Below are 57,671 nucleotides of genomic sequence, written 5' to 3'. Positions count from 1 at the left end.
ACCCCCAAAGAAAAGGGTGTTGGGGATAGGGGGTAGGGTGTTGGGGAAGAAGTGATGCAATATTCTTCACGAATGGCACGCTTGATAAGCGTAAATTCCTGGTATTTCTGGGTTTTGGGTGTAGGGTGTGGGGAATTAAGAATGTGTTGAACTGCTTGACGTACTTCCATTCAATTGTCTTAAACACTACACCCTACACCCTACCCCCCACACCCTACACCCCACACCCTGTTTTCGGTCAACAATGGACATTAATCGGGCGAACCAGCATCAGCAAGTGGCAAGGGAAGATTTAGTCATGTTCATTAATGCCTGCCTCTCCTGCACAGGACAGCGTGAGTTCTATGGTGATGGTTACGGGCAGCGCGTATCTATTGACTTTTTGCACGACTATATTTTAGGTAATTACCGCTTACTCTATACCCGGACATTGGCAGCAGGGATTAACCACTTCAACCAAGCGCAGATTATCCTCAAATTACTAGCAACAGGAAAACATACACCCCCTGAACATCGACAAGAAGAAGGTGCATTAATTGCCGCAGCATTAACAGCCTTACCACCACAACGAGGTTGGGACGTATTGCAACAATTACGGAAAAGAAGTATCAATAATCGTCGTAGCAGAGCGATCGCTCGTGATTATCTTCAGCAAAAACGTGACATTAACTTTGATGCTGTGAAGTATCGCTCCAAATTTCGAGCGATCGCCTCCCATGCTCACCTCACCCTACCAGGGGAATTAGGTAATTTTCTCTTTGGTAAATGGAAACAGCAAGTTTATCAAACAGAATTATTCGAGACATTTCGCCAAGCACACTATAGCGCTCAAGCAGTTTACCAACTACCCTTTACAGTTGCCGAAGGTTTAGCAGCAAAACACGGAATTAAACGAGAGGTCTTTTTATCCCGTATTCAAGAACAAATGACCTTGAATGAAAAATTGCGATTTCAAAGTTCAGCCAACCGCACAGAAGTAGAAATCGACATTAATTTAGGTCGTCTCCCCCTAACTCGTTTGGCGCTGTATATCTTATCTTTGCCATTGGAGACTCGCAAACAGCAGTGGGATATCTTAAACCAAGCATTAGAGAAATCTGCTGCCTTCACATTAAGAAAATCACCCCTAAAACTAGGACGAGTAGCCGCAGTTCTAGATTGCAGCTACTCCAGTTCCGGTTCAGCCGAAAAACATCGTCGTCCTTTAGGAGTAGCTTTAGCTACTCATTACTTACTAAAAGCAGCATCTCAGGAATACCAAGCTTTTTGGACAGCATCAACCAGCGCTCCACTGCTGATTCTACCTCGTGGACAAACAGACCTAGCGACTCCCCTACTGGATGCTTTGGAGTGGGGCGCAGATTTAATAGTACTTGTAACCGATGGTTGGGAAAACGACCCCCCCAGTGGAGCATCGGAAATTCTGCGTGTATATCGCGATCGTTTAGACCCACAACAAAAAACTTCCATTATTCATTGCAATCCTGTTTACAACGCCGATGACTTTTCTTTACACCCCCTTAGTCCCACAATTCCCACAGTAGGATTACGAGATGCAGAAGATTTACCTACGATGTTGGGCTTTGCCCGGTTTGCTGAAGGTTCTGCATCTTTAGCTGAACTGGAATCATATTTAGCAGAGCGAGTCAAGCAAATGTAGGACAGGGTGTAGGCTGTAAGGTATAGGTGTACCTCATATAGTTGAAAACCTTTGTAAATATTCCACTATGGCCAAAGACCTATTCCACCAAGCCGTCAAGCAAGCCTTAATCAAAGACGGATGGACAATTACTAGCGATCCATTAATCATTCGCATAGAGCGCGTTAAACTAGAGATTGATCTTGCTGCTGAAAAAGTATTTGCTGCTGAAAAAGATGAGCAGAAAATTGCTGTAGAAGTTAAAAGCTTTATCAATCCCTCCGTCATTACTGACTTTCATAATGCACGCTTGCCAGTTTCTCAACTATCGCCTTGCCTTAGAAATGACTGAGCCTGATCGCATTCTCTATTTAGCTGTTCCTATTGATATTTTTAATACTTTTTTTCAGGAGCGTTTTACTTAAGCGGCAATATTATATTATGCCCTAAAAATAATAGCATATAAACCGAATACAGGGGAGATAATCGAATGGAAAAACTAGCCAAATATAGCCAAATTGTGCGCGAATTATTAATCGCCCACGCCACCCCCAACCCCCCAAACGAACCAAATATTGAATGTCAACTCATTTTTGATACAGAACACGATCACTATCAAATTCTAGATATTGGTTGGCAAGAGTTAAATCGTATTTATGCCTGTTACATTCATTTAGACATTAAAGATAATAAAATTTGGATTCAGCACAACATGACAGAAGCCGATATTGCTCAAGAGCTAGTGGAAAGAGGAGTTCCAGCTTCAGATATTGTTTTAGGCTTGCATCCCCCATACAAACGTCCTTATACCAAATACGGTGTTGCTTAAAGTTAATAAAAATAGACTAAGCATCCTATGGCATCCAAAAGCAATCTGTTAGCAGACATATCACTCAAAGGACTAGAAATTGCTCCTTCTCAAATACGGGGAGCAGTGCGGATTGTGCCATTATTGCGCCATCAGGTACGTAACGACTTGCGCTTACTGCGTCGTAGCTACGATGAAGATTTAGCAGTTGTTTCCTTAGCAGGAGAAATGACAGCACCAGGAATGAAATATTTTTCCTATGTTCCTCACGGACTAGTGTTGTCTTGGACTAATGACGGCAGTCCTGTGGGGGCTTTTGGGGGACAGCTTTTTAAAACAGATGGTAAACAGTTAAACTATAGTTGCGCCAGTGTCCGGTTAATGCACCGGATGGTGAAGCGGGAATCTAGTAATCAACTGAGATTTTTGCCACTGCACTTGGCAATGGAAGGCTTTTTATCAATGTTTTTCTCTGGCCCTGATATTGCCTGGAGTGAATATTCTAAGTATGCCCTTTCTCATGGGCTGGGTAGCCGAATGGAAAGCTCTTTTAGTGGACGTTACATTGCTGGACTTGAAGATGCTTTGCGGGTATTTGAAATTCACTCTCGACAGGTTGGGGTATTGGTATTTGTTGCCGAAGCATTAGCATCAGCTTTTGTAGTACCGACACCAGAGGACTATCGACTTCTGCACAATAGCTTGTTAGAAGATTTCTATGGTGAGTTATTGTACCAATACGCGTTGCTGCACGATACAACTTTTCCCATGAGTGTATCTTTAGATGAGTCAAAAATTAATGATTTAACAGCCTTGAGAGCAGCAGTAGAAAATATGCGTTCAGATTGGGCATCGTTTCAGGGTTTCATGGCAGAGGGACTGTTAGGACGCAAGTTAATTTCCCAAAAAGTCTATACTGCTGGTTCGTTCATGTTACAAAGATTTATTACTGACCTCAATCCCAGCCAAGAAAATCATATTGGGGAAGCGATTATTCGAGAGAATGGTGAATTGGAGTATTTGAAGACTTATTGCTTATCAGGAATGCAGACTCGCCGAGTTTATTTGCTGAGTCAGTTAGCGAACCATAATTGGAATTTGGATGCTACAGCTAGGAAATTGGGCAATACACGAGAGGAATTTGTGCTGCGTTTAGAAAAGGTGGGTTTTGGTTATTTGCTCAATGCGGAAGTACGACAAGCAGCATTAAAAAAAGTCAAGGGTAAAAGGTGATATTGTCTTGCTAAGATTCAGCATTAATTGGTGAAATTTTGATTTCAATACATTTGCCAATTTCTGAAATAGTAAGCTATCGCGCGTATAACTTGCACTTTTTAGGTCTGCAACCATTGGTAACTCTAGAATGCTCTGGAAAATTACAGACACGACAGCTTATAACACTGAGTTAAATGGGGTGAATACAACCTAAATAAGCGAAAAAAGACTGCTCAAATCCAGCAGCAAACACTGAAGATTCTACGCAGTGAGCAACAAGATATCCAACAATATTTCGCTTTGCAAGTCAAAATCAGAAGCTCCATTTTTCTTAGCCAGCGTCGCGTGAGTGTGGCGCAGAAAGTGGGCGCTGAACTTAATTCCCGGTATCTTTATGATAGTTATTTCCCAGAGATAAAGGATAAAGTGACCGTTTTTAAAGCAAAAAATGGCCGCAGAAAAGAACCTAAAGCGGAAGGGTATTTGAAAAGATTGAATGCGATCGCTTGTAAAGTATGGCGAAAGTAGGGCGACGCAAAAATAAGCATTCCAGGTTTTTAGGGCGTCCACTTTATCCTTTAATTCCGGCCATCTTTTCCTTTAAGTGACATTCATGCAGGAAACTGTGCTAGGAGGTCTTTGCCGTCAATAATGGTACTAGTGAAGGTGAAACTACGGTTAGCTTGGTAGCGTGGGTCTGACTTAACGATAGCCATGAACTCGCGATGTCCCTGTTTTGTCCTACCTACTTGACAGCCAGCGCTCCACCTTCCTACGTCGGACTTAGGATTATCACCTCCCCAATGTTGGTTAATGCCAAAATGACCTGAGTCAATGGAGTCACCTGCATCGCGCGTGCCTGACCGATTTGCATCGCGATGGACGGTGACCGAACCACCAGTTTGCACAAGAGCTTCGTGGGGAGAAGCCTGTCCGTGGGTTCCTACCTGCCATGCAGTATATTGCCCGAAGGCGATAATCGCCGCACCTTTGGAGTTCAAGGGATTGTACGTATAGTACTTAGGGAGTTGCAAGAAAATAAAATCCCAATCAAACTGGGACAATCATGATATTCCATTTAGATAATTGGTATCGATAGACACTCGTAAAGATTTAGAATTCTCATTTGATGCCTAATTTTCCCGGAATACATTGTCGAAAATGGCATCAGTTTGAAGAATCTTTTTCAACTTGCGGAACTGGTACAGCTTTGGGAGATCCGATTGAAATTAGTGCCCTCAAGGAGGCGTTTGAAACTAGTACCAACCAAAAAGGTTTCTGTGCGATCGCATCGGTAAAGGCTAATGTCGGACACTTAAATATCGCTGCTGGTGTGACTGGTTTAATTAAAACGGTGATGGTGCTCAAGCACAAATTAATTCCTCCCAGCTTACACTTTGAACAACCGAATCCGAAAATAGACTTCGCCGAAAGCCCCTTTTACTGATCACAGATATGGGCTTTTATGGATTTGAGTGGTTTGATACCCTAACTGAGCAAGGAAAATATATTTTAACTAGACAAAAAGCTCTTATTGCGATTTCGAGTATAGCAAAATCATCCCGCAAATATGCAACGCCAAAAATTGCAACAATATATGTAACTGTGTACATCAATGTATTAGGCAATATTTTAATATGCATACCATAACTAAAAAGTCAACAAAAAAAGCTTGGGCTAATGCGATCGCAGAACCGGCAAAAGAATTTCCTCTTACTCAACTGTCAATTCTTTCTGGCAAAATTCCAGAGGGTTTGCGTGGCACACTTTACCGCAATGGCCCCGCACGGCTAGAACGCGGTGGTGAGCGTGTTGGACACTGGTTTGATGGAGATGGGGCAATTCTCGGTGTCCATTTCACGGATGCAGGAGCCACTGGAATCTATCGCTATGTGCAAACAGCAGAATATCAAGCTGAAACTCAAGCCGATAGATATCTTTATGGTGTCTATGGGATGCATACGCCAGGGCCCATTTGGAAACGCTGGGGTCAACAGATCAAAAATGCAGCGAATACTTCAGTGTTGGCTTTACCTGATAAATTGTTGGCTTTATGGGAAGCAACCAATCCTTATGCCCTTGATTTACAAACTTTAGAAACGAAGGGATTGGATGATTTAGGCGCTTTAGATAACGGATTACCTTATTCTGCTCATTACAAGCGTGATTCACAAACAGGCGAAATTTTTAACTTTGGAATCAGTATTGGAAGTTCTGTACAACTGAATCTCTACAAAAGCGATGCTACCGGCAAAATTATCCAAAAAACTGCTTTTAAGCTAGATCGCTATTCTATAATGCATGATTTTGTTTTAACTCAAAGATATCTAGTGTTTTTCATGCCACCGATGCGGATGAAAACACTGCCAGTTCTGCTAGGTTTGACCACCTTTAGTGAATCTCTGTTGTGGGAACCTCAGTTAGGAACCCAGGTATTAATATTTGACCGCGAAAACTTATCCTTAGTTAGTCGTGGCGAAACCGATCCTTGGTTTAATTGGCATTTTGGCAATGGCTATGAAGATCAAGACGGTTCGGTGATTCTGGACATGGTGCGATATTCAGATTTTCACCAAACTAATGAATATCTCAGAGAATTTGCCAGTGGTGAGACACACACAGTTACTAAAGGAACATTGTGGCAAGTACGTCTCAATCCCCAAACTGGTAAAGTTACAGAAACACAGGAAGTTGTCAACCAAAAATGTGAATTTCCTGTAGTGCAGCGATCACAAGTTGGGCAACCTTGGCGCTATACTTACATATCATTAATGCCCCAAAGAACAGATACAGACAAAGAATCCTTCAGTGCGATCGCCCGCTTCGACTACAAAACCGAAACCCTCACCGAAGCCGACTTAGGAGAAAACCGCTATCCTTCAGAACCCATCCACGCCCAAGATGCCCAAAACCCTGAGCAAGGCTGGGTGCTAACTGTTGTATACGATGGTAATTCTCATAGTAGTGAAGTTTGGATATTTGATAGCGATCGCCTGGATGCAGAACCCGTTTGCAAGCTAGGATTACCTAGCGTCATTCCCCACAGCTTTCACGGCACTTGGAACCCAGCATAACAGAGGATTGGGGATTGGGGATTGGGGATGGAGAAGAGACAAGGTAGACAAGGGAGAGGGGAGAGACAGGGGGGCATTGGTGTCAACTTAACGCAAAAACTATGTCCCGCAAGGAACTTCAGTTCCAAGAATCATAGTGAAAGTCATCTGAAGATGACTAGATATCCCCAAAAATATTCAGTCTACTTCAGTAGACTTTAGCTATGAGCCAGAGAATTCATTCTCTGGCGGGTTATGAAGCCCGCAGCGAAGCTATTTCTAGCTTAACTTGACACCAATGAACAGGGGAGAGACTTGTCCCCTTGTCTCCCTGCTCCCTGCTCCCTGCTTCTTCCCAATTCCTCAATTCAATCTAATCTTTGAGAATTGCTAAGTGTAAAAACGTAGTATCCTACATACTGGTATATAAAAATAATTCCAAAATCATGAGGAAAAACCCCATAAGATTACTACTTAGCGGAGTGATTGTCAGTTTTGGACTATCATCATTGTTAGCTCAAGCACAACAACAGGTTTCTGATGCCCAAGTCGCGGCGATGGTAGAGGCGCTGCGACTAGCTGCACCGCAGACCGGCATTGCAAATGATGGACTTTACAGTGAATGGCAAGTTAAACCAGAAACCTTAAAAGGTTGGTCAAAACATTGTCTCAAAAAAGAACTAACACCGACGCAGTTTGAAAACAGCCCTACGACAGCACGCCAAGTTATATCCTGTATCACCCGCCGAGAGTTAAATAAGCAGTTTATCGCCAGCAGCAATAATGAAACCGCCGCTGTGCGTGGCGTCGGTTGTTGGTGGATGACTGGTAACTATACAGGCTGCAACAGCGGATTTACTGCTGCATATCTTCAAAAAGTTGTGGGTTTTTACCAGCAACAGCGTTCAAAACCAGCAATCACTCCATCCTCATCACCAAAATAATCGCCGTGATGTGGCAATGATTATGCGATCGCAATTAAGGTAAATCAATCCTTATAGTACAACATAGTACAATGCATTTAACACCAACAGTTTTGATATCTTCCAAGGGCGAACGAGCGTCGGGCAGTTTCCCTCCTGCCTCCTGCCTTCTGCCTCCTGCCTTCTTTAATAAAATCTTTAGAGGAATCAGGTTTTGTGCATAGAGCAAAACTAATTATACCTACAAAGGATTGTTTGACCTTTGCCAATCCTGTTAAAATGCATCGATGTCAAAAAAGCAACATCTCTTAAACAAAAAACCCGGTTGGTCTTTGGATGAGCGAGATCCAAAGTTCATAGAATCTCTGATGCCCCTGTTTGGCTTTTTGTATCACTACTATTTCCGAGTTCAAACTAGTGGCTGGGATAACATTCCACCCCAACAAAAAGTTCTATTTGTCGGTTCGCACAATGGGGGACTCGCTGCACCCGACATGGCAATGATGATGTACGACTGGTTCCGCCGATTTGGTGTGGAGCAACCCATTTATGGTTTGATGCATCCCAAAGCTTGGCAGGTTAGTCCGCCACTAGCGCAACTGGCTGCCAAGGCAGGAGCAATCATTGCCCATCCGAAAATGGCTTATACCGCCTTGCACTCTGGAGCTAGTGTGCTAGTTTATCCAGGTGGAGCCGAAGATGTCTTTCGACCGTGTTATTTACGTAACAAAATCTACTTTGCAGGGCGGCAAGGATTTATCAAGTTAGCGTTACGGGAAAATGTGCCGATTGTGCCTGTGATTTCCTGGGGTGCTCACGATACACTAATTGTGCTCGCTGACATTTACAAAGTTGTGCAGCAACTCCACGAGTGGGGGATGCCTTGGCTGTTGGGGATTGATCCAGAAGTTTTTCCGATCTATCTTGGACTACCTTGGGGATTAGCAATTGGCCCGTTGCCCAACATTCCATTACCTGTGCCCATGCACACACGGGTTTGTCCGCCAATTGTATTTGAACGCTACGGCCCTGAAGCAGCTAGCGATCGCCACTATGTCAATGAATGTTATGAATTAGTTGTTAGTCAGATGCAGCAAGAGTTAGATCACTTAGTGAAGCTAACTGCTAAAGCCAATTCTCTATGATGATACATATAATTTAGTTTGCCTACTGCAAAACAAAAGCCCTTCACGCAGCGTCCCACTCTCAAGGCCATTTTCAGGTAAATAGACCATACCAGACGGGCACAGCATTGCTGTGCCCGTCTTAGCGATGCTTACGGCGGGTAAACTACACCACAATGAATGCAATACTTTTTGGATAAACCCAACAATCTCTCTTTTGGGCTGGGGAAAGGTTAATGGGCTTGCGGGTAAAGGTAAATTCAAACCCTTTCCCTTTACCCTTTCCCCTTTAACCGAAAAGTATTGACAGTGAATGTGAATCAAGATGGTAGGTTCTCAGATATATTGGGCAACCTAAAAGTAAGCGATCGCCACTTTTGCCTTACTCGGTGAATACAGTATTGCGTAGACACAGAGTGCCTTGTCGCAGACATTGCACTCATTCAATTAAAATCAGGAGCTAGTGAAGCATAAATGAGTCTACTGTTAAAATGTCTTTTAGCGGTCAATCACAACCCCCTCAACCGTTATAAAAAACTACTAAGTAGCCTTGCTCTCTCACTTTGCACCCTGAGTTTTGGCGTACAAGCTGCTCAGGCTGAAGGTAGTCGTACCCTGTATCCTAGTACTGCCCCAGCCGGCAGTAGTAGAGCTAACCTAGAGTGGCGTACTGATACTTATGGCGGTCTGGTGCTGCGACGAACTTTGCTAAAAGTCTATGCCAATAAAGATGAGTACATTCTTTTGGGTTCCAGCGCAGTTGGGGTAAATAGTGGTAATGTGCGCGTTTACAACCCCGGTAGAGTTAGTGGCAGTATTGGCAGTGAAACTGTTCCTGGCACAGCAGATTTTGTGTGTACCTCTCAACCTGGGCGGGGCTTTATCTCAACTCGCCAACAGGAGTTAAATGGCCCCCGTGCTATTTCTGGCGGAGGTAATCCCAACGGCTATATTCCCTGCTACTACCAGGCTCCATCCACTGGAGTTTATGACATCGTTTTCTATGGGCCGGATGGAGGTAACTCTTCCGTTAATGCCACTCCTACTGGTGAGATTGATTTGAGTAATGGAAACAACTTTAACGATCAACAAAAAACTAGTGTTGCAGCTTGGGATGTAACGGTACGAAGTAGCGATCAAACTTCAACAACTGACTTTAACGGGCGGTTATTTAGCTATTATCTAGCTTTATTTACTGGTAACAACGGTCGATATCTCAACTTCCCGGTCTATCCAATAACCACAGATGGATTCCGATATAAAGTAGAACTCAGAGGCACAGATCCGAATGGATTTGTTCTCTATGGTAATCAAACTGGCTTTTTTGACAGTGACGGGGTATCACCCTTGTATCACGATATACTAGGGGCGGATAGTCAGCTGGCAAATCCCCAAGGTGGCGTTAGCTTGGCTCGTCCCCAATACGCTACCTTTTTCAACTCCATCGACACCAACGTGCTTCCATACGTTGACCGTTACAAACGAGATGGCACTTTAGAAGGAACTGGTACTCCCCTTAGCCCAATTATTCCTATTATTAGTAATTTACAATTCAACGGTACGGTTGTCGGAAATAACAGTTCTTTCGGTACGGGCGGTACTTTATCCTTTGATAGCAACGTCACAGGCACTTACGAACTCATTATTAGCCGAGACGGCAGCAATTTTGATCCCAGCAACTCCCAAAACCGTCTTATGCGAGGGATTATGGCTACAACGGGACAGCAAGCGATTAGTTGGGATGGTAAAGATAACAGTGGCAATTTTTTCCCGGTTGGCAGTGATTACAAAGTTCGTGTCAGAACTTATGGAGGCGAATATCACTTTCCTTTGCTTGATGCGGAAAACAATTTTACTGGTGGCCCTACCATTACAATGCTGAATGCTGCTAACCCCATAGGCAACAGTAGAGGATTTTACGACGATCGCGGTTATAAAACTATCGCTGGTACTCAAATCGGTACTTCTGGTCAAGTACTCTGTGGAATTAATCCACCAAACCCAGCCTTTAGCGACCCACTTAATGGTTTTGACACCGCCAGTAATGACCGGAAATTTGGTCAGAATGGTAACGCTGGTAATGCTGGGACATCATGCAACGGCTCTTTTGGAGATACCAAAGGGCTGGATTTATGGACTTATTATCCTGGTCAAACTGCACCAACTCCATTGAACATCATTGATATAGTTTCACCCAGCGCTGGCAAAATTATGATCAACGAAGTTTTGTATAGTGAAACTGGTACTGCGACTAACACTAATGATGAGTTTATTGAACTTTATAATGCTTCTTCATCGCCTGTAGATTTGAGTGGTTTGAAGTTGGCAGACGGACATCTGACTGCTAGTGATAATGATGGTACTAATGGCTTTACTTATACATTTCCTAACGGCACAACTTTACAACCGGGGCAATATGCTGTGATTTGGATTGGGGATAACAACGCCAACCATCAAGCCACAGCAGCATCTTTCCAAGCTTGGTTGGGACAGACTCCCAAACTCAATAACTCCGGTGATGATATCTGGTTGTACGATAGTCAGAATAAAATTATTGACTATATCGCCTATGGCAGTGGTAATGAGGTTAATACACCTCCTGCAAGTGTTCTCAATCTTTGGGACAACACATATCAGTCTTCCTTAATTGGGGCTAATTCCGGCCAGTCTATCAGCTTGACCCCCAATGGACAGGATACTAATGTTAGTGCTTGCTGGGAAGCAACCACCAGTGGGAACTCTAGCACACGGTGTCCAAACTACCTACCAACTAGAGACACTGATACTATAGCTAATCGTGTTACCAGTGTTGGGGAAAGTAATAACGGTGCTACTACTGTGAATGCAAAGCTTTTGTTAGTGAAACGCATCACCCGCATCAATAACCAAGATATCACCGATATTGTCGATGGTGTGAGTAACGTTGCTGTTACTGCTGCTAATTATGTCCCAGAACCATTCGCCTCTGATGATAACTATATTACATGGCCGGCTGGCTACCTGCGGGGATTGATTAATGCTGGAACTGTCAAACCAGGAGATGAGTTGGAATACACTATCTACTTCCTCTCCCAGGGCCCAAGTAATGCTACTAACGTTAAATTCTGCGACTTAGTACCTAGCAGTACTACTTTTATTTCCACTGCGTTTAATGGCAATACTCCTGGTGATGGTGGTTTAACAGTCGCAGATCAAGGTATTGCCCTTGCCCTTGGTTCTAGCAGTCCCACAGTTTACCTCACCAATATAGAGGATGCAAGCGATCGCGGACGCTTTTATGCTGCTAATGAATCAGCACCGTCATACTGTGGTATTAACACCAATGGAGCTGTGGTGGTAAGCATCACGCGGAGTCCAGATTTACCCAATTTAGCCAAAGACTTTTACGGTTTTGTCCGCTTCCGCGCCAGGGTGAAATAAGAAAAAGTGAGGAGTGAGTAGTTAGCCCGCATTTCTCACAAGCTCAAGGCGTTTGATGGAGCAGAAGAGAAGTAATGAGTAATGAGTAATGAGTAATGAGTAATGAGTAATGAGTAATGAGTAATGAGTAATGAGTAAAAACTTCTTACTTCTTACTCATTACTTCTCCCCTGCACAAGCGCAGGCTTTAAGAGGTGTGGTGAGAAATCCGGGTTAGGAATTAGCAGTTTTGAATCTTTAACTCCTAACTCCTAACTCCTAACTCCTAACTATTTTCCTAGCCGCCGCTGACTGGTGGAATTAGCACGACTTCATCCCCATCTTGCAGTAGGGTATCTGGTTCAACAAATATTAGATTAATCCCAAAACGGGTGATATCACGCCATTGGGAGAGTTCAGGGTGTTCAGTTATGAGGCGATCGCATACTGCTTTGACTGGCATACTATTAGGAAATTCCAGTACCAGTTCCGAAACCTTAAAGGCTTCTTGATAAGCAGCGAACAATTTGACGGTAACAGTGATTGCAGATTTAGACATACAATATATCTTTGGCAGTACCACCAAGTGGTTTAATACTTGAGAAGCACCCTGAACTCTTGAGGTTTATTATACATTAAATAACTTTAGTCATTGGTCATTAGTCATTGGTCATTAGTCATTGGTCATTGGTGCATAACCTGCTCTTGCGATAACAGTAGCTCTGCTTTTATGGTGGGTGTAAAAACTTTGTCTTTCATAGGACTAATTCAAACCACGTTAAAGACTGGGCGTGGTTTCTCTTAGACAAATGACAAATGACAAATGACCAATGACAAATGACCAATGACTAATAACTCTCGCATTGCGGTTTGATTATTCAGCATTGAGGATTTTTGGCACTTTGAAAAATTCGCCTTCTTGTTCAGGCGCACTGTTGAGAATGCTTTCGCGGTCGGGATAGGGTTGCAATTCATCCTCCCGTGTGACATTGCTGACATCAATTGCCCGTGTTGTTGGCGGCACATTACTGACATCAAGTTCATTCAGTTGTTCGATATAGTCCAGAATACTTCCCAACTGGGTAGTGAATTGTTCTTCCTCTTCTGGAGTCAATTCTAAACGAGCAAGATTAGCTACTCTGTGAACTTGTTCTTGGTCAATCATCTTTTTTTTAGTGAGGAGTGAGGAGTGAGAAGTAAGGAGTTAAAAGTGAAGAGTTAGGAATTATTAACTCCTAACTCTTCACTTTTAGAAGAATACGTCAATTTGCGATCGCCCGGTGGTTTTCAGCCAGTTTTGGGCTTCGATGTAGTTATTGGGAGCCATGCGAATCGCTCGAATCCAATAGTCTGCTGCTTGGTCAAAGAGTGCTTCGCCAGCCTCGTTATCTCCAGATTCTTTTTCCTTTTCGCCTTGGTAGTGATAAATCACGGCGATGTTATTCAAGGCTTGGGGCATACGTGGGTTTAACTCAACTGCCTGGTGATAGAGTTCTAAAGCCTTTTCGTGGTCGCCATTGCTGGCATAGATTAGCCCCATATTGTAGAAAATATAGCCGCGATCGTTAGTATCTTCCTCTAGTGTTAGAGCTTCTTCATAGTATTCCAATGCCTCCGCATATTCCCCTTCCGCTTGGGCCGACATCCCATCTCGATAATAAACAAACGCTTCTTTAGCTTTTTTGTTGGTTGGCAGGATCTTCAGGATGATATCTGCCATCACTGTAAAGGATTTGTCAACAAAATTATCGTTCTTTTGTGTTCTTGGCATATTTGTCTCTGGGTATTGGGGACTGGGGACTGGGGATTGGGGACTGGGGCATTGGGCATGGGGCATTGGGCATTGAAAAGAGGCAGAGGGGCAGGGAGCAGAGGAGAAAGAGGTAATTTTTTATCCTCCCCCTTGCCCCCAGCCCTCTGCTCCCCTGCTTCTTCCTCAATTTCCCTCATCTCCCCAATTCCTTAGTTTACTCAATAGCTAATTTAACTGATTTGCGGGTGCATTCTTCTCACTTAGGGGTATGATACATTCCGCACTATTATGCCGAGAGTTGTTTACCAAGGTGCTAACTGGATAGGCAACCATTGCTGGCGCTGGATAGGGACGCAATAGCTGCTGTAGGGTTTGAGGCGTTTGCACTTGCGAATCTAGCCATAAATCGTAATCTTGTGGCTCCAAAATCACTGGCATCCGCTCGTGGATGGGTTGGAGTAATTCGTTAGCTGCCGTTGTCAAAATTGTACAAGAGATTATTTCCTCGTTGGCAGGCGATCGCCATCTCTCCCACAAACCTGCAAAGCCGAAGGGTTGCCCATCTTGGAGACGAAAATAAAACGGCTGCTTCTTACCTTCTTGGCGTTGCCACTCATAAAAGCCATCAGCTATCACTAAACATCGTCTGTGCTTAAAAGCCGAGCGAAAAGCGGGTTTTTCGGCAACAGTTTCCGCTCTCGCGTTAATCAGCTTTGCCCCCATGCCTGCATCTTTTGCCCATGACGGAATTAACCCCCAATGCAATTGCTTAAATTCACGCTTTTCGCTTTCGGGATTTTGTAACACTGTTGCCACCATTTGCGTAGGCGCAATGTTATATTCGGCTGCTAAATCTGGAACTGACTCGACATGGAAAACTTGAGATAATCCTGCTGATGACTGGTTTAGAGTAAATCTTCCACACATACTTTTATTCTCGACCATTGACTAAATTAAACATCTCAATTTAGAAATAAATACTAATTATTTTTATTTTCTCAGATAATTTTATGTAGTACGTTCAGACGCTAAATATAAAAAAAATATCCGGTTTTGGGAAAATCTTTTGGTAAGATATTGTATTTTAAACCTTCAGTTATCAACATATTCCTAACTGGATTTTAGCATGAAACTACTGCGTCTGTACGATTTTTTACCTTCTGGCAATGCTTATAAGATACGTCTTTTATTGACACAACTAGGTATGCCTTTTGAGAGGATAGAGCTTAACATCTTGACAGGCGAGACTCGAACACCAGAATTTTTAAGTAAAAATCCCAACGGTAAGATACCTGTTCTGGAAATCGAGCCAGGGAAATATTTGGCAGAATCAAATGCCATATTAGTGTATCTAAGTGAAGGCACAGAGTTTTTACCTTATGATCGCTTTTTACGAGCGCAAGTGCTGCAATGGTTATGTTTTGAACAATATAGCCATCAGCTTTTTATTGCTAAATCAAGATTTTGGATTTCTATTTTAGGTAAAACTGAAGAATATGATGAAGCTATCAAGCAAAACCGTGAACCAGGTTATGCAGCACTTAGGCTGATGGACAAACACTTAACTTCTCACACTTTTTTTGTAGGAGAGCGTTACACAATCGCTGATATCGCCTTGTTCGCCTACACTCATGTAGCTGATGAAGGTGGGTTTGATTTGACACAATTTCCTGCTATCCAAACTTGGATAGAAAGAGTCAAAGCTCAATCAAGGTATATCAGTATTACACAAGCATAAAAATTAGATTTTGTGAGTTTCTGTCTCTAGTTTCTTGGTTCTAGTAGAGCATTTACTGGGTGAGATATAGCCTCATATTCAAGAGGCAGAAGAGTTTTCCAAAAAGGTGTTAGTAAACAGCAACTAAGTATCTGTATCAATTTCTAACAGCTTTTGCCGCGAGGACAAACCTGACTTAATTCTGATATGAGATTTGGGTAAATCAAATTTCTCTGCTAGTAGTTTAATTAACTCTTCATTAGCCTTACCATCAACTGGGGGAGATTTTAAATACACAGTCAGACTGCCATCAGGTTGTTCTTCAATCTTTTGCTGTTTTGAATTAGGTTTAACCTTGACTTTTTTTTGCATAACCTATTCCGTGTAATTGTCGCAGCCATAACCAACCTAAAATACAACCCAATACATAATGAGGAAAATCCCACCAAACAAAGGTGGTGCCAAGTAGCAATTTACCTATCAAGGTGGCGCGAATCTCTTCTAATAGTGGCGGATGCCAAAGTTGCAAGAATTCTAGTATACAGGTGATGACAAAAACCCATATAGGAATTTGAATTATCGCTGCCCGGCTTCTGAAAAACCAAAATGCGAACAGACACCAAAATATTTCGTAAAATACAGCTGCTCCGTAGTCATTAAACCACTGATTAGCAGGCCCATTATAATACTTAAACAAAAAGCCCATCGGTATAACGATGAGCACAGAAAGAATAATAAATATTGTTTGGTTACGGTTTTGGCGCATTTTCTACAGACTAGAGACTAAGCAAAATTTTAGCCTCTACTATCCCTTTGTCAATAATTCGTAATTTGGGGATATTACACGTTAAGGATATCTTCTGCTACCTGCACCCACTACACCGATTTTGTGGCGATAGGAGAGTTCGGCACCGAACCACCCGGAAACACTGGTTAGTGTACCGACAATAAGCGAGATTAACAATCCCCAAGGTACTATTCGGGATTCAGCGTCGCCCCAACGCAGGAGAAAGTTGATGAGTGATAAAACTAAAATAGAAACGTTAAGTATCAAATGCGCCCAACCTGCGGTACGCTTGCGGACTCGTTCAATTTTCAAAAAGTCGCTGAGTCCGATCGCAGATGCAAGTACGCCTCCAGCTAATCCGAGTCCGATTAACCATAACGAAGCCCTAGCCCAAAAGAAGTCACCAGTTAACCAGTAGCCGATGTCACTTCCCAAGGCGGCGGCTAAAAAGGCTATGGGAAAGATCACACTTAATGGGTGTAGAGGATGTCCTGCGATCGCAACTGTGCTAGGTACGCCAGTATCACGATACTCACTGTCGTTACTTTCAATAACTGGTGGAATATTTGGAAAAGGTGTTGAACTTGTTTGCGTTGTTTCTGTAGTTTCCATTATTAGTATCCTGAATTTATGAGCATTATATTTTGAGGCTGAAGGATTGTTTTAAACAGAAGCTTCAGCTTGTAGGGTTAGTTTATCTAGTTATACTTTTAGCTTTTCTACTGCTTTATTCAGCACTTGCTCTCTTAATCTAGAACTGTTTGGCATGATTAATTTAACTTCCGCTGAAAATAACATATCTTGAAGGTAATTTAATAAAATTCCATCATGTTTTTATCTATCTAGCGATGTAATATGGGCTTAAATGTTGTCTATCTAAAAGTATAATGATAGTATTTGCAATAAAAAAAATTGCTTTTATATCCAGATTTGTGAAGATGTAGACGCATTCTTTGGCAACTAGCACTTAGCTCAAAAACTTCACCTAAATTCTGACTTTATAGGCAATTAAATATATAGGCTCCTACTTTGATTTCTCGACTACCAGAAAATCTACCAGTTGGAGCATCATTTCTAAAGTACTATTAGCATTGAGTTAAAACCGCAGTTCTGGGTTTTGCGAACCCGAACTCATCAGTATTACTGACTTTTCACGTTATGTGGAGAAGGTAACAATTAACCTAACCCCCTAACCCCCTTCCCGATGCGGGAAGGGGGAAATTCAAAGTCTCTCTCCTAAAAGGAAGAGAGAAATAGAAGTGAGGTTTTCCAGATGCCGTGAAAAGTCAGATCAGCATTAATTCTTCATCAGTGACAGCATACAAAGACTGCACCACTATTTTTTCGCTGTTTATGATAACGCCGTAGCAAGCTTGATAGATATTTCAATTTTAGCTCTCTACCCCTCTTATCCTTTGTAACCTCTGGACTTGGAGCGGTTTGTTATAAAATTGACACAAGCCCTTTCTTTATTCGGCGGAGTTATCCTGACTCCTTTTATACAATGCTCTCAGAACGCTTTACCATAGCCCTAACTTATGCCACCCAACTGCACGCTAACCAAGTTCGTAAAGGTTCAGGCGTCCCCTATGTTGCTCACTTATTAGGTGTCGCCAGTATTGCTTTAGAATATGGGGCAAATGAAGATGAAGCGATCGCAGCCCTCTTACACGATGCGATCGAAGATCAGGGTGGCGTCGCAACACGTGAAGAAATTCGCCGCCGCTTTGGTGACAATGTAACAGCAATTGTAGATGGTTGTACTGACGCTGATACAACTCCAAAACCCCCCTGGCGACAGCGCAAGGAGGCTTATATTGCTCATATTCCTACTGCTTCTCCATCAGTTCTGCTTGTGTCATTAGCAGATAAACTATACAATGCCCAATCTATTCTTAAAGATTATCGCGTTTTAGGTGAATCACTTTGGGAACGTTTTCAAGGGCGTAAAGAAGGAACTCTTTGGTATTACCGGGCGCTTGTAGATGCCTTCAAAAAGACTGAAAGCACTGTAATCATTGACGAATTAGAACGGGTAGTTGCACAAATTGAGGTATTAGCATCTTCATAAAAAACTTTATTTACCTAGAAGTAGAAAAAAAAATCATAGGAACTAGACAAAAAGCCTTTTTACAGACACGATATAGTCATATCTCTCACAGATAAATTTTTGCTTTTAGGTTCTCTCTCTAGATAAAAAATCTCTCTCTCGGTCGATAGGTGTACTTACATGATTATGGCTGCTATTTTACCAATATGACGATAGTAAGACAAAACACTCTCAATACAAACGTAAATTCTTCAGTAAGTCCTCCAGAAAACTTGGCAGAAAAGTATATTGAAGCAGAGCGTATACATGATGTTCTGCTTTTACTGCAAAACTTGATTAACAGTGAAGAAGCCACTGTTAAACTAATTATGGATTGTCTTTATGATGTTGGTTCAGTCAATCTGATCAACCAAAAGCTTCGCTCAAAGCCTCTAAACAGGGTGATGAAATTAATAGCCAGAATGTCCAAACCAGTTTTTAGAACTTTAGCTTTTAATTGGTTTAAGAAAAACTGTCCGCAACTGATTACTAATTGGTTACATACGCAGGTGTCTTTTGGAAATCTACCAAATACACCCCAACAAGTACCAATCGAAGTTACAGAACTACAACCATATTCCATACCACAGACAGAAAATCTGAGCCAAGAGATTAAAAATCTGCGTTACCAAGTCAGATGGCTAGCTGGGATTGCAATAATTGCGATCGCTGTTTTAGGAATAGCAGCACTTGGTTAAACTGAAACCCATAAGTAGCAACGCAATCAAGTTTAATTGATTCAGCAAACTACTTTAGACATAAAATCTATTTGGGTTTTACCGTAACGCTAAATTGTTTGTAAAATCTTCTCTATTTCTTCTGCTGCGGCTAGCTTGCTTCTTTGCAGGATTATCTGTACTTTATGTAGTTTTAGTGCATTTGCTACACTACCTTACTTAGAGCCTGTTTGTAAAGTAAATATTAAGTAGGGTGTGTTATGACTGTGTAAGAATTTGAGGGTTTGAGAAAGTCTAATTTAGGCGTAGGGCATCATATTTTTAGGTGCTGCTTTAATGCAACTGAAAATCTAAGGTTTACTTTATAAATGGTCTCTTTTCTGTAGAAGTAGGCGAGTTGTTATCATTATTTTTTATTATGACCTATCTAGGACTGCTGTATGATTTAATAATTATTAATTGATAATTCCTAATTGATGCTAACGAGCAACTAAATTAATTTATGGAAATGACCAAAAACTCAGCATCCTTATTTCAAAAAGCCTATTCATGCCTGGAGTAATAATTAAAAATTACGTTAGCACAGCGTTAGCGACGTAGGAGCGTCATTACAAATTACGAATTATTATGCCTCTGCCCAAACCGATCTTAGAGGACATCGAAATACATCTGCTTTTGGAAGGGGTGTATCAGTACTATGGTTATGATTTTCGGGATTATGCTATTTCCTCACTTAAGCGCCGCATTCATAGCTTCATGCAATTAGAGGGGTTAGCAAATGTTTCTGCATTACAAGAGCGGCTACTCCACAACCGGGCCTATTTAGAACGATTTCTGCTTGCCCTGACGGTGAATGTAACATCAATGTTTCGCGATCCTAGCTTTTATAACACCTTCAGAAATCAAGTTATCCCCTTCTTACAAACCTATCCGTTTATTCGCATCTGGCACGCTGGATGCTCTACTGGTGAAGAAGTATACTCAATGGCAATTTTACTGCAAGAAGAAGGACTTTACCACCGTTGCCGTATATATGCTACTGATACGAATGAGAAGGTATTACAAAATGCCAAAAGTGGGATTTTCTCCCTGAAATTGATGCAGGAATATACTCAGCTTTATCTAAAATCTGGTGGCAAAAAGTCTTTTTCAGAATATTATACCGCAGCTTATGACAATGCTATTTTCCGAGCATCCCTAAGAGAAAATGTTGTTTTTGCCCAGCACAATTTAGCAACTGACGGTTCTTTTAATGAGTTTAATGTCATCCTTTGTCGTAACGTTCTCATATATTTCAATCAGGTACTTCAAAAGCGGGTACATGAACTGTTTTATAATAGCCTCTGTACCTTTGGTATTTTAGGTTTAGGACGACAAGAATCCATCAGGTTCACCCCTTATGAGCAATACTATGAGGAGATAATCAAAGGCGAGAAAATATATAAGAAAATTGCAGGTGGCTGAAGAGAATGCTCTGATAGGGTAAAATAAGCAGCGCCCTGAAAATTATCAATAAAATTGCGTTTGCTGTCAAAAGACAGTCTGTCAAACATTTTTAATTGTGTTCATAAGACAGATATAGCGTAGACGCAAAGCGGCTTGTCGCTAGACATCGCTTAAGGTAAATTACACATTAACGTCTTAAAGGAGATTGTCGATGCAACTTCTCGAATGTCCTCCTGTTGCAGTCATTGCTGGAGAAAATGCCGTTCACGTTTCTCAACTCCCTTCTATATGGCAAGACATTGCTAGAGGAACCCCAAGTATCGGACTTTCCCATCCCCAAGACTATGTTGAGATGGCACAGTTGTTCTTATACAAATTAGAACATGGCGATGTTGACTTATTTAGCGATCGCCCCCAACTAGCTCACTTGATACCGTCATTTTCCCAGCTATTTGCACAACTGGCATGGGAAACTCTTGAGTTTTTTGGGCAAGACTTTCTCAAACACAGCTATCCGAACTTTGCAGAAATTCTCCATGATGTGGAGTCAAAAGGGACAGATTATGCTGATGAAGTAAAAGTGGCTCACATTGGCATAGATTTGTTCAACGAGTTTGGTTATGAATTACCAGCAAGTTTTTACCATGTGCATCTAGCACCAATTTACCGCGATCATGTTTTTGAAGAACGTGCCTTAAGATTTGATAAACGTGATATCGAACACAAACGTTCTTGGGATGCCATACTCCATGCAGGTAAGGTATTTGCTATCCAGATGAAAGTACAAAGTATTGCTTCTAAATACGGTTTTACTTATCAACATGGCTGCGGTTGCAACTCTCACCTATCCTCTATTGATGTATCTCGTGGGGCGTTTGAATATGAGTTGAGTCCCGAAAAACGTCAGCGATGGATTCGCAGTTTCATCTGGACTGCTTGGTATGAGTATGCCTTTTTTGCGATCGTACCCAATACAAGTTATTTGGTTTAACAAGAAAGAATTCAGAATTCAGAAGTCAAGAGTCAGGAGTCAGAATTGAATTATGTGCAACGGTGGATAGCGCAAGGGTAGCTAGCCCGCATTTCTCACTCTTCTTAAGGCGTTTGATGGAGTAAAGGAGAAGTAATGAGTAATAAGTAATGAGTAATGAGTAAAAACTTCTTACTTCTTACTTCTTACTTCTTACTCATTATTTATTACTTCTCCCCTGCACAAGCGCAGGCTTTAAGAGGTGTGGTGAGAAATCCGGGCTAGTCCACCCTTACAGCTAACAAAGTAAGCTACACGCAGTGTTTCGTAGAGAACATCTTGATTCTTACCGGAGCTAACGGAAACGTCTCCGGCTCCACTCCTAAATTCTGAATTCTGACTCCTGATACCAATTCAATTAATGATTGCAACACATCTTTGGGTAAAGATGCGATGAATCGCGTCTCTACAGATGGTCTATTTGTCGCATTCTTTTTTCAAATTGGTATGACTCCTGAATTCTTCTTCAAGAAATTGGTTCAAAAACCATTTGCGGAATTAACACTTCATCTTGTAATTCTCCAACACCCAAAAAGCGAGTCTCTTCTTCATAAACTCGCACCATCCCAGTAATATCAGAATTTAGAGAAACTCGCTGACCTTGACACCATTTTTGAGCAGATGTTGCTGGTAAAGTAACAGACAACAAATGTTGCAAGGCTGCATCAGGGGCAAAAGGTTGAAATGTACCGGCTTGCAGTTTAGTTTCTAAGTCGCTCAAAGTGAGACTATCTGTTAAATCGAAACCACTGCTTTGAGTGCGGATTAAAGCCGCAAGAGTGCCACCAGTTTTTAAGATTGCACCTAAGTCACGAGCGATCGCTCTAATATATGTACCAGATCCACATGCGATCGCAACATCCAATTCGGGAAAATCTCCTTCTCTCCAGTCCAAAATTTCTATGCGAAAAATTTCCACTGTCCGCACTGGAACTTCCACTATTTCACCTTTACGTGCTAAATCGTAGAGACGTTTACCATCTACTTGAATTGCACTGTAACTCGGTGGTATTTGCTCAATCTTGCCTTCAAATTCTGCCAGTACAGTTTTCACCTCTGCCAAACTCAATCCAGCACAAGGTTGAGAATTGATGATTTCACCTTCTAAATCATCGGTTGTAGTCCGCACACCCAAGCGAATCGTAGCCTTGTAAGCTTTGTTTTCTGGGAGATATTGCAATAGTCTTGTGGCTTTACCAAGTGCGATCGGTAAAACCCCTGTAGCGGCTGGATCTAAGGTTCCCGCATGTCCTACACGTTTGAGGCGCAATAATTTTCGCACCCGCGCTACGCAGTCGTGGGAAGTCCAGTCAGATGGTTTGTTTAAGTTGAGAAAACCTTGAAATAACACAAAATCAATACTTACAGCTTCTAAACTCTATTAAATACTTATTTAATGCCCAAAGCATTAATATTTGGTAATCAAGGCTTAATTAAGCATTAATTTATACACATTAACTAGGTTAAATACATTCTCTAAGCACTTTACCGAATAATGCACAAAAAGCGCAGATAACGCCGAGCATGTACAGTAAATATCACGATGTCACTTATAAGTGACAATACATATTATTGTAATCAATAAAGAAATTTTATAGAAAATTAATAAAATGAAAAAAACAATCTTCACTACTACATTAATTCTTTGTTCTATCTTGATTGCAAGTTGTGGCGATGGCAATACTGCTTCTCAACAAAATCAAGTTAATCAAGCAAAGACTGCAACAAGTACTCCAGTTAATTCTGAATCTATTTCTGCAAATAAAGAAAAGATAGATAATATCGAAGCTGGCAAAAAAACTAGTAATTCAACATCAAATGAAAAAACACCTATTAAAAATAATAAAACTAATGAAGTTCCTAACGATAAACCGACATTAGGTACTATCAAAGAGATGCAAAATGGAGACTTAAAATGTTACGTTACTGTTATTGATGAGAATGATAAATTACATGAAGGTGTCGGTGCAACATTTGATGTTTGCGAACCAGAGAAATACGTCAATAAAAAAGTACGAATGTATTATCAGATAGAAAACGTCAGTGATTGCCAAAGTTCTGAGCCTTGCGGGAAAACAATCAAAGAATGGCTAATTAGCAAGATAGAAATTCGAGATTAGGTCAAGTTAATGATGGGGATAGTTGACCCTTTCGGCATATCTTCGGTAAGCTGACTGTAACTTGAGTTCCTTGCCCCACTTCGCTGGACAAGTTGATATTACCACCATGTAACTCAACACAACCTTTAGCGATCGCTAGCCCTAAGCCTGTACCAGGAATTGTGTCAACGTTACTTCCACGACTGAAGGATTGAAACAAATTTTCTTGATCTGCGATCGGGATACCAATTCCTTGATCTTTGATATAAAAGATTACTTCTGATTCTTTACTGATGAGGTGGAATTCCACAGTACCTCCATCTGGAGAGTACTTAATGGCATTGGATATTAAGTTAATAAAAATTTGCTGTAAAAGTCCGCGATCGCCCCAAAATTCCTGGTTTTTCCCAGTAATTTTAAAAATTAATTCGTGGCGATCGCCTGCTGTTTCTCGTTCTTGTTCTATGAGGTCGGAGAAAAAATGTAGCAAATCCAGTGGTATTGGTTTAAATTTGGGTTTTTCCAGTTCAAATTGGTTAACCAGAAGCATATTATCCACGAGTTTGGACATATACCTTGCTTTCTGTTCAATAATTCCCAAAAACCTCTGTTGTTTAGACTCATCTAGTTGCTGACTATGTTTTACCAAAGTTGATGCAGCAGCCAGAATTGAAGTTAGCGGCGTTCGATACTCATGGGAAACCGTTGCAATAATTTGGGATTTAAATACATTGAGTTGCTTTTCTTTGGCAAGGGCTGCTTGAGTTTGGGCTAACAATTCCGCCTGTTGAATAGCGATCGCTAATTGCACCGATACTTCATTGAGCATTTGGGCATCATCAGTTTGCCAGTGTCGTTCCCCAGAATTATGGTGAGCAATCAATAAACCCCAAAGCTTGGGCGTTGGGTTCCCATTATTACTCAGATTAATCGGAACTACGAGATTTGCTTTAGTATTAAATTGCTCTTTTAGGCTGACACAATTACACAATCCAAGCTCATAAATGTAAGGGATTGGGGATTGGGGATTGAAAGGCAGAGGGGCGGAGGGGCAGAGGGGCAGAGGGGAAAAACCTACTGCAACTTCCCCCCTACTCCTCTGCTCCCCTGCCCGATCGCCCAATGCGACAGTGCGGTATGATTCAACTGATGAGGCGACTATTTTACCGTCTGCATCTGGGGCGAACTGATAGACCATAACGCGATCGCACTTCAGAAGTTGCTGTACCTCGGCTACAGCCGTATTCAAAATTTGCTCTAAGTTAAGAGATTGGCGAATTCGTAAAGCAGTCGTGGCAATTAGGCGCTGTCTATCTTGAGTTTTCTGGAGTTGGGCTTGCAAACACGATTGCTTAATGGCATTGCGGACTGCTAGTTGCAGCACATCCTGTGTCAAATGTTGCTTGACTAAATAATCCAAAGCACCCCGTTTCATTACTTGCACAGCAACCTCTTCATCGCCACGCCCTGTCAACATAATTACGGGGACAGAAGTCTCAAATATTTCCTGCTGCATCTGATCGAAGAGTTCTAACCCACTCATATCAGGTAGGCAAAAATCTAGCAGAATGACATCGCAGCGGACTTTTTGGCACAAAGCAAGTCCTTCTTCGGCACAATCTGCCTCCAAAATCTGGTAGGACTGGTGCGGATCTTTCAAAAGATACCGACGATAGATTTTTCGATCTGCGGCACAATCGTCGATGATGAGTAGCGTCCGTATGTCCAACATAAGGTTATGAGGATCAGGGAGCCATATAGATCCCTTTTATCCAGATTGTGTTTTTATTGCATAATTCTAAAAATAATATAAAATAAGTATAAATAAAATCTAAATTCTTTAGGAATTCTAAAGCAATACAAGCAGTCGAGCATCGGTAGGAAAAACAGGAAGATGGGGAAAACACATCTATCAGAGACAAGCAGACACAGTGACTCAAAGAGGAAAATGTCGCTGTGTCCTCTGAGCCGTCTCCTTAGTTATCCGATTGTCCCTACTGCCTCATCAGCAGAAAATAAACAAATTAATCCAAGACAGGCGCCGTATTGGCTTCAAGCCAGTAGTCCACAAATGCCTGGATCGTTTTTTTTAATTCCTGAGCATCCATCGGCTTTACCAGATATCCATTTGCGCCCTTTTGGTAGCACAATTCAATATCCTTGGGGTTAGATGATGTGGTAAAAACAACGATGGGAATTCCCTTAAAACTCTTGTCTTGCTTGAGCCGATCTAAAATGTCACGGCCATCAATACCTGGCAGATTGAGATCGAGCAAGATCACAGAGGGTCGTAATGCTACTTTAGAGTTTGGTAAGTCTTCGCCCTTAGCGTAGGCATCTTTCCCCAGTTTATAGAGGAACTCTAAAACCTCATCTCCATTAGTACAACGGTGTATGGGGTTTTGGACAGCCATACGCCGCATTAGGCGTTGCAGCATCCGAAAATCTTCATTGCTGTCCTCAACAACGAGCAGCGGTTCATGAAGTTTTTTTGTCATTCGTGGTCTTAAAAGAGCTTAACAAAAATACATATTTAGTCATTATCTTAAACTATTCCAGCGTAAAATAGAACATTGAGCCAACGCCTAGGGTAGATTCAACCCAAATTTTACCGTTGTGAAGCTCAACAATCTTCTTAACAATAGCTAGTCCAGCACCCGCTCCTCCACCGTATTTTTCCTGGGAATGGAGCCGCTTAAATAATCTAAAGATGGTTTCTAGGTGATGCTGTGGAATTCCAATACCGTTATCGCGGATATAAAAGATTGGGGATTGGGCATGGGGCACAAGAGGCAGAGGGGCAGAGGGGCAGAGGGGCAGAGGGGAAACTACTGCAACTTCTCCCCTGCTCCCCTGCCCCTCTGCTTCTTCTTGAGAAAAGTAGCCAATCTCAACCCATTGCTCCGCTTTATCGTTGTATTTGAAGGCATTACTAAGCAAATTACTGAAGACTTCATTAACGAGGACTCGGTCACATCGAATTGTTGGTAAAGGCCGAGGAATGCGAATATCCATCAGCCCAGAGTCTTGGCGACTAGCACGAAAGACTTCAATTACTTGGGTGAGTAATTCGTTGAGGTTAGTTGCTTGCTCTCGCAGGTGCGCTTGTCCTAACTGTGAGAGTCGCAGCAAAGCATTAATGAGAGTTTCCATGCGTACAGACAATGAGACTACTGTTTGCAAGCACTCAATTCCGTCATCATCTAATAGTTGACCATAATCTTCTAGCAGCACTGTCGAGAAGTTATAAATTCCCCGCAAAGGTTCCTTGAGATCATGGGAAGCGGCGTAAGCAAAGGATGCTAGTTCTTGGTTGCTGCGCTCTAACTCCAGGTTGATTTTAGCTAACTCATCCGCCTTTGAGAGTACAATACCAACGATCGCATTATTGAGAGCGATCGCACTATCAAGTTCACAATCTTTCCAAGGTAGAGAAGTTAATCTAACCGTTTCTTGCCATTGTTCAAAAGATTTTCGTGGAGATAGGGTATAGCTACCATCTGCCTTAGTTTGAATAGATTCCTGTGGATTTCCAGCCCAGCGTACCGTTTGGAGAACTTCAGGACGAAACCAAAGGATGTAATAGCGGCGAATTTTAGAAATCCGCAGTAGCAGTAAACCACTCGCAGTATCTTTAAATCTCAGCGCCTCTGGGTAAAGTTTCGGCAGAGAATCAGTGGAAAACAAGTTGTCACTAACTTGGGTATCCGCCCATTCAATAAGCGCCCGAACTTGATCAATATTCGGTGTTGTTCCCACAAGGGTAATTTCATTATCTAGACAAACTGCCGCTCCAGAGGCACTAACAAGATCGAGCAAGCGGATTTCAGGTTTAATTAGAGCATCGATAAAATTGTCTGCTTGGGAAATAGATTCAAGGAACTCGGACTGTAGCGATTTGAGTTTTACCTTATAATCCCATTCTGAGTGACTAATTTTGTGCGCTAACTCTGAAGACACAATCTGTCCCAAAAATTCGCACATCTTGCGGACTTCGTAAGAAATATATTTAGGTGTTTGATGGTGACAGGATATTAATCCCCAAAGCTTCTGCTCTTGAATGAGCGAAATCACCAAAAGAGCCTTCACTCCCATATTTTGATGATATTCTGCACAACACCAATCAAAACTCCGTAGCAGACAGTAGCTTAAGTCAAGATGCTGATGTGTTGTCGGGTTTTCCGTTGGAACTAGTTTGACAGGTTCGGCAGTCAAATCGGGGAGAAATCGGAGAAAGCAGCGCGTGTATAACTCCCTAGCCTGGGCCGGAATGTCTGTAGCTGGATAGTGGAGTCCTAAATAGGGTGATAAATCTTCCCGTTTGACTTCTGCTACAACAGAACCCGCTTCTGACTGGTCAAATTGATAGACCATCACCCGATCAAAACCAATGATTTTTTGAACTTCTTCAGCTACCAGATGCAAAAATTCTATCAGATTGGATGTGCTTTGCATTTTTGCGATCGCAACACCTGCCAAAGTATGGAAGCTTAAGAAACTCAACTCCGATTTTGAGTCAGTCGGTTCTAGCTCCAAAATCACAGCCTGTTCTGTACGATGAGCAATAGCGTCAAAGTATTGTTCCCCATGTAACGTATTTATTAATACTTTAAAAGCATTAGCACTGCCAATTTTTTTCACCAAACATTGCTTGACAATTTCCACTTGTTGATGGTCAAGCAAATAGCTCAAGGGCTGACCGAGCAAATCTTCTGGCTCCTTGCCCAAATATGCTTGGGTATTGTTGCTAACTTGCAGGATCTCTAGCTGAGTACTGAGTGCTAGTAGAACTCCATGAGGTTGAATAGAGCCAGGTATGTGAATAGGTTTGCGATCGTGGTTAGTCAGGGCTGTTGCTTGGGCTGTAGTATATTCAGGCTGGCTCATAACTGAACTTATGTAAAGCTGACTTTTACAATAGCGCAATTAAATGTCACATTTCTTTAAAGTATATGCCGATAAGTATGAATGCGATCGCATCTCAACTGTACTGGTTACGGTTACAGCAGATTGCAAGTTAATGAAGTACAAAAATACCCCACCCTAACCCTCCCCAAAGCATCGGCTACGGTGTACACACAAGTCGAAAAAAGCTTGATTTTCCATTCATTGTTTTCTCGTTGATCTCGTTCCCAGTCGGAGACTGGGAACGAGGAACGAGGAAATGCTTATCAAGCTAGGTTTTTAGGACTTGTGTGTACACCGTAGCCAAAGCATCGGGGGGATTAAGGGGGGGTAAAAGATGTACTTCATTTAGACAGGACTTACGCAACTGGCACAATGCGATCGCTACTTATTAGTACATAAATACTATATTACTGACGCAGTTGGCACAATTAGTCTCGATGCAGATGAACCGCACCATCGATAAATCAAACTAACTTCATAAAGTTAAAGTACAGGAAAAAATGAATTTTACAATTATTAAAATATATTTTTGATGACAAGAATATTAAATAATTAAAATAAATTTTTTGAGCGTTAACGGAGAAAATAATTAATATATTTCAATCACTGACTGGTTTTTCAATATGAAATTTACTAAATTAGATTATTGTCAGTACTTACTTAGCAGTCAAACCAATTATACCATCAGTCTGCTACACTGCTCAAAATCCCAAAAGGTTTGAGTCTTTTGATTGGGACTGGTGAAACAAAGGTAAGCAATACGAGCAGGCTGACCGTCAAATGAGTCGCCCATTGTGTACGTTGACTGCTCTAATTGGGACATTCACGAGTATTCTCAGTAAAAATACTGTTGTAGTAAACAAACTGCTAAATTTAATATCAAACAGGCTTTTCAATCTCACGATATTCTCAAAAATAAAATTGTAGTTTTATACTCATCTTCCACTACTCTAGGGAAAGAAAAATAAGACCTAATTTTATTTTTCAAGTGGATATAAGGAAGGAGTTTGAGCTTTAATTTTTTAATAGAATCGCTGAGATAATTTTTTTTGAATTGCTCTTACTTACGTTAAACAAGTAGTGGTGAAAAATTTGTCATGTCTTTGAATCCTATAATCAGCAGTGCATCTACTCTGGCATATACAAATAGCTCTACAGTACAAATCCTGTTTATCGATCCTTTTGTTAGTGACGCAGAAATTCTTCTCAAAGGAACCTTAAGAGGCGTTGAAACTATTATCCTGTCAGCACAACGAGACGGTGTAGAGCAAATTACAAAAGTATTAAAACAACGCCAAAATGTAGAGACAGTTCACATTGTTTCTCACGGTGCGCCAGGATGTCTTTATTTAGGTAATAGCCAACTGAGCCTTGATACCTTAAAAGATTATGCGCCCCAGTTACAGGGATGTTCAAGAGAAAATCTCAATTTACTTTTATACGGTTGTAATGTTGCTGCTGGTGATGCGGGAGAGGAATTTCTCTACAAACTACATTCCTTAACCGGCGCTAAAATTGCTGCTTCTGCTGGAAAAACGGGTAATACAGCATTAGGAGGAAATTGGGATTTAGAAGTGACTGTGGGTGAGATTAAACCCCAACTTGCTTTTAGCGATCGAGCAATCGCAAATTATCCAGGTATATTAGGCTCCACAGTCCCATTTGATGTTGCATCAGTCTTTGATGCTGATGTCATTGTCAACCGTACCGGAGATGTCACTGACACCACCCAAACAGCGATTGATGGGAGCAATTTTGCTTTGATAACCCAAACCTTCGCTACTTTTAGTAATAGTACTTTGGGTATTGGACTGCCAGATGACGGATTTTTTGGGGCTACTAGCTTTAATCCAGATATTCAACTCAGTTATAGAAACAGTGACAACGGCAATAATGCTCGTCTAATTACAACTTCTACTGGGAATTTTACGTTTAATGTTTCGAGTGGTCAGTATGCTTATGTGCATTTGGCCTTAACTTCAACCGAAGCAAGCAGTAATGCCCGTTTCACCTTGAACTATAGTGATGGAACAACGCAAACAACTGATAGCCAAACGATTCCCGACTGGTTTAACGAAATTACCCCATCAACAACTCTCTACTATTTAATTAATAACTTAGACCGTAGTGAAACTGATGGAACTGGCTTTGAAAATGCTAATGATGCGGCGGTATTTGGGGTAAGGTTCTCAGCGGATGCAACGAAGACGCTTGAGAGTATCACACTTGAGAAAACTGCTTCCACAGGGTATTTAGCTTTTTTAGGAGCGACGGGAGAGTTAAATACTCCACCCAGTTTACAAAATGCGATCGCCGATCAGACAGTTCAAGAAGATACAGCTTTCAGCTTTACTTTTGATGCTGATACCTTCGGTGATGCAGATACCGAAGACATCCTCACCTACACTGCAACTCTGGAAAATGATGAATTACTGCCCACTTGGTTGAACTTCAATCCGACTACCAATACCTTCAGTGGCACTCCTACGAATCAGGATGTAGGTAGTCTCAACATCAAAGTTACCGCTACAGATAGTGCTGGAGCTATAGCCACTGATGTGTTTACACTCACGACGGCTGCCCTAAATACTCCACCCAGTTTACAAAATGCGATCGCGGATCGAACAGCTCAAGAAGATACAGCTTTCAGCTTTACTTTTGATGCTAATACCTTCAGTGATGCAGATACCGAAGACATCCTCACCTACACTGCAACTCTGGAAAATGATGAATTACTGCCCACTTGGTTGAACTTCAATCCGACTACCAATACCTTCAGTGGCACTCCTACGAATCAGGATGTAGGTAGTCTCAACATCAAAGTTACCGCTACAGATAATGCTGGAGCTATAGCCACTGATGTGTTTACACTCACGACGGTTGCCCTGGATACTCCTACAATTCCTACTGTCCAGTTTCCCCTGTTGACAAATATTACAGCGGATATCTTTAGTGTCAAGACTAACACGAACAATCAAGGTGATAAAGGAAAACTCTCAATCAAGATTAAAAACAATACCTCTGACAAGGTAAATGAACTGGGTGTATTTACCGTTGACGATGAAGAAGGTAGAATTAATGGCATAGCTCCTGGCGCACAAGGCTATACGCAAGCGGCTCTTTCGCGTTCAAGGGTGATTTTGTCCACCCTTGCCAATCTACCTAATGGTTTCAATCCCACAGACCTGATAAACATATTAGAATTTGACTCTGATACCAAACTGAGATTTTATCTGGTATCCGACAGCACTACTCAAGCTATACTGTCCGGAAAAACCTCTTTGTCAAATGTCTCCTTTTCCTCAAATATAACTAACAATACACAACAAGAAGAAGGGTTTTCTCTTAACTTCCAGAATTTGGTTATAGATATTCAGCCAACCAATGAAGAGACATCTTTAGGCACTGCTCTGCAAGGTAAATATCAAGGCGAACTGATTGATTTACGGAGTGTAACAGAACCAATAACAGGTGAATTTATAGTCAATAGAGAAGCAATATATAACAACTATGTTGGCTTCTATAAAATCGCTGATGAAAATGGTGGAATTGACACTAACGGTGATGGACAGGCTGACATTCTTGTTGGACAAGCTGGTTACACTCAAGCTGCTGTGCGTAGCCGTGTTGTGGGAATTGATTTGACTGTGAACAATCAAGCTACAGTAAATTACACTGGCACTTTCGAGAGTGGTTCTTTGTTTGCACCATTTATTATTGTTAATGCTAAACCCGATGCCATTGAGAATGGTAATGCGAATACAAATGTTTACTTCTCATTCTTAGGTGCTAACTCAGATAAAGTAGATCATATTCGACTGTTGGGAAATAACAGTTTTGGTTTTGAAGATTTAGTAAATGGTGGTGACAAAGATTACAACGATATGATTGTGCAAGTCAAATTAACAAACAATATCGTGTAATTTTATTTTAGTCAGGACTTACGCAACTGGCACAATGCGATCGCATTGTGCCAGTTGCGTAAGTCCTGTTAGATACAAAATGCTGTATTACCTTAAACAGCAAGAAATCTTTGTCTATTGTTCAGCACTCATTGAGATAACAATGGCAATCTGGCTTATCAATCAGTGATTCCACTAAAGCATTTAGGGCAGTTGCAGCTAAAGCGCCACCTCCCAAAGTTCCTTCAACTGTAATATAAGGTATCCCTTGTTGCATCAGTTGTCGCTTGGCTGCGGGAGCATGGCTAAAGCCAATGGGCATTCCTATTATTAGTGCAGGCTGAATTTTCTGGTTAGCGATTGCTTCACAAATTTCTACAAGTACTGAGGGAGCATAACCGACTACCAGCACACAACCCGGACTTACTTGCTGCAATTTTTCTCGCCATTGTCGATGTTGCCAAAAAGCGAGTTCTGCTTCTGTGGCGGTGGTAATATGAGGGTTATCAATCAAGGTTTCAATGCGGCATCCCAAATGAACTAATCGGGTTTTATCTAAAGCAGCAGCAACCGTTTGGGTATCGACAACAATTTGACAACTTAAAGATAGAGCTGCTCGACTAGCTGCGATCGCGCCTCGACTCAATTTGACAAAGGACACCAAACTGACATCGCCACAAGCCAAAACTAACTGAGAAATTAGGTGTTGTTCAATTTCTGAACGGTGAGACAAATCAGGTAATAAACGTTGTAGCGATTCAGTAAAAGCTTCTGAATGGGTATGAATCTCGGCATCCAAGCCACTCCACAGATTTTCCAATCCCCCCAAGCCGGCTTGAGTTTCGACATCCAGTAACTTCAGTTGTGCCAAAACTTCCGCCTGGATAATTTGACAATGGCGATCGCGCCCCAATAATCCTTCTAATGCTGATGCAGTTTGCCGCAGTTGAGAAATTTGTTGCATCACCGCCCGATATTGTTGCTGGAGTTGTCCCATGAGGTTAACAGTTGTATCCGCCTCTGGTTCCACCTCCAAAATATTGCGGATGTGGTTTAACTGAAACCCTTGCTGCTTCAATGCTACAATCCGTTGCAACCGGAGGACATCTTTTTTGGTATAGAGACGGTAATTGCTAGGCGATCGCACTGGTTGCGGTAGCAGTCCCAATTGATGGTAATGGCGCACCATCCGCGGAGTTAAACCGCATCCTACTGCATCAGTGAGTTCTTTAATGGTTAAACAATCAGCATTCATGAGACTTCTTGCAGAAGTGGGGGAAAGGGGAAGGGATGAAGAGTGGCGAGTGGGAAAAGGGAAAATTCCATCCCTTTTCCCTTTACCTTTGACTTTTGACTTCCGCCTTGCGGTACTAGCTATCTATTATACGGAAAATTCCCGTATAACCACTCGATTAAAAGTGATTATACGGAATAAGACTTGATTTTATATAAATTTCTGTGATACTCTGCCTCTAGATACAAACTACAGTTACTTGATAAAATAACCGTAGTTTGATGGACATACAGTGTGCATCAAACGGGAATCACCCCCTATGCCAAAAGATTGGTATGAATGGCACGATCTCTATAACACTGAGCCAAAATTGCAGCAGCGTCTAGAAATCGTGCAGGAATATATTGCTTATAGCTTAAATGCGTCTCCATCTGGAGCTATCCGAATAGTGAGTGTTTGTGCGGGTGATGGACGAGATTTACTAGGAACTTTAAAAAATCACCCCCGTGCGAAGGATGTTTCTGCACGACTGGTTGAAATAAATTCAAATTTAGTTGAGCGTGGACGAGCAACTATAGAGTCTTTGGGTTTAGCCAAGCAGATTGAGTTTATCAATGATGATGCAACTCTTGCTACTAACTATGTAGGAGCAGTACTGGCAGATATTGTAATCGTGTGTGGTGTCTTTGGCAATCTGGCACAGGAAGCTGAACTCAATCGCTTACTAGATAACCTGAGTTTTCTGAGTAAACCAGGTGCTTTTGTCATTTGGACTCGTGGACACTCCAACGGTATTACCTACTCTGACAATGTGCGGAAAATTTTAAGTGCATCTGGATTTGAGGAAGTGAACTTCAAGCTTACGGCCACGGGAGACATGGGTGTAGGTCTTCATCGATATTTTGGTGAAAACTTACCTCAACCCAAAGAACAACAGTTATTTGTGTTTTCCGGCATTCCTAGTAAAGCGAGGTAAAAAATGTCTATTCAAAACACAGTGTCAACTTGGGAAGAAGTTTTAGAGACTGCTAGAAAAAATACCTCTGCACGTAGGGTAAAGAGGACAGGACAATCTCCTTCTACTGCACCAATACCCAGCAGTTTACAGAAACTTCCCCCAAACACAGAACCACCAGTCTTGCTTTATCGAGATACTAATTCCTGGTGTCCTTTCTGCGAGAGAGTTTGGTTTGCTCTCGAAGAAAAGGAAATTCCCTTTGCAACGGAGTTTATTGATTTAACTAATAAACCCAAATGGTACACTGACCTAGTTCCTACAACCCTTGTGCCAGCAGCAAAAATTGAGGGAAAGTTAGTATACGAATCCAAAGATATTCTCTTAGCTTTAGAAGAAAGGTTTCCACATCCAGCATTATTGCCTGAGAATTCAGAGGAAAACGCTGTTGCTAGACAGTTGGTTGAGGAGGCTGAGACTAACGGTTTTAGAGAGATTGCTTACAAATTCCTGAGAGAAGCACCTGTAGATGCTGATGAGTTGGCAAACTTACAAACAGCATTTGAGGCTAAGTTAGATGAACTTGAGCAAGCTTTGGCTAAATATCCCGGCCCTTACTTCGTAAGTACGTTTAGCTTAGTTGACATTCTGTATAGCCCCCATCTAGATAGATTGGCGGCTAATTTACCTGTATATCGGGGATATAACCTCAAAGGAAATCCTCGCTTTCCTCGAATTAATGCTTGGTTTGATGCACTTAATCAGCGTCCTGCTTATCACAGAGTGAAATCGGATAATATCACCAACAATTTACTTTTGCGTCGCAGATGGGGTGTAGAACCGATCGCCAATCCTTTACCTCTTGATGTGGCAGATAGTGAGAAAATTCAATATCGAGCCGAAGCAGCTGAGAGATTGAGCGATAATCGGGAAGTTGCGATCGCAGATATTCTCAAAAATTCTGGAGTCCAAGCAATAGCAGCAGACGGTGACTTTACCACAGTTAAGGACGCTGTTGATTTTCACCTACGACAACTAGCTGATTATCTGATGCATGGCAATGGTGCAACTTTACCAGGTGGAAGGACTGGTGGTAAAAATAGCAGCATTGATCCTATTTTCGCTGCTGTGGGAGCTATTACTTTCGCATATTTGAGAAATCGCATCTGCGCCCCCCGTGATATGAGTGCTGGTGCAGCAACAGCGTTTCGATCTGCGATCGATAAATTGTTGACATCTATTTATTAATTTTGTGGGCGTTGCTGATTGAATGTATGAATTTGCTTCATACAAAGTCGGAGCGCTTCTGACTCCTGAATTCTGACTTTATTGAGGAAAGGGAATTGCTAACAGTCCATAGTGAAAATGAACTACAGTTAAATGCTGATGTACTGGTAATTGGTGGTGGCCCTGCTGCTGCATGGGCAGCATGGGCAGCCGCATCCCAAGGAGTCAAAGTCATCATTGTTGATAAAGGTTTTCTGGGTACAAGCGGTGCTGCTGCTGCTAGTGGTAACGGTATCATGGCTCCGTCTCCAGAGAATTGGGAAAAAGTTTTATCGGAGCGTTATCGCGTAGGAAAAAACCTCGCTAACTCACGTTGGATCGAGCGTGTTATCGAAAAAACTTGGCTGAGTTTGCCCCTAGTAGAAAGTTGGGGCTATCGTTTCCCTAAAGAAGATGGGGAATCTGTGCGTCAGAGTTATTATGGCCCTGAATATATGCGGGTACTTCGCAAAAACCTTCTGCGTGTTGGTGTGCAGATTCTCGACCAAAGTCCGGCTCTAGAGCTTTTATTAGCTGACGACGGCTCAGTAGCGGGAGCAAGAGGTGTGCAGAGGCAACATCATCGTACTTATACCGTTCGTGCTGGTGCAGTAGTTTTAGCGAATGGCGGTTGTGCATTCTTGAGTAAAGCATTAGGTTGCAATACCAATACAGGTGATGGACTGCTGATGGCAGTAGAAGCCGGCGGGGAACTTTCTAGTATGGAAGCTTCTAATCACTATGCTATTTCGACGGCTTTCAATGCAACTGTAACCAGGGGTGTTCCTTTTGGTTGGGCTAGTTATACCGATGAAGCAGGCAATGATCTGGGTGGTTATATCAATGGTCGTCGCGATCCATCGTTTCTCCCTAATGCCCTCTTGAAAGGCCCCGTTTATGCTCGTTTGGATCGAGCCACACCGGAAGTTAAAGCAGTGGTTGAAAAGTCTCATTTCATCGCTTTTCTACCCTATACCAAAGCTGGTATTGACCCCTATACAGAACGAGTGCCTGTGACATTGGTTTTAGAGGGTACAGTCCGTGGTACAGGTGGGATTCGGATTGTGAATGATGATTGTGCGACAAAAGTTCCTGGACTCTATGCTGCTGGTGATGCAGCATCGCGGGAGTTTTTAGCCGGTTTAGCTTCTGGGGGTGGTGGTCCCAATGCTGCCTGGGCAATCTCCACAGGGCAATGGGCAGGAGTTGGAGCAGCAGACTTTGCTAAGAGTTTAGGCGCTCATGCAAATGAACGGGTTGCGCGTCCTACTGGTCAAGTGGGATTGGGATCATCGCCCTCACCCACTTCTGAAACATTCGATAGTGAGGCGATCGTGCATGGTGTACAAGCCGAGATGTTCCCGTTGGAGAAGAATTACTTGCGTTCTGAGCAAGGACTTTTAGATTCTCTTGCTAAATTAGAGAAGCTATGGGAGCAAGTACAAGGAAATCCAAAACAAGATACAGTGCGCGATGTGGAATTTTCTCGTCGAGCGGCTGCTTTGACAGCGGTAGCACGATGGTCGTATTTTAGCGCGTTACATCGCACGGAAACGCGCAGTGAACATATTCGTGTGGACTATCCCGAAACCGATCCAAATCAGCGTTATTACCAAGCAACAGGCGGCTTAGATAAGCTTTGGGTGAGGCGTGATTGGATTACGAATGCGATTGCTACATCACCAGTACAAACCACTCAAACCACACCTACTGTATCAAAGTTGTAGCAGGAGCATATCATGATTGAGCTTGTCAGCCATAAACTCTGTATTAATTGTAATTTGTGCGTCCAAGTTTGTCCTACCAATGTCTTTGACTCAGTACCCAACCAACCACCTGCGATCGCCCGCAAGGAAGACTGTCAAACTTGTTTCATGTGTGAGGCATATTGCCCTGCGGATGCACTCTATGTTGCGCCTGAATCTCATACCAATGTTGCAGTCAATGAGGATGATTTAATTGAAAGTGGCATCATGGGTGAATATCGTAGCCTCTTGGGTTGGGGATATGGCAGAAAAAACAATAGCGAATTGGATACGGCTCATAAACTGCGCCAACTGCCGCGTCCTTATCAAAGTTAATTTAGGTGTCTGGGGATTGGGGGAATGGCACTAAGAAAAGGGAAAATCGTTGAGGCAGCAGGGGAGAAAGAAGAAATTTTAGGCATACGAACATATATTTAGAAATTCCCCTCTGCCCCTCTGCAATCCATACGCCGCTTACCTTTCAGCTTAACTTAGTGCCATTCGGGACTGGGGATTGAGTTTTTATTCAGCACTTTCAAGCACTTTTTGACGTAGTTCTGGAAATACTTTAGAGACTTTATTCAAGAGATATTCGCCATAAGTGCCGCGAAATTCGTGAACACTAGCTTTATCCCAGCGATCGCTTTTATCATCATTAACGACTACATCATTTAGTTCAATGGGTTTGACTTCAACGTTAAAGTTGGGATCAAAGAAGAACGGGAACGAAAGGCGATTACTCGTTGATAAATTCTGAACGCGGTGGGGTGTTGAGCGATACAGTCCTCGTGTCATGCGATCGAGCATATCCCCAATGTTGCATACGAATGAACCAGGAATAGGAGGTGCATCTATCCAACCAGACTTGGACTTGACTTGTAATCCACCGACTTTATCTTGCTTGAGAATAGTTAATACTCCATAATCTGTATGTTCGCCAACGCCCCATTCAGATTTAGATAATGATGAATTAGGAGGGTAATTGAAAATCCGAAATAATATCAATGGGTCTTTTGTATAACGGTCTGCAAAGTAGGACTTTTCTAATCCCAAACTTAGAGCAATACCAGCCATTAGAGTGTGTCCAAGTTTGGTCATTGAGTATATATATTCAAGTACTGTTTCCCTAAATTGGGGAATGTTGGATGGAAAAAGATTGCGACCATGCATTGGTGTACCAGCTTTCACAAGTGGATGGTCTTCTCCTAGTTCTCCACCAAAGTAAATACCTTCTTTTAAGTCAGGTCTACCTGATGTCAACTCGTTACCCACGGGGAAATATCCTCGCCATGCTTTACCACCAAAAGCCATACGAATCTTCAGTTTAGTTTCTACATCCTGCGCGAAGAACTGTTGACTTAGATGTTCTAATTGCTCTTGTAGTTTTTCATCAACTCCATGTCCGACGATATAGAAGAAACCGTAATCTTGGCACGCTTGTCTGATTTGGTCTGCAATTACACAAGAAGAGTTGCTATTTTGAGAAATCAGCGCACTAATATCAATGATGGGAACTTTTGAAAACTCTTTGTCTACAACTTGTAAGATTGTCATGCTCAGGTTCTCCTAGTCGTGTGTAGCCTAGTTATTAGGCTACACACAAAATTATATCGATAACCATAGCGTTGGTTATGGCGATCGCCTACAAAAGAAGGTAAAACGTTATTGATATTTGTCAAGTATCAAAATAGATGTTTTTTAAGATGATTTTGTGAATTTTGTTTTAAACACAAGTAAACTGATGTACATACCGTAGTATTATCTAAATAATTATCATTGGTTCTCAAGAGAAAATATTTCACAGCAGAAGCAGTAATTATTGAGCAATGCAAACTGAGCAATAAAAATTGTCAATTAAATAATGAACATATCCCAAATTATGCAGTATAACCAATTAGGCAATAGTGACCTAAACGTTTCCGACATTTGCCTTGGCACAATGACTTATGGGCAACAAAATACTATAGAAGAAGCCCACCAGCAGCTAGATTATGCCATTAGCCAAGGAATCAACTTCATTGATGCGGCTGAGATGTATCCAGTACCAACCAGTGGTGAAACATACGGCTTAACCGAAACTTATATTGGAGAATGGTTAAAACATCAACAGCGAGACAAACTAATAATTGCTACTAAAATTGCAGGGCCCGGTCGAGGCTTTAAGTGGCTACGTGATGGAGCGAAAGCAATTGATCGGGACAATATCAAACAAGCTGTAGATGATAGTCTTACAAGGTTACAGACAGACTATATTGATTTATATCAAATCCATTGGCCAGATCGTTATGTACCTCGTTTTGGACAAACAGTTTTTGACCCCACTCAGGTAAAAGAAACAGTTTCCATCACTGAACAACTAGAAGTTTTTGCTGATGTCATCAATGCAGGTAAAATTCGCTATATTGGCTTAAGTAATGAAACCCCTTGGGGCATTGCCCAATTTAGCCACGCAGCTAAACAATTAGGATTACCTAAAGTCGTCTCAATTCAAAATGCCTACAATTTAATCAATCGAATTTTTGATGGCGCTCTTGCAGAAGCAGTTTATTACGAAAACGTTCCTTTACTAGCTTACAGCCCTTTGGGATTCGGCTATTTAACTGGTAAATACCTTAACGGCAAACCAGAGAAAGCAAGAGTTACTTTGTTTGAAAACTTTGGTCAGCGATATTTAAAACCAAATGTGAGTAAAGCAGTAGCAGCTTATGTAGAAATTGCCAAACGCCATCAAATAAGTCCTGCACAATTAGCGATCGCATTTGTAAGGAGTCGTTGGTTTGTTGCTAGTACGATTATTGGTGCTACTACACTCGAACAACTCAAGGAAAATATAGAAAGCATCAATGTAGTTCTCGACAAAGATATCTTGGCTGAATTGGACGAAGTTCATACTCAATATCCAAATCCAGCACCATAAGAGTGCTGAGTAGGGAGTGCTGGGTAGTTATTTTCCCCAGTCCCCAATCCCCAATCCCCAGTCCCCAGTCCCTAGCCCCCAGTCCCCAGTTCCTAATCCCTAATCCTCTTAAAACTATGACGATCGCAACAGCATCAGTTGACCAAAATACTATTCGTCGCCGTGGTACTGGTTTAAGAGCTTATAATCCTGACAAGGCATTCAAGGGTTATACACTTTTTACACCACTTACAGGTAAGGGAGAAGTATATCTTCTGAATCTAGAAGGAGAAGTAGTACATCAATGGAATCTGCCATATTCACCGGGTTTATATGCTTATCTTTTACCCAATGGCAACCTTTTTTATAATGGTAAGACGCTAGATGTTCCGCCACATTTTCCTTTGTGGGCTGCCTTTAAAGGTGGCGTTGTCTTAGAAGCAGATCCCAAGGGAAATATTATTTGGGAATATAAACATCCAGATCATCATCACGACGGACGCAGACTAAGCAGCGGTAACACGATTTTATTAGCTATTGAAAAGATACCTCAATCTTTGATTCCTCATATCAAAGGCGGTGTAGCGGGAACAGAAGCAGACGGTGATATCTATGCTGATGTACTTTACGAAGTTACTCCTGGGGGTGAAATTGTTTGGACTTGGCACGCCCACGAACACTTAGATCCAGATATTTTTACTATCACTCCCCAAGATCAACGACACGAATGGACTCATGGCAATACTGTAGGCGAACTCGCTGATGGCAATATTATCGTTAGCTTTCGTAACATCTCTACCGTCGCAATTATTGATCGCCAAACAGGAAAAATTATCTGGACACTCGGAGATGATGTATTAGCACAGCAACACTTTCCTAACGAATTAGCTAACGGCAATATCCTAATTTTTGATAATGGCGCACATCGCCGTCACACTGCGCTGAATTTCTCTCGTGTGATTGAAGTCAACCGTCAAACGAAAGAAATAGTTTGGCAATATACTGACAACCCACCTCAAAATTTCTTCAGTTCGTATATATCAGGCGCACAGCGTCTAGCGAATGGCAACACTTTAATTACAGAAGGTGCTTTCGGTCGTATATTTGAGGTGACAGTTACAGGAGAGATTGTTTGGGAATATGTTAATCCTCACTTTGCTGTTCGGAATCTTGGTGAGAAGTCAGCAGTAGCTAGTGGGGAGCAAAATTCAGTATTCCGCGCTTTTCGGTATGCGCCTGAAGAAGTGCCTTGGCTCTAGTAGTTCGCCAAGGAAACTTGGCGGGGTAAAGGGGAAGGGGGAAAGGGTTTAAATCCCTTACCCTTTTCCCTTTCCCCAATTAAGAGTCCTCACAAGCGCATTTTTGGGTTGGCAGACTACTAGTTCAATTTTAGATTTTGGATTGAATTGAATTGAATTAATTTCCAAAGCTAATAAACCAATCCTATTCATAGAGGAATAATCAACATGGCTGAAATCAAGGTATATAGTGCAGTTGTTTGCCCTTATGCTCACCGTTCGCGTTTAGTATTGCAAGAAAAAGGCGTCGAATTTGACTTGATTGAAATTAATTTGCAGAACAAACCAGAGGGATTTACAGATATTTCTCCTTATGGAAAAGTCCCTGCGATCGCACATAATAATAACCGAGTTTGGGAATCAGCAGTAATTAACGAATATCTCAACGAGGTATTTCCAAATCCGCCGCTTTTGCCTAGCAGTCCCATTGCTAAAGCACAAGCTCGAATCTGGATTGATTTTGCTAATACTCGATTTGTTCCAGCTTTTTCTACTCTCTTGCGTAGTTCCGATATCCAACAGCAAGAAGCAGCTAAACAAGAACTATACCAACATCTAGAATTTATCGAGAATGAAGCTTTAGGGAAGTTATCAGGAGACGGCCCTTACTGGTTTGGCGAATCCGTCAGTCTGGTTGATTTCACCTTTTACCCCTGGTTTGAGCGTTGGCCTGCACTGAAGCACTATCGAGGCTTTGGTATACCAGAAGAATTTACTCGTCTACGTCAGTGGAAAAAGGCTGTAAAACAACGTGATTCTGTAGTGGCGATCGCTAATAGTAAGGAGTTCTACATAGAGCAATATGCTAGATTTGCTACTCCTGTAGCTGCCTAGCACAGCTTTTTGGTAGTCAAAATAATTTTATCTTTCCCTAAGTTTTCGCCGCCCAAAAAGATTTTGGGCGGCAAAAAAATAAATATACGGGTTGTCCTTTGTCATTCTTCATTGGTAAGGGTTTTAGACGTGTTTACTTTTAGTAACATAGTTTGGTTTATTCCCACCTACCAACCCTTTCAAGGTGGTGAGATTTAGAACGAGAATTGGTTATTTCAACCTTCAAAAAGCCCAAAATCTGAGCGAAGGATTCAAGCGTATCTTCGTTGGCCACCTTGAAAGGGCTAGTCCTATAATTTATGAAAACCTCAATATTTAGTTACGCTAACAATTAGGTATGCATATTTTCATAAAAACTGTATAATATTTAAACTACGCTAACCCGACCGATAAACTGTAATATTTCATTTAACTGATGTAGATACCTACCAGTCAATTATTTAACCGCACTAATCAACACATCTCATTTCTGTCTTATTGCTTTAGTTTGAGTTGTGCAATCTCAAATAGTCTGTATTCACGATGATTACAAGGAAAAGATTTCATGAGCAACATACAACTGTACTTCGCCAAAGCCTCTACCTTCTCTCAACGGACTCGTGTAGTCTTACTGGAAAAAGGCATTGACTTCACCCCGATAGAAATTGACTTACAGAACAAACCAGATGGGTACACGCAAATTTCGCGCTATGGTAAAGTTCCGGCTATCAAACATGGGGATATTGAAATTTACGAGTCCGCTATTATCAATGAATATCTAGATGAAGTTTTTCCAGAACCACCATTGTTACCCCGCGATCCCGCAGCTAAAGCGATCGCTCGGATTTGGATAGACTACGCCAATACTCGCCTTGTCCCAGCTTTTAACAAATTTCTGCGCGGTAAAGATAGCCAAGAACAGGAACAAGGACGAAAAGAGTTCACAGAAGCACTTCTATATATTGAACAAGAAGGATTAGGCAAAGGTGATTACTTCTTAGGAGATCAATTTAGCCTAGTTGATGTCAGCTTCTATCCTTGGTTTGAACGTTTACCACTCTTAGAACACTTCCGCAAATTCACACTACCAGCAGAAACACCTCGTTTGCAGACATGGTGGAATCTGGTACGCGATCGCTCCTCAATTCGATCGGTAGCAAACCCTGCGGACTTCTATTTGCAAAGATTCGCCAAAGTTCTCGGTGAACCTGTTCCCGTTGGTGCAGTTCAAAAATAGGACACAGGGATTGACAGAAATTAACTAAAATCCAAAATGGGATAACCTATGAGCTTAAATAACCAAGTTCTAGACAAACCAATTTCCGCAGAACTGCCATACGTAGAGGAGCCAGGTGAGAACAATATTAAAGAACCTGCCTTGCGCGTACACAACGATTTCACCGCCAAATCCGGCTATACTCGCGCCCGTTTGGAACTAGCAGCGCAGGGCATAGATGATATTGATACGTTACTAAAACAACGATTTGCCATCGTTAATGTTTGGCGAGCGATGTCTACGACGGGCTACGCCTACGCACAACCAATCCAAGAATCACCCTTAGCAGTGTGTGACGCACAAAGTATCGCAATAACAGACCTTGTAGCTGGTGATTTAGTGTACCGCGATCGCGTCGGTGAGACATACGGAGTCACGTATAACTCCAAACATAAATGGTTCTACTTTCCGCAAATGCACAGAGACGAAGCACTATTTATCAAGTGTTTCGACTCCGCAGAAGAGGGACATGCACGTTTTGCCGCCCATACAGCCTTTGAAGACCCCACCAGCCCAGTCAACGCTCCCCCACGAGAAAGCATCGAACTAAGGACATTCGTCTTTTACCTCCCCGCATAGATTCCTTCATCTCTCACTCTCTTCGCCTCCGCGCCTCTGCATAAAACAAATTAACCCTTGGAGACACAAATATCATGACTTCCCAACACTTTGACATCAAACCAATCGCCGGACGTATCGGTGCAAAAATCATTGGTGTTGACTTGAGCAGTAACCTCAGCAATGAAATCATCAGCGATATCCGTAAAGCTTTAGTTAAACACAAAGTCATCTTCTTCCGAGATCAGAACCTTGACGCTCAAGGACAAGTAGCCTTCGCTCGACGCTTTGGGGAAGTCACCACAGCCCATCCCACCGTTCCCTCATTACCAGAAAACCCAGAAGTTCTTGACCTGAATTACGGCAAGACTGTGAGCCGCGCCAATAACTGGCACACCGATGTCACATTTGTAGATCGTCCCCCCCTTGGTTCTATTTTGCGGGCGCTTGTCATCCCACCATCAGGAGGTGATACGATTTGGGCAAACTCCGTAACTGCTTATGAAGATTTACCAACTCATTTGCGTAATCTTGCTGACCAACTCTGGGCAGTACACAGCAACGCCTACGATTATGCCGCAGCTACAATTGACTTGCCAGAAGAAGTCTTAAAGCATCGGGCTGTTTTCACCTCGACTGTATACGAAACCCTGCATCCAGTTGTCCGCGTCCATCCTGAATCTGGTGAACGTGGGTTATTTATTGGTGGGTTCGTGCGCCGCCTGCGTGGTTTTTCACAGAATGAATCCGATGAAATCGTGAAATTATTCCAAGCTTACATCACACGTCCTGAGAACACAGTCCGGTGGCGTTGGAGAGTAGGCGATGTGGCTTTCTGGGACAATCGCGCTACTCAACATTATGCGATCGCAGACTACGGCAATCAACCTCGCCATGTTCAACGAGTCACACTTGTGGGTGATATTCCTGTTGGTATTGATGGTAAGCAGAGTGAGGCTATTAAAGGAGATTCTTCTGCATATAACCGACGTGAGGCAGCTTTAGTTTAGGAGGAATTGGATCGGAGTTTTTCTTCGTTCCTGTTGTTCTTAAAGAGAGTAAAGTAATTAGAAGTCAGGAGATTTGTGTATTCAGATTCCTGATTTCTATCTAAAAATGCAATTTTGTTTGGCGATCGCGCTTTTTTATGAAACTCTTCTATACACCTAACTCACCCTATGCACGTATAGCAAGAATAGCTTCACTAGAACTGAATCTCAGCGATCAGATCGAAATGCAAAAAGTGACTGTACGAGATCCGAACAGCGAGCTACTGAATTACAACCCCACAGGTAAAGTCTCAACACTAGCAACTGATGACGGATTTATTTTGAGTGATACACGCATAATATGCGTTTATTTAAATCAATTCAATCCCGAAATCAAATTAGTTGCTGATATTTCTGATGGTTTTTTACAGTAACTTGAAGGCATAGCTAGTAGTTCGCCAAGGAAACTTGGCGGGGTAAAGGGGAAGGGGGAAGGTGGGGCCCCCACGAAGTGGGGATAAGGGGCAGGGGGAAAGGGTTTAAATCCCTTACCCTTTCCCAGTCCTCACAAGCGCATTTTTGGGTTGGCAGACTACTAGTGGGTTCATAGATGGTATCGCTGTCTGGGTAAGGGAATTACGGCGTTCCCCAAGTGAGCAGTCACCAGGGATAATCGAGTTAGAGCGATGTCTGACGACAAGCCGCTTTGCGTCTACGCGTGCTTTAAGAATCTTGGACTACTTTGAGAAGATTTCCGATCAACTCGACCAAACTCCTAAGCTTGCTCATATCACCCTTGCATCTGCACTTGGCTTGGAGATTCGTCTACCTGAACTGCAATGGCGACTAAGTTATCCCAAACTTGCACAATGGTATGATGAATTCTCCGGGCAACCTTCTCTGCAAGCGACGAAACCAGACTCCTAAAGATAATTAGTAATTCGTAGTTAAGATTCCAATTACGATTTGTTTACTCTTGGGATAATAATTACGAATTAACAATTATGTTCACGGTTCTTTTATCCGCTTTCATCTTGACGTTTCACAACGTTACGGTACGAATTTTGTTTTCAGAACATCTCGTACTGGGTTTATTTGTACTCGGTGGATACGTTAAACCGGATTTGCAGAACTCATTATTGCTGATGTTTATGCGAATGCTACTAGTGGTTCCACTTATGGCATCTCTAGCATTGAAGCTATATCCATCTGCTCTGAAAGAATTTCGAGAGTTGTTCAGGCGCGATCGCATTGATGTTTTGCTCCAAGCATTGGGCTGTGGAGTCTTAATGTTTGTGTATATTGCCTTACTCTACATTGCAATTGGCTTAATTCCTACTGGAATTGCCATGACTCTATTCTTTACCTATCCCGTGTTTACGGCGCTGCTTGCTTGGAGGTTTTTTGGCGAACGTCCAACACTCTTCCGTTGGCTGGTGATGGCGATTATTCTGGGGGGTGGAGTACTCACAATTCCTCAATCTTCTGCTGCTTACAGTAGTGATACCATTACTAATGGAATTTTCGCCAGCGTTGGATCTGGAGTTGTTTACGCCTTTTATAAGGTTATGGCCCAAAAATGTTTAGAAAAATTCCATCCAGTTCCTTTCACCTGGATTAGTTTTACCTGCACCCTACTGTTTTCTGGTGTCAGCTTACTGTTCTGGCCACCTTCCAGTACTCAACTTGATTGGACACCTCTGTGGATTGGCAGTATTTTTTCTGGTTTAGTGAGTTTCATAGGACACACTTTCAATAATGTAGGAATTCGCATGATTGGTGCAACTAAAGCCTCAATCGTCGGCGCTAGCAGTCCAGCATTAACAGTATTAGTCGCATGGGTCACAATTAGCGAAACTTTAAACTTGATTCAAAGTTTGGGGATTGGAATTGTCACATTAGGGATTGCTTTGTTGAGTGGAGAAGGCTTTGTGCGTAGACGTAGCGCTTCATAGAAATCTTAGAAATTCACTAGACCAAAAAATTATACGATTGCTCTGGAATAGTGAATTCTTATAGATTGTTTTGAATTCAAAAAATGTAATAAGTATTACATGAATTCTATACTCATTATTGTCTAATCATATTTCTTTTTTTCAAAGCTAAACTTGCACCTACAAATCCTAATGTTATACCTAAAATCGATGCAGGTTCTGGAATTTGAGTTGCGTCTAACTTCACATTATCGAAATTAATTTCTATACCATCACTCTCTAAAATATTCAACAATCGGATTTCTAATGCTTGCCCTAAGTTTGGGTTATTAGCTGAAGTAGTATACGAAATGCTAGAGGTAACAAAAGCTCCTTCTATGATGCTCAGGGTATTAAAATCTTGAGTAAGTAAAGTTCCTCCAGCTAATAATTGAATAGCATAGCCAGGGAAACCATCTAAAATAGTGAAACCATTCACAGGTGGAATATTGGCTATTTCAACCTGTAAAGTATATTTCGTATTAGCCGTCAATAGACTGGTAAGGGTTTGTGATATTCCCACAGCACCACTTCCAGGTGGATAAGTGAGGTAAACATATCCAACATTATTTCCTTCTGGAGCTTCGTTAAAATAAACGTCTGCTGTAGGATTGTATGCACCATAAATTGGCTCACCAACACCTATACTGGCAGATGTCAGGTTAGATGGATCATATAATGTCCAGCCAGGTAACACATTAGTAGTAAATTCTCCTTCTCCTATTATTGGTTCTTCAAAACCTGCATTAACTATACTTAAGCTTGCTGCATTTGCTGTAGGAGTTTTAGTGATAGCTGCAATATTTATAGCTGCACAAATAGCAGTAATATAAGCAATTTTTGCGGATATTTTTTTGAAAATCATGATTTTAGTGGTAGATAGCATGAGAAAAATTTAGTAAGTAGTGAGTCAAATTTCATTTCCTAATTACTAAATTCGTAAAAATTAGAATTTACGTAATACTTCGTTATTCTAATTATTCAGATGCTAGCACTGCCTTAAAAAAGAATTATTAAGTTTGCAAGATGTTTTGGTATAATCTTCAACAAATTTAATTTAGCTGAACTTTAGATTAAAAATTAGTTCTTAACAGTAACTTCATTTAAACAATGTTCAGTACTGATGTTGCTAAACCACAAGAAGCGAATATGGCTGTGGCAGCTTTAGGATATAGGAATCCGCTTTGATTTCTGAACTGATTTGCGTAGGCAGAGAATAGGCAATAGGCAATAGGAAAGAAGGCTTCTTGGTTGTACTGAGTTTTTTCAGAAATCAAATATGAGTCCTATATTGTGTATTTAGGAGGTAGAGTTACAAAATGCCAGATAAATGGAATCCAGAATTATATGAACGCTTTCAATCCCAAAGAAGTCGCCCATTTTATGATTTGGTAGACATGGTACATCGACAAGAAAACTTACGAGTTCTAGATTTAGGATCTGGAACGGGAAAGTTAACTAAATATCTGCACGATACACTAGCAGCACAAGAAACTCTGGGAATAGATGCTTCTGAAAATATGCTGCAAAAAGCACGGCAATATGAAGGTAACGGACTACGCTTTGAGCAAGGAAAAATAGAGGATAACCCAGGAGAAGGAGAGTTTGATTTAATCTTTTCTAATGCGGCTTTGCAATGGTTAACAGGACACGAAGCTTTATTTGAAAAATTACGCCGCAAGTTACGTCCAGGTGGACAAGTGGCTATACAAATCCCAACGATGGACGATGAACCAGTACATCAATTAGTGCTTGAAACAGCCAAAGATTTTAGTCAAGAATTGGGGGGATATGTGCGGCGCTTGGAAGTACTTACTCCAGCGAATTATGCCAAACTACTGTATAGTCTGGGGTTTATTAAACAGGAAGTAAAACTTCAAATTTATGGTCATGTTCTACCGTCACGAGAATCCGTAGTGGAATGGTATCGCGGTACGCTACTAACGGCATACGAGTCGCGCTTAGATACTCAGACTTATGAAAGATTTGTAGAACAATATAGGGAGAAGTTATTTGAAAAATTGGAAGATGAACAACCTTTCTTTTTCCCTTACAAACGCATTTTAATGTGGGGACGCGTTTAATTAATTCGTAATTCGTAATTCGTAATTCGTAATTCGTAATTCGTAATTCGTAATTCGTAATTGATTTGCGATCGCATTCCGTCCACCGTAGGCGATCGCAGGTGAGTTATTTACAAAAGCGATGTCTATGACGGGCTATGATGCTCGTGGCTTTGCTATCGGTGTCGCCCAAAAAATTCAACTGGCAGCCAATCAATTTTAACTTTTTGCTAGTGCCGTGTTGTTCCCAAGCAATATGAGGAACAACATGGCACTAGCAGTGAAGAATATCAGTATTGCATTCGCCCATTCTATAAGTTTTCATCGATTCTGAATTCTGGTTTATGGACACGGTATTTTGTATTTTTTACTATTGATTCTGGATGTATGCATAAAATGAAATAAAAAACAATCCCCCTAAGACATAGTTTAAAAAGAATTTATTAGCAAACTTGTGTTACGGGCACTTGCATTTTTCTTGTAAGTATGAAAAGCTTTGTTACAGAGCAAAATACGGTAAACCAATCGAGTTATAGTATTTTGAGAGGAATACACTACAGCATTTCATTTACTGGCTGACTGACTTGAAAATAGGGACTGATGACGGATGACTGGGTAGAGAAATATTTTCATGCCCTCGTTGTGTGATTTATCACATGACTATCTAGTTTAAAGTGCTGAGTGCTGTAGACGTTTTTGCGGCTTATAGCATGGTGTAGCCACTGCGTTGGGGAGACAGCGCCGTGGGTGGGTTCCCCGAATTGTAGCAATTGGCGTTGCTGAGTAAAAGTCAATGAGTCAGTAAAGTGGACTTTCATCTAGTGTATACAGTTCATGACGACTACTTAGCCAGAGCCACAGAATAATAAAAAATAATGAGTAAAACACGCAAGTTTCGTTTAGGTGCATTCATTCAAGCCACTGGACATCACGTTTCTGCCTGGCGACATCCAGATGCACAGATAGACGCTGGATTCAATTTTGAGCATTACAAAGAAATTACCCAGACTGCCCAACGCGGCTTGTTCGATGCAGTTTTTCTGGCGGACAGTCCAGGAGTTTGGGGTGGTGCTCCAGAAACTCAAAAACGTAATGGTAAACTTGTCCATTTTGAGCCAGTCACACTCTTTTCGGCCTTGTCTTCTGTAACCCAAAATATCGGCTTCATTGCCACCGCTTCGACTACCTACGAAGAACCCTACACCCTGGCGCGGAAGTTTGCTTCCTTGGATCACTTGAGTAAAGGGCGGGCGGGCTGGAATGTAGTTACTACAGGTAACGAGAATGCCGCACTTAATTTCGGTCTTGAGCATCATCCAGAACACAGCCACCGTTATGAACGTGCTAAAGAGTTTATGGAAGTGGTGAAAGGATTGTGGGACAGTTGGGAAGATGATGCCTTCATCCGTGACAGAGAATCTGGTATCTATTTCGAGCCTGACAAACTGCACATACTCAACCACAAGGGCAAACATTTTTCTGTCAAAGGCCCCTTAAACGTCGGTCGTCCGCCCCAAGGCTACCCAGTGATTGTACAGGCTGGAGCCTCTGAAGCCGGACGGGACTTAGCTGCGCGTACTGCTGAGGTAATCTTCACCGCCAATCAAACCCTAGCCGATGCCCAGGAATTTTATGCTGATATCAAAGGGAGGCTGGCGCAGTATGGGCGTTCTCCAGAGGATCTGAAAATTATGCCTGGGGCTTTCCCAATTATTGGGCGTACTGAGGAAGAAGCTCAAGAAAAATACGAATTTCTGCAATCGTTGATTCATCCCGATGTGGCTTGGGGTATTTTAAAGAACTATTACAAGGGTGTGGATCTATCCAAGTATTCTCTAGATGATCTCGCTCCTGAACTGCCCAGTGACACTAACAACAACAAGAGTCGTCTGAAACTAGTTAGAGATTTGGCTACTCGTGGGACTCTGACGCTGCGTCAGCTGTATCTGTCTCTAGCTACTGCAAGAGGTCATCGCACTATACTTGGTACTCCCGAAAGTATTGCCGATCAACTAGAAGAATGGTTCAACAACGGTGCAGCAGATGGTTTTAATATCATGCCGCCAATTTTGCCTACAGGGTTGGATGACTTCGTTAATTTGGTCGTTCCCATCTTGCAGAAACGTGGACTCTTCCGTACTGAATACGAGGGTAGTACTTTGCGGGAAAACTTGGGTTTGCGTCGTCCGGGTAATCGTTTTGCAGCTAAACAAGTCGATGAGAGATTGGTTTTGGCGTAAATAAATTGTTCACTGATGATTAATCCATACTTCATAAAAGGCACTTTCTGTAGATCGCCGCCAGATGCTCTACAGTAGCCTGAAAATCGTAGCTAAAAGCTTAACCAGCATCCAAATAGTGCTGGATAAAACCTGTAATTTTTTGTTCGCATAGCGTGCCATAGGAAAGGAAAAAACATGACTGAATATAGCAGATTGAAAACTTCCCGTTCCGCCGCCATCAAAGCAACCCTTGATTATCCGATAATTGACACCGATGTTCACACTAATGATTTCACTCCGGCGCTGGAAGATTACATTGCTAAATACGGTGGCTCGAAACTCGTAGATGAATTGCGGAAAGCAGAAGCTTCTCGTCTTAACTCTAAAAGCAATGGTAAAGACTGGTATCAACAAACTCCTGAAGAACGTCAATACAACCGGACAATTCGATCGCCTTGGTGGGCTAGAGTTACCCGCAATACTTTGGATCTCGCTACTTACACTCTTCCTGAACTCTTCTATGAGCGTCAGGCGGAGCAGGGGTCAGACTATTCAGTGTTATTTCCGAATAATGTTTTGGCACCGGCGGGAGCAAGTAAAGAGAACCGTCAAGCACTGCAACGGGCGGTCAATCACTATCATGCTAACTTGTACCGGAAATATAGCGATCGCTTGACACCTGTAGCTGGTATCCCGATGGGTAATCCTCAAGAAGCCGTTGAGGAGCTAGAATTTGCAGTGAAAACACTAGGGTTAAAAGTAGCAAACATTCCTGGTGGGGTGAAACGGCCAATTAAGGCGATCGCTGATAAATATCCAGCAGATCAATATCCTGAAATCGCCAAGTATGCCTCCTACATTGACTTTTACGGATTGGATAGTGAATATGACTACGATCCATTCTGGGCAAAAGCAGTTGAATTAGGTGTACCCGTTACTACCCATTACGGCAGTCAAGGTTGGACTGGACGCTCCTCCATCAGTAACTACATGAACAACCACATCGGTCACTTCGCCGATGGCTCCCAAGCATTTGCCAAAGCACTGTTCTTTGGTGGCGTTACCAAACGTTTCCCACAGTTGCGCGTAGCCATGCTCGAAGGTGGTGCAGATTGGGGCGCTCACGTCTACATTCATTTAGTAGATCGTTTCTCCAAGCGTAATCTTAAAGGGCTGCAAAACTACAACCCAGAATTCGCCAATGCTGATGAGTTGTTCCTGTTGTTTGAGCGTTTTGGTAGCGAATTCCTGGAAGCACATCCTCTGAATAAAGAGGAACTAACAAAGAGTGTCTTGGGTTCTTCCTTCAACCGTCATAGCCGTTCACCCGTTGGTAGCGAACTAGAAGATTTTGCCGCCGCCGGGATTGAGACAATTGAAGACATCCGCGATCGCTGGGTGAACAGTTTCTTCTTTGGTTCTGAGTCTGACGATCGCACTATCGCAGCAGCATTCAACGACAAAGCCAATCCCTTGAGTGTGAAAATCAATGCCATCTATTCCTCAGATGTTGGTCACTGGGATGTGCCAGATTTGACCGACCCACTAGCGGAAAGCTGGGATTTGGTACAAGAAGGTGTGATTTCTGAAGCGGACTTTAAGGCTTATGTATTCCATAATCCTTACAAGTTTTATACTCAAGCTAATCCCGACTTCTTTAAGGGTACGGCGGTTGAATCTAAGGTAGCTAACATCGAATCTCCACAAGCAGATAAAAATTTGGTAACGGCGTAAGAGATTAGTGGTCTGTCTCATTAATGTTGATGGGCTGCAAGATCCCCGACTTCTTCAAGAAGTCGGGGATCTGACCACCGCTAACTCCTCAGAACTAATGCGATGAACCATTAGTAGTCTGTCAAATTCATTTTGACGGTTAGAGAAACGTGATAAATCGCTGTCTCAACTCTTACCGCAAAGAGCGCTAAGTAGAATTCCTTTCCTCTTCTAACATGACATTACCAACAACTAAACTCGGTCAAACTGGATTGACCGTTTCCCGTCTTTGTCTCGGTACAATGACTTTCGGATTGCAGACAGATGAAGAAACTTCCAGACAAATTCTTGACACCGCCGCCGATGCTGGCATTAACTTTCTCGATACAGCTGATGTGTATCCACTTGGGGGTGGGCTAGCTACGGCTGGAAGTACCGAAGAAATTATTGGGCGCTGGCTCAAAGGCAAACGCGAACATTTTATTTTGGCTACCAAGGCTGTAGGTAAAGTTGGCCCTGCACCTTGGGATCAAGGTGCTTCGCGTAAACACATTTTGGATGCGATCGATGCTTCCCTCAGACGACTGGGAACTGATTATGTTGACCTGTACCAATTGCACTCTGATGATGCCTCAACCCCTCTCGATGAAACCTTAGAAGCATTAGATACAGTAGTTCGTGCTGGTAAGGTACGCTATATCGGAGTTTCTAACTTCTTAGCTTACCGACTCGCCCGCGCCTTGGGTCGCGCCGAAGTGCGAAATTTAACTCGCTTCGTCTCGATTCAACCCCGCTATAATTTGTTGTTCCGCGAAATTGAGCGAGAACTTTTGCCCTTAGCGAAAGAAGAAGGATTAGGTGTAATTCCTTACAATCCCTTAGCAGGTGGTCTACTCACCGGCAAACACAATCTGACTCAAGGCCCCACCAAGGGGACACGCTTCACCTTGGGAACTGCCGCAGAACGTTATCAAGAGCGTTATTGGCGCGATCGCGAATTCAATACTGTGGAAGAATTACGCACAGTGGCGGAATTTGCTGGATTGTCGCTCACTACCCTAGCGGTAGCTTGGGTGCTGGCTAATCCGATTATTACTGCCCCTATTATTGGTGCTAGTCGTCCAGAACAACTGACTGACACCCTCAAGGCTATAGAACTAAAACTCGACGACAGCTTGAAACAAAAACTCGACGACATCACCGCTGAATATCGCAGGGGAGATTCTCTGCGTTAGTTTTGCTTTCTTTTAACCTTTCCAATCCAAACTATTTCATCTATCAAACAACTATGATTAAACGCCGTCGTTTTCTAAATGTTGCTACATCTAGTCTGGGCGGTTTTTCTATGGCATATTTGTTGGGAAGTTGTAGCCAACCAAGCCAACAAAATGTAGCAAGTACTAGTGGCAATTCAATTTCTCTTGGTATAAAAACTAAAGTTCTCCGTATGGGTTATCAGAGTGCGGGGGATCTGTTCAGAAATCGGCAAGTTTTAGAGAAACGCTTGGAGCCACTGGGAATCAAGGTGGAATGGGCGCAATTTGTCCAAGGGCCACAACTCATGGAAGGTATGGCTGCAAAAAGAGTTGATGTGGGATCAGTAGGAGAAACGCCGCCAATTTTTGCCCAAGTCGCTGGTTCAGACCTGGTTTATGTCGTCGGTACACAAAGAACCGAAAGAACAGGAACAAGTAGTGTAATTGCTGTACCTCCAGAGTCTCCCCTTCAGAAATTTGAGGATATCAAGGGGCAAGAAGTTTATTTTCAAAAAGGCTCGGCATCGCACTATTTTATTCTTAGAGCTTTGCAGTCAATCGGCTTGACAATTAAGGATATCAAAATCAAAAGTATGGCGACTATCGAGGCGCGGGGTGCGTTTCTCGAAGGGAGAATTCCCGTTTGGATGACAGGAGATCCCCACTATGCGATCGCTGAAAAAATGGGTCGAATTCGTGTCCTCAGAGATTCTGTTGGGCTAGATTCTCCTGGGGGCTACTATATTGCTGATAGGAAGTTTGCCGAAGAAAACCCTGGCTTGCTCAAAATTATCATTGAAGAACTTCATGCCCTTGATAAGTGGTCAGAGGCGAATCGAGATGAAGTGAAAAAGTTAATGATCACAACACAAAAGCTCGATCAGGATGTGGCCGACAAGGTAATGTCTCGTCGCACTTTCGCAGGACGCAGAGGCCTAAGTCCTGTACTGATAGCGGAACAACAGCGTGTAGCAGATTTATTCTTTCAAGAGGGTGTCATACCCAAGAAAATCAATATTCAGGATGCTTTACTTGCGCCTGATTTGTATGCTGCAATCACACCACCAGAAATTATGGTTTAGTAGACTTTCTTGATTACGAATTACTAAGCAATTGGTACAACATGATGCTAAAAGAGCGATGTTCATGACGAGAAAATCCAGAAAATCCCAATACTTTCAACGTGCTGCCGATGCGCCTAACTTGCCTGATACGACCTTCAGGTTCATTTGTCATTTTGTCAATCATTTCCGGTGGTGGTACGTGACGATGGTGATTCTGGAGGTAATACACGCAACCTGCGGCATCATGTTACCTTATGCCATTGGTGAGATCATCCGGAGTGTGACGCGACAGGCAGGCGATAGCAAACCCATTCTTGATGCTATGAGCCAACCCCTGATGTTGTTCACCGCCTTGAGTGTGGGTGAAGTGATATTTGGGCGAGCGGCTGGACTTTTGCAGACTATCCTCCATCCGATTCATCGACAGCACATCGTCCGATCGCTATATGCCTACTTACAGCACCATTCTCATCGTTACCTCAGCAGCAGTTTTTCCGGGGCATTGGCACATCGGATTAGCGAAACTTCTCTGGGTGTGACTCAGACGATGCAAATGCTGATTACTGAATTTATGCCAGTAATCATCGTGTATACTGTCACGACGATATTACTTTATCGCGTCTATCCTCCACTTGCTGGATTCGTGGGGTTATGGGCAGTTCTTTTCATCAGTATTTCGTTCTGGCTGGCAACTCGCTGCCGAATTTACTCCCGAAAAGCCGCAGCCGCAAGAAGTGAAACAACTGGCATCATTGTAGATGCGGTAACAAATCTCACCAGTAGCAGACTGTTTGCTCGCCTGGGTTTTGAACGACACTATTTGAATGAGCAATTAAGGGACGAACTCAAAGAGGTGAGAAAATCCAACTGGTACTCGGAGCGAATCCGTTGGTTTCAGTTTATCTCAGCAGCAGTCCTGAAAATTGGCACTTTGTATTACTCGCTCTCACTTTGGAGTCAGGGGAAGATCGCAACTGCGGATTTCGTCGTAGCAACTAGTCTGTCGTTGTTAATCATTAGTGAAGCCCGCAATTTAAGTAAACGGTTTCTAGAATTTTTTGAACATATCGGCAATATTGCCAATGGTGTCTTCACTATTGTTCAACCCCATGAGATTATTGATCGGGATAGTGCGATCGCTCATTCAATCACTCAGGGACAAATTGAGTTTCGGCAAGTAAATTTTAGCTATTCCCTTGGGAAAAAAGTATTCGACAACCTGTCTATAATCATCCAACCAGGCCAGCGTGTCGGACTGGTTGGCTTTTCTGGCTCTGGGAAATCCAGCTTCGTGAATCTGATTTTGCGTCAATTCGACCCCCAATCGGGACAGATTCTTATTGATGGGGTGGATATTCGAGACATGAAGCAAGATGCCCTACACTCCCAGATCAGCTTAATTCCTCAAGATCCGTCTTTGTTCCATCGGACATTAATAGAAAATATTCGTTATGGACGACTGGATGCCAGCGATGAGGAAGTGGTCGAGGCAGCACGCCAGGCCTATGCTCACGATTTTATCGCGCAGATTAAGGAAGGGTATGATTCTTTGGTTGGTGAGCGCGGTGTCAAACTTTCTGGAGGGCAAAGACAAAGGATTGCGATCGCGCGAGTGATCCTCAAAGACGCACCAATTCTAATTCTAGATGAAGCTACCTCCAGCCTCGATTCCATTACCGAAAAAGCAATCCAAGACACTCTAGATTTAGCGATGGATGGAAAAACGGTCATCGTGGTGGCTCATCGACTTTCTACTATTGCCCATTTAGACAGCATTTTGG

The 57,671-nt window shown here is 42.3% G+C and carries 47 protein-coding genes and 3 pseudogenes (1 of these 50 running past the window's edge); 35 read left to right on the top strand and 15 right to left on the bottom strand.

What is annotated here, in order from left to right; all coding sequences use genetic code 11:
- Window positions 1–244: 244 nt before the first annotated feature.
- From ACWATR_RS29455 to ACWATR_RS29440, 4 genes and pseudogenes are all read left to right on the top strand, one after another.
- Window positions 245–1,660 (top strand): hypothetical protein, encoded by a 1,416-nt coding sequence (locus tag ACWATR_RS29455; protein ID WP_460339849.1) that lies wholly within the window; start codon window positions 245–247, stop codon window positions 1,658–1,660.
- 67 nt (window positions 1,661–1,727) lie between these two features.
- Window positions 1,728–2,142: pseudogene (locus tag ACWATR_RS29450) on the top strand (XisH family protein).
- Entirely contained in the window at window positions 2,130–2,468 is a 339-nt protein-coding gene (locus ACWATR_RS29445; RefSeq protein ID WP_460339847.1) for an element excision factor XisI family protein, read from the top strand. The pseudogene ACWATR_RS29450 and the gene ACWATR_RS29445 overlap by 13 nt, the downstream one beginning before the upstream one ends.
- A 27-nt stretch (window positions 2,469–2,495) precedes the next feature.
- A complete protein-coding gene (locus ACWATR_RS29440; RefSeq protein ID WP_460339845.1) occupies window positions 2,496–3,680 on the top strand; it encodes an ARPP-2 domain-containing protein in 1,185 nt (394 codons plus the stop codon).
- Between the two features lie 593 nt (window positions 3,681–4,273).
- Here ACWATR_RS29440 and ACWATR_RS29435 read toward each other — a convergent pair.
- Window positions 4,274–4,726, bottom strand: coding sequence for a hypothetical protein (locus ACWATR_RS29435; protein WP_460339843.1), 453 nt, complete (start codon window positions 4,724–4,726; stop codon window positions 4,274–4,276).
- Window positions 4,727–4,857: 131 nt separating this feature from the next.
- Between ACWATR_RS29435 and ACWATR_RS29430 the strand changes: the two are divergent.
- From ACWATR_RS29430 to ACWATR_RS29410, 5 genes and pseudogenes are all read left to right on the top strand, one after another.
- Window positions 4,858–5,106 (top strand): annotated as a pseudogene (locus ACWATR_RS29430) (hypothetical protein); the annotation flags it as partial.
- A 193-nt stretch (window positions 5,107–5,299) separates the two neighbouring features.
- On the top strand, window positions 5,300–6,736 hold the full coding sequence (locus tag ACWATR_RS29425) for a carotenoid oxygenase family protein (protein ID WP_460339841.1): 1,437 nt from the start codon (window positions 5,300–5,302) through the stop codon (window positions 6,734–6,736).
- A 425-nt stretch (window positions 6,737–7,161) separates the two neighbouring features.
- Window positions 7,162–7,659 carry a hypothetical protein gene (locus tag ACWATR_RS29420; protein WP_460339839.1) on the top strand — a complete coding sequence of 166 codons (498 nt, stop codon included), beginning with the start codon at window positions 7,162–7,164 and terminating at the stop codon, window positions 7,657–7,659.
- A 266-nt stretch (window positions 7,660–7,925) separates the two neighbouring features.
- Window positions 7,926–8,783: a lysophospholipid acyltransferase family protein gene (locus ACWATR_RS29415; protein ID WP_460339837.1), complete on the top strand. Its 858-nt coding sequence runs from the start codon at window positions 7,926–7,928 to the stop codon at window positions 8,781–8,783.
- 453 nt (window positions 8,784–9,236) lie between these two features.
- Window positions 9,237–12,182, top strand: a complete 2,946-nt coding sequence (locus tag ACWATR_RS29410; protein WP_460339835.1) for a lamin tail domain-containing protein — start codon at window positions 9,237–9,239, stop codon at window positions 12,180–12,182.
- A 277-nt stretch (window positions 12,183–12,459) separates the two neighbouring features.
- Here ACWATR_RS29410 and ACWATR_RS29405 read toward each other — a convergent pair whose 3' ends face one another.
- From ACWATR_RS29405 to ACWATR_RS29390, 4 genes are all read right to left on the bottom strand, one after another.
- A complete protein-coding gene (locus tag ACWATR_RS29405) occupies window positions 12,460–12,720 on the bottom strand; it encodes a MoaD/ThiS family protein (protein ID WP_460339833.1) in 261 nt (86 codons plus the stop codon).
- 315 nt (window positions 12,721–13,035) lie between these two features.
- Entirely contained in the window at window positions 13,036–13,326 is a 291-nt protein-coding gene (gatC, locus tag ACWATR_RS29400; protein WP_460339831.1) for an Asp-tRNA(Asn)/Glu-tRNA(Gln) amidotransferase subunit GatC, read from the bottom strand.
- An 84-nt stretch (window positions 13,327–13,410) separates the two neighbouring features.
- Window positions 13,411–13,932 carry a photosystem I assembly protein Ycf3 gene (locus ACWATR_RS29395; RefSeq protein ID WP_069070822.1) on the bottom strand — a complete coding sequence of 174 codons (522 nt, stop codon included), beginning with the start codon at window positions 13,930–13,932 and terminating at the stop codon, window positions 13,411–13,413.
- A gap of 207 nt (window positions 13,933–14,139) precedes the next feature.
- Window positions 14,140–14,841 (bottom strand): SOS response-associated peptidase, encoded by a 702-nt coding sequence (locus ACWATR_RS29390; protein ID WP_420760330.1) that lies wholly within the window; start codon window positions 14,839–14,841, stop codon window positions 14,140–14,142.
- 199 nt (window positions 14,842–15,040) lie between these two features.
- On the opposite strand from ACWATR_RS29390, the gene ACWATR_RS29385 reads away from it, so the two are divergent.
- Window positions 15,041–15,652, top strand: coding sequence for a glutathione S-transferase family protein (locus ACWATR_RS29385; RefSeq protein WP_460339828.1), 612 nt, complete (start codon window positions 15,041–15,043; stop codon window positions 15,650–15,652).
- 123 nt (window positions 15,653–15,775) lie between these two features.
- Here ACWATR_RS29385 and ACWATR_RS29380 read toward each other — a convergent pair whose 3' ends face one another.
- From ACWATR_RS29380 to ACWATR_RS29370, 3 genes are all read right to left on the bottom strand, one after another.
- Window positions 15,776–16,003: a DUF167 domain-containing protein gene (locus ACWATR_RS29380; RefSeq protein WP_181929935.1), complete on the bottom strand. Its 228-nt coding sequence runs from the start codon at window positions 16,001–16,003 to the stop codon at window positions 15,776–15,778.
- On the bottom strand, window positions 15,981–16,397 hold the full coding sequence (locus tag ACWATR_RS29375) for a ribosomal maturation YjgA family protein (RefSeq protein ID WP_460339826.1): 417 nt from the start codon (window positions 16,395–16,397) through the stop codon (window positions 15,981–15,983). Before ACWATR_RS29375 ends, ACWATR_RS29380 begins: the two co-directional genes overlap by 23 nt.
- An 81-nt stretch (window positions 16,398–16,478) precedes the next feature.
- Complete coding sequence (locus ACWATR_RS29370; protein WP_460339823.1) at window positions 16,479–17,030, bottom strand: DUF2231 domain-containing protein; 552 nt, start codon at window positions 17,028–17,030, stop codon at window positions 16,479–16,481.
- An 892-nt stretch (window positions 17,031–17,922) separates the two neighbouring features.
- On the opposite strand from ACWATR_RS29370, the gene ACWATR_RS29365 reads away from it, so the two are divergent.
- The 4 genes from ACWATR_RS29365 to ACWATR_RS29350 all read left to right on the top strand — a co-directional run bounded on the left by ACWATR_RS29365 (window position 17,923) and on the right by ACWATR_RS29350 (window position 21,621).
- Window positions 17,923–18,489: an HD domain-containing protein gene (locus ACWATR_RS29365; protein ID WP_460339821.1), complete on the top strand. Its 567-nt coding sequence runs from the start codon at window positions 17,923–17,925 to the stop codon at window positions 18,487–18,489.
- Window positions 18,490–18,674: 185 nt separating this feature from the next.
- The gene (locus tag ACWATR_RS29360) at window positions 18,675–19,205 is read left to right on the top strand and encodes a hypothetical protein (RefSeq protein WP_460339819.1); all 531 of its coding nucleotides are present in this window, start codon (window positions 18,675–18,677) and stop codon (window positions 19,203–19,205) included.
- Window positions 19,206–19,811: 606 nt separating this feature from the next.
- Window positions 19,812–20,648, top strand: coding sequence for a CheR family methyltransferase (locus tag ACWATR_RS29355; protein WP_435023104.1), 837 nt, complete (start codon window positions 19,812–19,814; stop codon window positions 20,646–20,648).
- A 193-nt stretch (window positions 20,649–20,841) separates the two neighbouring features.
- A complete protein-coding gene (locus ACWATR_RS29350; RefSeq protein ID WP_460339817.1) occupies window positions 20,842–21,621 on the top strand; it encodes a hypothetical protein in 780 nt (259 codons plus the stop codon).
- Between the two features lie 505 nt (window positions 21,622–22,126).
- Here the strand turns inward: ACWATR_RS29350 and truB are convergent.
- On the bottom strand, window positions 22,127–23,011 hold the full coding sequence (gene truB, locus ACWATR_RS29345; RefSeq protein ID WP_460339815.1) for a tRNA pseudouridine(55) synthase TruB: 885 nt from the start codon (window positions 23,009–23,011) through the stop codon (window positions 22,127–22,129).
- Window positions 23,012–23,270: 259 nt separating this feature from the next.
- Between truB and ACWATR_RS29340 the strand changes: the two genes are divergently transcribed.
- A complete protein-coding gene (locus ACWATR_RS29340) occupies window positions 23,271–23,780 on the top strand; it encodes a hypothetical protein (RefSeq protein ID WP_460339813.1) in 510 nt (169 codons plus the stop codon).
- A gap of 1 nt (window position 23,781) precedes the next feature.
- Here ACWATR_RS29340 and ACWATR_RS29335 read toward each other — a convergent pair whose 3' ends face one another.
- The 3 genes from ACWATR_RS29335 to ACWATR_RS29325 form a co-directional block, all read right to left on the bottom strand.
- Window positions 23,782–25,491, bottom strand: a complete 1,710-nt coding sequence (locus ACWATR_RS29335; protein WP_460339811.1) for a GAF domain-containing sensor histidine kinase — start codon at window positions 25,489–25,491, stop codon at window positions 23,782–23,784.
- 292 nt (window positions 25,492–25,783) lie between these two features.
- Window positions 25,784–26,257 carry a response regulator gene (locus tag ACWATR_RS29330; RefSeq protein ID WP_460339809.1) on the bottom strand — a complete coding sequence of 158 codons (474 nt, stop codon included), beginning with the start codon at window positions 26,255–26,257 and terminating at the stop codon, window positions 25,784–25,786.
- Between the two features lie 52 nt (window positions 26,258–26,309).
- The gene (locus ACWATR_RS29325; protein WP_460339807.1) at window positions 26,310–28,646 is read right to left on the bottom strand and encodes an ATP-binding protein; all 2,337 of its coding nucleotides are present in this window, start codon (window positions 28,644–28,646) and stop codon (window positions 26,310–26,312) included.
- Window positions 28,647–29,764: 1,118 nt separating this feature from the next.
- On the opposite strand from ACWATR_RS29325, the gene ACWATR_RS29320 reads away from it, so the two are divergent.
- Window positions 29,765–32,590 carry a DUF4347 domain-containing protein gene (locus ACWATR_RS29320; RefSeq protein WP_460339804.1) on the top strand — a complete coding sequence of 942 codons (2,826 nt, stop codon included), beginning with the start codon at window positions 29,765–29,767 and terminating at the stop codon, window positions 32,588–32,590.
- A gap of 121 nt (window positions 32,591–32,711) precedes the next feature.
- Here ACWATR_RS29320 and ACWATR_RS29315 read toward each other — a convergent pair whose 3' ends face one another.
- Window positions 32,712–33,824 (bottom strand): precorrin-8X methylmutase, encoded by a 1,113-nt coding sequence (locus ACWATR_RS29315; protein WP_460339803.1) that lies wholly within the window; start codon window positions 33,822–33,824, stop codon window positions 32,712–32,714.
- Window positions 33,825–34,122: 298 nt separating this feature from the next.
- Here ACWATR_RS29315 and ACWATR_RS29310 point away from each other — a divergent pair, with 298 nt between their 5' ends.
- The 4 genes from ACWATR_RS29310 to ACWATR_RS29295 all read left to right on the top strand — a co-directional run bounded on the left by ACWATR_RS29310 (window position 34,123) and on the right by ACWATR_RS29295 (window position 38,105).
- Window positions 34,123–34,779 carry a class I SAM-dependent methyltransferase family protein gene (locus ACWATR_RS29310; protein ID WP_460339801.1) on the top strand — a complete coding sequence of 219 codons (657 nt, stop codon included), beginning with the start codon at window positions 34,123–34,125 and terminating at the stop codon, window positions 34,777–34,779.
- Between the two features lie 3 nt (window positions 34,780–34,782).
- Window positions 34,783–36,006, top strand: coding sequence for a glutathione S-transferase family protein (locus tag ACWATR_RS29305; protein ID WP_460339799.1), 1,224 nt, complete (start codon window positions 34,783–34,785; stop codon window positions 36,004–36,006).
- Between the two features lie 95 nt (window positions 36,007–36,101).
- Window positions 36,102–37,751, top strand: a complete 1,650-nt coding sequence (locus tag ACWATR_RS29300; protein WP_460339797.1) for an FAD-dependent oxidoreductase — start codon at window positions 36,102–36,104, stop codon at window positions 37,749–37,751.
- A 12-nt stretch (window positions 37,752–37,763) separates the two neighbouring features.
- The gene (locus ACWATR_RS29295; protein ID WP_229498306.1) at window positions 37,764–38,105 is read left to right on the top strand and encodes a 4Fe-4S binding protein; all 342 of its coding nucleotides are present in this window, start codon (window positions 37,764–37,766) and stop codon (window positions 38,103–38,105) included.
- Between the two features lie 186 nt (window positions 38,106–38,291).
- On the opposite strand, the gene ACWATR_RS29290 is transcribed toward ACWATR_RS29295, so the two are convergent.
- Window positions 38,292–39,323, bottom strand: a complete 1,032-nt coding sequence (locus ACWATR_RS29290; RefSeq protein ID WP_460339794.1) for an isopenicillin N synthase family dioxygenase — start codon at window positions 39,321–39,323, stop codon at window positions 38,292–38,294.
- A 325-nt stretch (window positions 39,324–39,648) separates the two neighbouring features.
- Between ACWATR_RS29290 and ACWATR_RS29285 the strand changes: the two genes are divergently transcribed.
- The 9 genes and pseudogenes from ACWATR_RS29285 (at window position 39,649) to ACWATR_RS29245 (ending at window position 47,554) form a co-directional block, all read left to right on the top strand.
- Window positions 39,649–40,686 carry an NADP(H)-dependent aldo-keto reductase gene (locus ACWATR_RS29285; protein WP_460340757.1) on the top strand — a complete coding sequence of 346 codons (1,038 nt, stop codon included), beginning with the start codon at window positions 39,649–39,651 and terminating at the stop codon, window positions 40,684–40,686.
- Between the two features lie 116 nt (window positions 40,687–40,802).
- Window positions 40,803–41,924, top strand: coding sequence for an aryl-sulfate sulfotransferase (locus ACWATR_RS29280; protein ID WP_460339792.1), 1,122 nt, complete (start codon window positions 40,803–40,805; stop codon window positions 41,922–41,924).
- Between the two features lie 207 nt (window positions 41,925–42,131).
- Window positions 42,132–42,797: a glutathione S-transferase family protein gene (locus ACWATR_RS29275; RefSeq protein WP_460339790.1), complete on the top strand. Its 666-nt coding sequence runs from the start codon at window positions 42,132–42,134 to the stop codon at window positions 42,795–42,797.
- 544 nt (window positions 42,798–43,341) lie between these two features.
- On the top strand, window positions 43,342–44,013 hold the full coding sequence (locus ACWATR_RS29270) for a glutathione S-transferase family protein (protein WP_460339788.1): 672 nt from the start codon (window positions 43,342–43,344) through the stop codon (window positions 44,011–44,013).
- Window positions 44,014–44,121: 108 nt separating this feature from the next.
- Window positions 44,122–44,631 (top strand): annotated as a pseudogene (locus ACWATR_RS29265) (CmcJ/NvfI family oxidoreductase); the annotation flags it as partial.
- Between the two features lie 74 nt (window positions 44,632–44,705).
- Window positions 44,706–45,620, top strand: coding sequence for a TauD/TfdA dioxygenase family protein (locus tag ACWATR_RS29260; RefSeq protein WP_460339786.1), 915 nt, complete (start codon window positions 44,706–44,708; stop codon window positions 45,618–45,620).
- Between the two features lie 137 nt (window positions 45,621–45,757).
- Window positions 45,758–46,033, top strand: a complete 276-nt coding sequence (locus ACWATR_RS29255; protein ID WP_460339784.1) for a glutathione S-transferase N-terminal domain-containing protein — start codon at window positions 45,758–45,760, stop codon at window positions 46,031–46,033.
- A gap of 145 nt (window positions 46,034–46,178) precedes the next feature.
- Entirely contained in the window at window positions 46,179–46,526 is a 348-nt protein-coding gene (locus ACWATR_RS29250; RefSeq protein WP_460339782.1) for a glutathione S-transferase family protein, read from the top strand.
- A 77-nt stretch (window positions 46,527–46,603) separates the two neighbouring features.
- Complete coding sequence (locus ACWATR_RS29245) at window positions 46,604–47,554, top strand: DMT family transporter (protein ID WP_460339780.1); 951 nt, start codon at window positions 46,604–46,606, stop codon at window positions 47,552–47,554.
- 115 nt (window positions 47,555–47,669) lie between these two features.
- Here the strand turns inward: ACWATR_RS29245 and ACWATR_RS29240 are convergent, their stop codons facing one another.
- A complete protein-coding gene (locus ACWATR_RS29240) occupies window positions 47,670–48,458 on the bottom strand; it encodes a PEP-CTERM sorting domain-containing protein (protein WP_460339778.1) in 789 nt (262 codons plus the stop codon).
- A gap of 433 nt (window positions 48,459–48,891) precedes the next feature.
- On the opposite strand from ACWATR_RS29240, the gene ACWATR_RS29235 reads away from it, so the two are divergent.
- The 6 genes from ACWATR_RS29235 to ACWATR_RS29210 all read left to right on the top strand — a co-directional run.
- Window positions 48,892–49,656 carry a methyltransferase domain-containing protein gene (locus ACWATR_RS29235; protein ID WP_460339776.1) on the top strand — a complete coding sequence of 255 codons (765 nt, stop codon included), beginning with the start codon at window positions 48,892–48,894 and terminating at the stop codon, window positions 49,654–49,656.
- Window positions 49,657–50,510: 854 nt separating this feature from the next.
- On the top strand, window positions 50,511–51,875 hold the full coding sequence (locus ACWATR_RS29230) for an LLM class flavin-dependent oxidoreductase (RefSeq protein ID WP_460339772.1): 1,365 nt from the start codon (window positions 50,511–50,513) through the stop codon (window positions 51,873–51,875).
- A 177-nt stretch (window positions 51,876–52,052) separates the two neighbouring features.
- Window positions 52,053–53,591, top strand: coding sequence for an amidohydrolase family protein (locus tag ACWATR_RS29225; RefSeq protein ID WP_460339770.1), 1,539 nt, complete (start codon window positions 52,053–52,055; stop codon window positions 53,589–53,591).
- 215 nt (window positions 53,592–53,806) lie between these two features.
- Window positions 53,807–54,805 (top strand): aldo/keto reductase, encoded by a 999-nt coding sequence (locus ACWATR_RS29220; RefSeq protein ID WP_460339768.1) that lies wholly within the window; start codon window positions 53,807–53,809, stop codon window positions 54,803–54,805.
- A gap of 53 nt (window positions 54,806–54,858) precedes the next feature.
- A complete protein-coding gene (locus ACWATR_RS29215; RefSeq protein ID WP_460339766.1) occupies window positions 54,859–55,908 on the top strand; it encodes an aliphatic sulfonate ABC transporter substrate-binding protein in 1,050 nt (349 codons plus the stop codon).
- 64 nt (window positions 55,909–55,972) lie between these two features.
- Window positions 55,973–57,671, top strand: the 5' portion of a protein-coding gene (locus tag ACWATR_RS29210) for an ABC transporter ATP-binding protein (RefSeq protein ID WP_460339764.1). Its footprint extends 140 nt past the window's final position; only the first 1,699 of its 1,839 coding nucleotides appear in the window; the start codon lies at window positions 55,973–55,975; its stop codon lies beyond the right edge, outside the window.

It is taken from the genome of Nostoc sp. UIC 10890, from assembly GCF_054786515.1.
Note: the sequence above shows the minus strand (reverse complement) of the source record. Positions and strands in the feature narration are given on the sequence as shown.

Excerpts from the sequence above, each read along its gene's own strand:
- ACWATR_RS29260 (WP_460339786.1), top strand. The coding sequence starts at position 44,706 with ATGACTTCCCAACACTTTGACATCAAACCAATCGCCGGACGTATCGGT.
- ACWATR_RS29395 (WP_069070822.1), bottom strand. The coding sequence starts at position 13,932 with ATGCCAAGAACACAAAAGAACGATAATTTTGTTGACAAATCCTTTACA.
- ACWATR_RS29280 (WP_460339792.1), top strand. The coding sequence starts at position 40,803 with ATGACGATCGCAACAGCATCAGTTGACCAAAATACTATTCGTCGCCGT.
- ACWATR_RS29255 (WP_460339784.1), top strand. The coding sequence starts at position 45,758 with ATGAAACTCTTCTATACACCTAACTCACCCTATGCACGTATAGCAAGA.
- ACWATR_RS29310 (WP_460339801.1), top strand. The coding sequence starts at position 34,123 with ATGCCAAAAGATTGGTATGAATGGCACGATCTCTATAACACTGAGCCA.
- ACWATR_RS29245 (WP_460339780.1), top strand. The coding sequence starts at position 46,604 with ATGTTCACGGTTCTTTTATCCGCTTTCATCTTGACGTTTCACAACGTT.
- ACWATR_RS29370 (WP_460339823.1), bottom strand. The coding sequence starts at position 17,030 with ATGGAAACTACAGAAACAACGCAAACAAGTTCAACACCTTTTCCAAAT.
- ACWATR_RS29220 (WP_460339768.1), top strand. The coding sequence starts at position 53,807 with ATGACATTACCAACAACTAAACTCGGTCAAACTGGATTGACCGTTTCC.
- ACWATR_RS29290 (WP_460339794.1), bottom strand. The coding sequence starts at position 39,323 with ATGACAATCTTACAAGTTGTAGACAAAGAGTTTTCAAAAGTTCCCATC.
- ACWATR_RS29440 (WP_460339845.1), top strand. The coding sequence starts at position 2,496 with ATGGCATCCAAAAGCAATCTGTTAGCAGACATATCACTCAAAGGACTA.
- ACWATR_RS29375 (WP_460339826.1), bottom strand. The coding sequence starts at position 16,397 with ATGCGCCAAAACCGTAACCAAACAATATTTATTATTCTTTCTGTGCTC.
- ACWATR_RS29355 (WP_435023104.1), top strand. The coding sequence starts at position 19,812 with ATGCCTCTGCCCAAACCGATCTTAGAGGACATCGAAATACATCTGCTT.
- ACWATR_RS29235 (WP_460339776.1), top strand. The coding sequence starts at position 48,892 with ATGCCAGATAAATGGAATCCAGAATTATATGAACGCTTTCAATCCCAA.
- ACWATR_RS29335 (WP_460339811.1), bottom strand. The coding sequence starts at position 25,491 with ATGTTGGACATACGGACGCTACTCATCATCGACGATTGTGCCGCAGAT.
- ACWATR_RS29225 (WP_460339770.1), top strand. The coding sequence starts at position 52,053 with ATGACTGAATATAGCAGATTGAAAACTTCCCGTTCCGCCGCCATCAAA.
- ACWATR_RS29390 (WP_420760330.1), bottom strand. The coding sequence starts at position 14,841 with ATGTGTGGAAGATTTACTCTAAACCAGTCATCAGCAGGATTATCTCAA.
- ACWATR_RS29305 (WP_460339799.1), top strand. The coding sequence starts at position 34,783 with ATGTCTATTCAAAACACAGTGTCAACTTGGGAAGAAGTTTTAGAGACT.
- ACWATR_RS29350 (WP_460339817.1), top strand. The coding sequence starts at position 20,842 with ATGCAACTTCTCGAATGTCCTCCTGTTGCAGTCATTGCTGGAGAAAAT.
- ACWATR_RS29270 (WP_460339788.1), top strand. The coding sequence starts at position 43,342 with ATGAGCAACATACAACTGTACTTCGCCAAAGCCTCTACCTTCTCTCAA.
- ACWATR_RS29415 (WP_460339837.1), top strand. The coding sequence starts at position 7,926 with ATGTCAAAAAAGCAACATCTCTTAAACAAAAAACCCGGTTGGTCTTTG.
- ACWATR_RS29405 (WP_460339833.1), bottom strand. The coding sequence starts at position 12,720 with ATGTCTAAATCTGCAATCACTGTTACCGTCAAATTGTTCGCTGCTTAT.
- ACWATR_RS29330 (WP_460339809.1), bottom strand. The coding sequence starts at position 26,257 with ATGACAAAAAAACTTCATGAACCGCTGCTCGTTGTTGAGGACAGCAAT.
- ACWATR_RS29285 (WP_460340757.1), top strand. The coding sequence starts at position 39,649 with ATGCAGTATAACCAATTAGGCAATAGTGACCTAAACGTTTCCGACATT.
- ACWATR_RS29360 (WP_460339819.1), top strand. The coding sequence starts at position 18,675 with ATGACGATAGTAAGACAAAACACTCTCAATACAAACGTAAATTCTTCA.
- ACWATR_RS29410 (WP_460339835.1), top strand. The coding sequence starts at position 9,237 with ATGAGTCTACTGTTAAAATGTCTTTTAGCGGTCAATCACAACCCCCTC.
- ACWATR_RS29295 (WP_229498306.1), top strand. The coding sequence starts at position 37,764 with ATGATTGAGCTTGTCAGCCATAAACTCTGTATTAATTGTAATTTGTGC.
- ACWATR_RS29340 (WP_460339813.1), top strand. The coding sequence starts at position 23,271 with ATGAAAAAAACAATCTTCACTACTACATTAATTCTTTGTTCTATCTTG.
- ACWATR_RS29320 (WP_460339804.1), top strand. The coding sequence starts at position 29,765 with ATGTCTTTGAATCCTATAATCAGCAGTGCATCTACTCTGGCATATACA.
- ACWATR_RS29455 (WP_460339849.1), top strand. The coding sequence starts at position 245 with ATGGACATTAATCGGGCGAACCAGCATCAGCAAGTGGCAAGGGAAGAT.
- ACWATR_RS29445 (WP_460339847.1), top strand. The coding sequence starts at position 2,130 with ATGGAAAAACTAGCCAAATATAGCCAAATTGTGCGCGAATTATTAATC.
- ACWATR_RS29315 (WP_460339803.1), bottom strand. The coding sequence starts at position 33,824 with ATGAATGCTGATTGTTTAACCATTAAAGAACTCACTGATGCAGTAGGA.
- ACWATR_RS29425 (WP_460339841.1), top strand. The coding sequence starts at position 5,300 with ATGCATACCATAACTAAAAAGTCAACAAAAAAAGCTTGGGCTAATGCG.
- ACWATR_RS29230 (WP_460339772.1), top strand. The coding sequence starts at position 50,511 with ATGAGTAAAACACGCAAGTTTCGTTTAGGTGCATTCATTCAAGCCACT.
- ACWATR_RS29420 (WP_460339839.1), top strand. The coding sequence starts at position 7,162 with ATGAGGAAAAACCCCATAAGATTACTACTTAGCGGAGTGATTGTCAGT.
- ACWATR_RS29240 (WP_460339778.1), bottom strand. The coding sequence starts at position 48,458 with ATGCTATCTACCACTAAAATCATGATTTTCAAAAAAATATCCGCAAAA.
- ACWATR_RS29325 (WP_460339807.1), bottom strand. The coding sequence starts at position 28,646 with ATGAGCCAGCCTGAATATACTACAGCCCAAGCAACAGCCCTGACTAAC.
- ACWATR_RS29215 (WP_460339766.1), top strand. The coding sequence starts at position 54,859 with ATGATTAAACGCCGTCGTTTTCTAAATGTTGCTACATCTAGTCTGGGC.
- ACWATR_RS29275 (WP_460339790.1), top strand. The coding sequence starts at position 42,132 with ATGGCTGAAATCAAGGTATATAGTGCAGTTGTTTGCCCTTATGCTCAC.
- gatC (WP_460339831.1), bottom strand. The coding sequence starts at position 13,326 with ATGATTGACCAAGAACAAGTTCACAGAGTAGCTAATCTTGCTCGTTTA.
- ACWATR_RS29365 (WP_460339821.1), top strand. The coding sequence starts at position 17,923 with ATGCTCTCAGAACGCTTTACCATAGCCCTAACTTATGCCACCCAACTG.
- ACWATR_RS29380 (WP_181929935.1), bottom strand. The coding sequence starts at position 16,003 with ATGCAAAAAAAAGTCAAGGTTAAACCTAATTCAAAACAGCAAAAGATT.
- ACWATR_RS29385 (WP_460339828.1), top strand. The coding sequence starts at position 15,041 with ATGAAACTACTGCGTCTGTACGATTTTTTACCTTCTGGCAATGCTTAT.